This window comes from Superficieibacter electus (genome assembly GCF_002915575.1).
GTDB classification, from domain to species: Bacteria; Pseudomonadota; Gammaproteobacteria; order Enterobacterales; family Enterobacteriaceae; genus Superficieibacter; species Superficieibacter electus.
Genome location: NZ_PQGD01000026.1, coordinates 1 through 57146 on the forward strand (window position 1 = coordinate 1; position 57146 = coordinate 57146).

Annotated in this window: 62 protein-coding genes and 1 pseudogene (1 of these 63 running past the window's edge); 18 read left to right on the forward strand and 45 right to left on the reverse strand. The window is 46.0% G+C overall.

Annotated elements, in window-relative coordinates; genetic code table 11:
* From CHU32_RS23505 to CHU32_RS23550, 9 genes are all read right to left on the reverse strand, one after another.
* On the reverse strand, window positions 1–518 hold a 518-nt coding region (locus tag CHU32_RS23505), incomplete at its 3' end, for a hypothetical protein (protein ID WP_072203509.1).
* A gap of 12 nt (window positions 519–530) precedes the next feature.
* Window positions 531–941 carry a hypothetical protein gene (locus CHU32_RS23510; RefSeq protein WP_000985909.1) on the reverse strand — a complete coding sequence of 137 codons (411 nt, stop codon included), beginning with the start codon at window positions 939–941 and terminating at the stop codon, window positions 531–533.
* Window positions 942–1041: 100 nt separating this feature from the next.
* On the reverse strand, window positions 1042–1248 hold the full coding sequence (locus CHU32_RS23515; protein ID WP_000134171.1) for a hypothetical protein: 207 nt from the start codon (window positions 1246–1248) through the stop codon (window positions 1042–1044).
* 60 nt (window positions 1249–1308) lie between these two features.
* On the reverse strand, window positions 1309–2634 hold the full coding sequence (locus tag CHU32_RS23520) for a type II toxin-antitoxin system HipA family toxin (RefSeq protein WP_000088044.1): 1326 nt from the start codon (window positions 2632–2634) through the stop codon (window positions 1309–1311).
* A 4-nt stretch (window positions 2635–2638) separates the two neighbouring features.
* Window positions 2639–2932 carry a helix-turn-helix transcriptional regulator gene (locus CHU32_RS23525; RefSeq protein WP_012477377.1) on the reverse strand — a complete coding sequence of 98 codons (294 nt, stop codon included), beginning with the start codon at window positions 2930–2932 and terminating at the stop codon, window positions 2639–2641.
* Window positions 2933–3332: 400 nt separating this feature from the next.
* Window positions 3333–4721 carry a hypothetical protein gene (locus CHU32_RS23530; protein WP_012695445.1) on the reverse strand — a complete coding sequence of 463 codons (1389 nt, stop codon included), beginning with the start codon at window positions 4719–4721 and terminating at the stop codon, window positions 3333–3335.
* Between the two features lie 4 nt (window positions 4722–4725).
* The gene (locus tag CHU32_RS23535; protein WP_000340139.1) at window positions 4726–5223 is read right to left on the reverse strand and encodes a membrane protein; all 498 of its coding nucleotides are present in this window, start codon (window positions 5221–5223) and stop codon (window positions 4726–4728) included.
* A 202-nt stretch (window positions 5224–5425) separates the two neighbouring features.
* Window positions 5426–6082: a trypsin-like serine protease gene (locus tag CHU32_RS23540; protein ID WP_000462754.1), complete on the reverse strand. Its 657-nt coding sequence runs from the start codon at window positions 6080–6082 to the stop codon at window positions 5426–5428.
* Window positions 6083–6740: 658 nt separating this feature from the next.
* Entirely contained in the window at window positions 6741–7133 is a 393-nt protein-coding gene (locus CHU32_RS23550; protein WP_000341066.1) for a hypothetical protein, read from the reverse strand.
* Between the two features lie 920 nt (window positions 7134–8053).
* On the opposite strand from CHU32_RS23550, the gene CHU32_RS23555 reads away from it, so the two are divergent.
* Entirely contained in the window at window positions 8054–9040 is a 987-nt protein-coding gene (locus CHU32_RS23555) for a competence protein CoiA family protein (RefSeq protein ID WP_000211823.1), read from the forward strand.
* The gene (locus CHU32_RS23560) at window positions 9037–11076 is read left to right on the forward strand and encodes an ATP-dependent helicase (RefSeq protein ID WP_000166877.1); all 2040 of its coding nucleotides are present in this window, start codon (window positions 9037–9039) and stop codon (window positions 11074–11076) included. Before CHU32_RS23555 ends, CHU32_RS23560 begins: the two co-directional genes overlap by 4 nt.
* Before the next feature lie 2 nt (window positions 11077–11078).
* On the opposite strand, the gene CHU32_RS23565 is transcribed toward CHU32_RS23560, so the two are convergent.
* Both CHU32_RS23565 and CHU32_RS23570 read right to left on the reverse strand, forming a co-directional pair.
* Window positions 11079–11333: a hypothetical protein gene (locus CHU32_RS23565; protein WP_000880375.1), complete on the reverse strand. Its 255-nt coding sequence runs from the start codon at window positions 11331–11333 to the stop codon at window positions 11079–11081.
* Between the two features lie 140 nt (window positions 11334–11473).
* A pseudogene (locus CHU32_RS23570) lies at window positions 11474–11694 on the reverse strand (type I restriction-modification system subunit M N-terminal domain-containing protein); the annotation flags it as partial.
* 625 nt (window positions 11695–12319) lie between these two features.
* On the opposite strand from CHU32_RS23570, the gene CHU32_RS23575 reads away from it, so the two are divergent.
* The gene (locus tag CHU32_RS23575) at window positions 12320–12661 is read left to right on the forward strand and encodes a hypothetical protein (RefSeq protein WP_001151572.1); all 342 of its coding nucleotides are present in this window, start codon (window positions 12320–12322) and stop codon (window positions 12659–12661) included.
* Between the two features lie 91 nt (window positions 12662–12752).
* Window positions 12753–12944, forward strand: a complete 192-nt coding sequence (locus CHU32_RS23580; protein WP_000398479.1) for a DUF7706 family protein — start codon at window positions 12753–12755, stop codon at window positions 12942–12944.
* Window positions 12945–13184: 240 nt separating this feature from the next.
* On the opposite strand, the gene CHU32_RS23585 is transcribed toward CHU32_RS23580, so the two are convergent.
* The 8 genes from CHU32_RS23585 to CHU32_RS23625 all read right to left on the reverse strand — a co-directional run bounded on the left by CHU32_RS23585 (window position 13185) and on the right by CHU32_RS23625 (window position 19951).
* Window positions 13185–13640, reverse strand: a complete 456-nt coding sequence (locus tag CHU32_RS23585; protein WP_000374058.1) for a hypothetical protein — start codon at window positions 13638–13640, stop codon at window positions 13185–13187.
* Window positions 13641–13730: 90 nt separating this feature from the next.
* Entirely contained in the window at window positions 13731–14972 is a 1242-nt protein-coding gene (locus CHU32_RS23590) for a vWA domain-containing protein (RefSeq protein ID WP_001053340.1), read from the reverse strand.
* Window positions 14973–15400: 428 nt separating this feature from the next.
* Window positions 15401–15976 carry a TerD family protein gene (locus CHU32_RS23600; RefSeq protein ID WP_000301247.1) on the reverse strand — a complete coding sequence of 192 codons (576 nt, stop codon included), beginning with the start codon at window positions 15974–15976 and terminating at the stop codon, window positions 15401–15403.
* A 68-nt stretch (window positions 15977–16044) separates the two neighbouring features.
* On the reverse strand, window positions 16045–16623 hold the full coding sequence (gene terD / locus CHU32_RS23605) for a tellurium resistance membrane protein TerD (protein WP_000116680.1): 579 nt from the start codon (window positions 16621–16623) through the stop codon (window positions 16045–16047).
* Between the two features lie 48 nt (window positions 16624–16671).
* Complete coding sequence (gene terC, locus CHU32_RS23610) at window positions 16672–17712, reverse strand: tellurium resistance membrane protein TerC (protein WP_000255079.1); 1041 nt, start codon at window positions 17710–17712, stop codon at window positions 16672–16674.
* 22 nt (window positions 17713–17734) lie between these two features.
* On the reverse strand, window positions 17735–18190 hold the full coding sequence (locus CHU32_RS23615; RefSeq protein ID WP_000007449.1) for a tellurite resistance TerB family protein: 456 nt from the start codon (window positions 18188–18190) through the stop codon (window positions 17735–17737).
* Between the two features lie 22 nt (window positions 18191–18212).
* Window positions 18213–19370, reverse strand: a complete 1158-nt coding sequence (locus CHU32_RS23620; RefSeq protein WP_001054786.1) for a TerD family protein — start codon at window positions 19368–19370, stop codon at window positions 18213–18215.
* Window positions 19370–19951 carry a tellurium resistance-associated protein TerZ gene (locus tag CHU32_RS23625; protein WP_000254137.1) on the reverse strand — a complete coding sequence of 194 codons (582 nt, stop codon included), beginning with the start codon at window positions 19949–19951 and terminating at the stop codon, window positions 19370–19372. The genes CHU32_RS23620 and CHU32_RS23625 overlap by 1 nt, the downstream gene beginning before the upstream one ends.
* A 320-nt stretch (window positions 19952–20271) precedes the next feature.
* Here CHU32_RS23625 and CHU32_RS23630 point away from each other — a divergent pair, with 320 nt between their 5' ends.
* The 13 genes from CHU32_RS23630 to CHU32_RS23690 all read left to right on the forward strand — a co-directional run bounded on the left by CHU32_RS23630 (window position 20272) and on the right by CHU32_RS23690 (window position 33679).
* Window positions 20272–21330: an ATP-grasp domain-containing protein gene (locus CHU32_RS23630; protein ID WP_012695441.1), complete on the forward strand. Its 1059-nt coding sequence runs from the start codon at window positions 20272–20274 to the stop codon at window positions 21328–21330.
* A 9-nt stretch (window positions 21331–21339) separates the two neighbouring features.
* Window positions 21340–22482 carry a phosphoribosyltransferase domain-containing protein gene (locus tag CHU32_RS23635; protein ID WP_103678502.1) on the forward strand — a complete coding sequence of 381 codons (1143 nt, stop codon included), beginning with the start codon at window positions 21340–21342 and terminating at the stop codon, window positions 22480–22482.
* Window positions 22475–23248 carry an HAD family hydrolase gene (locus CHU32_RS23640; protein ID WP_001040058.1) on the forward strand — a complete coding sequence of 258 codons (774 nt, stop codon included), beginning with the start codon at window positions 22475–22477 and terminating at the stop codon, window positions 23246–23248. Before CHU32_RS23635 ends, CHU32_RS23640 begins: the two co-directional genes overlap by 8 nt.
* A 1-nt stretch (window position 23249) precedes the next feature.
* On the forward strand, window positions 23250–24329 hold the full coding sequence (locus CHU32_RS23645; RefSeq protein ID WP_001585166.1) for a cysteine protease StiP family protein: 1080 nt from the start codon (window positions 23250–23252) through the stop codon (window positions 24327–24329).
* Complete coding sequence (locus CHU32_RS23650; RefSeq protein WP_011152965.1) at window positions 24329–25285, forward strand: HpcH/HpaI aldolase/citrate lyase family protein; 957 nt, start codon at window positions 24329–24331, stop codon at window positions 25283–25285. Before CHU32_RS23645 ends, CHU32_RS23650 begins: the two co-directional genes overlap by 1 nt.
* Window positions 25286–25295: 10 nt before the next feature.
* The gene (locus CHU32_RS23655; protein WP_011152964.1) at window positions 25296–26504 is read left to right on the forward strand and encodes a DUF4236 domain-containing protein; all 1209 of its coding nucleotides are present in this window, start codon (window positions 25296–25298) and stop codon (window positions 26502–26504) included.
* 17 nt (window positions 26505–26521) lie between these two features.
* The gene (gene terW / locus CHU32_RS23660; protein WP_001176767.1) at window positions 26522–26989 is read left to right on the forward strand and encodes a tellurium resistance protein TerW; all 468 of its coding nucleotides are present in this window, start codon (window positions 26522–26524) and stop codon (window positions 26987–26989) included.
* A 462-nt stretch (window positions 26990–27451) separates the two neighbouring features.
* Window positions 27452–28090, forward strand: a complete 639-nt coding sequence (locus CHU32_RS23665) for a vWA domain-containing protein (protein ID WP_001253657.1) — start codon at window positions 27452–27454, stop codon at window positions 28088–28090.
* Window positions 28091–28112: 22 nt separating this feature from the next.
* Window positions 28113–28754, forward strand: a complete 642-nt coding sequence (locus CHU32_RS23670; protein ID WP_000116681.1) for a TerD family protein — start codon at window positions 28113–28115, stop codon at window positions 28752–28754.
* Entirely contained in the window at window positions 28754–29392 is a 639-nt protein-coding gene (locus tag CHU32_RS23675; RefSeq protein WP_001253658.1) for a vWA domain-containing protein, read from the forward strand. Before CHU32_RS23670 ends, CHU32_RS23675 begins: the two co-directional genes overlap by 1 nt.
* An 84-nt stretch (window positions 29393–29476) precedes the next feature.
* Entirely contained in the window at window positions 29477–30517 is a 1041-nt protein-coding gene (locus CHU32_RS23680) for a TerY-C metal binding domain-containing protein (protein ID WP_001253656.1), read from the forward strand.
* Window positions 30517–32154: a PP2C family serine/threonine-protein phosphatase gene (locus CHU32_RS23685; protein ID WP_000081059.1), complete on the forward strand. Its 1638-nt coding sequence runs from the start codon at window positions 30517–30519 to the stop codon at window positions 32152–32154. Before CHU32_RS23680 ends, CHU32_RS23685 begins: the two co-directional genes overlap by 1 nt.
* 25 nt (window positions 32155–32179) lie before the next feature.
* Window positions 32180–33679 (forward strand): helix-hairpin-helix domain-containing protein, encoded by a 1500-nt coding sequence (locus CHU32_RS23690; protein ID WP_001284318.1) that lies wholly within the window; start codon window positions 32180–32182, stop codon window positions 33677–33679.
* Window positions 33680–33844: 165 nt separating this feature from the next.
* On the opposite strand, the gene CHU32_RS23695 is transcribed toward CHU32_RS23690, so the two are convergent.
* Together CHU32_RS23695 and CHU32_RS23700 are read right to left on the reverse strand one after the other, a co-directional pair.
* On the reverse strand, window positions 33845–34927 hold the full coding sequence (locus CHU32_RS23695) for a competence protein CoiA family protein (protein WP_001232447.1): 1083 nt from the start codon (window positions 34925–34927) through the stop codon (window positions 33845–33847).
* A gap of 360 nt (window positions 34928–35287) precedes the next feature.
* Window positions 35288–35500 carry an Hha/YmoA family nucleoid-associated regulatory protein gene (locus CHU32_RS23700; protein WP_001285422.1) on the reverse strand — a complete coding sequence of 71 codons (213 nt, stop codon included), beginning with the start codon at window positions 35498–35500 and terminating at the stop codon, window positions 35288–35290.
* A gap of 169 nt (window positions 35501–35669) precedes the next feature.
* On the opposite strand from CHU32_RS23700, the gene CHU32_RS23705 reads away from it, so the two are divergent.
* Window positions 35670–36845, forward strand: coding sequence for a tyrosine-type recombinase/integrase (locus CHU32_RS23705; RefSeq protein ID WP_000795949.1), 1176 nt, complete (start codon window positions 35670–35672; stop codon window positions 36843–36845).
* 21 nt (window positions 36846–36866) lie between these two features.
* On the opposite strand, the gene CHU32_RS28675 is transcribed toward CHU32_RS23705, so the two are convergent.
* From CHU32_RS28675 to trhI, 24 genes are all read right to left on the reverse strand, one after another.
* Entirely contained in the window at window positions 36867–37211 is a 345-nt protein-coding gene (locus CHU32_RS28675; RefSeq protein ID WP_001805195.1) for a hypothetical protein, read from the reverse strand.
* Window positions 37147–38052 (reverse strand): hypothetical protein, encoded by a 906-nt coding sequence (locus CHU32_RS23715; protein WP_001198595.1) that lies wholly within the window; start codon window positions 38050–38052, stop codon window positions 37147–37149. The genes CHU32_RS28675 and CHU32_RS23715 overlap by 65 nt, the downstream gene beginning before the upstream one ends.
* Before the next feature lie 9 nt (window positions 38053–38061).
* Window positions 38062–39024: a DNA replication terminus site-binding protein gene (locus tag CHU32_RS23720; protein WP_000119428.1), complete on the reverse strand. Its 963-nt coding sequence runs from the start codon at window positions 39022–39024 to the stop codon at window positions 38062–38064.
* A 90-nt stretch (window positions 39025–39114) separates the two neighbouring features.
* Window positions 39115–39561 carry a hypothetical protein gene (locus CHU32_RS23725; protein ID WP_000549069.1) on the reverse strand — a complete coding sequence of 149 codons (447 nt, stop codon included), beginning with the start codon at window positions 39559–39561 and terminating at the stop codon, window positions 39115–39117.
* 16 nt (window positions 39562–39577) lie between these two features.
* The gene (locus tag CHU32_RS23730; protein ID WP_000107167.1) at window positions 39578–40114 is read right to left on the reverse strand and encodes a hypothetical protein; all 537 of its coding nucleotides are present in this window, start codon (window positions 40112–40114) and stop codon (window positions 39578–39580) included.
* 73 nt (window positions 40115–40187) lie between these two features.
* Entirely contained in the window at window positions 40188–40445 is a 258-nt protein-coding gene (locus CHU32_RS23735; protein ID WP_001371933.1) for a hypothetical protein, read from the reverse strand.
* Window positions 40446–40452: 7 nt separating this feature from the next.
* Window positions 40453–41043 (reverse strand): hypothetical protein, encoded by a 591-nt coding sequence (locus CHU32_RS23740; protein ID WP_000578891.1) that lies wholly within the window; start codon window positions 41041–41043, stop codon window positions 40453–40455.
* A gap of 44 nt (window positions 41044–41087) precedes the next feature.
* Window positions 41088–41363 carry a hypothetical protein gene (locus CHU32_RS23745; protein WP_001004200.1) on the reverse strand — a complete coding sequence of 92 codons (276 nt, stop codon included), beginning with the start codon at window positions 41361–41363 and terminating at the stop codon, window positions 41088–41090.
* Between the two features lie 263 nt (window positions 41364–41626).
* Window positions 41627–42583 (reverse strand): hypothetical protein, encoded by a 957-nt coding sequence (locus CHU32_RS23750; RefSeq protein WP_000149830.1) that lies wholly within the window; start codon window positions 42581–42583, stop codon window positions 41627–41629.
* Window positions 42584–42754: 171 nt separating this feature from the next.
* A complete protein-coding gene (locus CHU32_RS23755; RefSeq protein ID WP_000472041.1) occupies window positions 42755–43693 on the reverse strand; it encodes a hypothetical protein in 939 nt (312 codons plus the stop codon).
* A gap of 66 nt (window positions 43694–43759) precedes the next feature.
* On the reverse strand, window positions 43760–44680 hold the full coding sequence (locus tag CHU32_RS23760; protein WP_000991697.1) for a hypothetical protein: 921 nt from the start codon (window positions 44678–44680) through the stop codon (window positions 43760–43762).
* Window positions 44681–44748: 68 nt separating this feature from the next.
* Entirely contained in the window at window positions 44749–45684 is a 936-nt protein-coding gene (locus CHU32_RS23765; RefSeq protein ID WP_000691119.1) for a hypothetical protein, read from the reverse strand.
* 69 nt (window positions 45685–45753) lie between these two features.
* The gene (locus tag CHU32_RS23770) at window positions 45754–46632 is read right to left on the reverse strand and encodes a hypothetical protein (protein WP_000762003.1); all 879 of its coding nucleotides are present in this window, start codon (window positions 46630–46632) and stop codon (window positions 45754–45756) included.
* A 78-nt stretch (window positions 46633–46710) separates the two neighbouring features.
* Window positions 46711–47232, reverse strand: coding sequence for a hypothetical protein (locus tag CHU32_RS23775; RefSeq protein WP_001011130.1), 522 nt, complete (start codon window positions 47230–47232; stop codon window positions 46711–46713).
* Between the two features lie 269 nt (window positions 47233–47501).
* Window positions 47502–48734: a DUF7146 domain-containing protein gene (locus CHU32_RS23780; protein WP_000220379.1), complete on the reverse strand. Its 1233-nt coding sequence runs from the start codon at window positions 48732–48734 to the stop codon at window positions 47502–47504.
* A 113-nt stretch (window positions 48735–48847) separates the two neighbouring features.
* Entirely contained in the window at window positions 48848–49069 is a 222-nt protein-coding gene (locus CHU32_RS23785) for a hypothetical protein (protein WP_000192120.1), read from the reverse strand.
* A gap of 72 nt (window positions 49070–49141) precedes the next feature.
* Complete coding sequence (locus CHU32_RS23790; RefSeq protein WP_000762700.1) at window positions 49142–51148, reverse strand: VWA domain-containing protein; 2007 nt, start codon at window positions 51146–51148, stop codon at window positions 49142–49144.
* A gap of 76 nt (window positions 51149–51224) precedes the next feature.
* A complete protein-coding gene (locus CHU32_RS23795) occupies window positions 51225–52352 on the reverse strand; it encodes a DUF3150 domain-containing protein (RefSeq protein ID WP_000174396.1) in 1128 nt (375 codons plus the stop codon).
* Between the two features lie 63 nt (window positions 52353–52415).
* Window positions 52416–52589, reverse strand: a complete 174-nt coding sequence (locus CHU32_RS28335; protein ID WP_001176645.1) for a hypothetical protein — start codon at window positions 52587–52589, stop codon at window positions 52416–52418.
* Window positions 52590–52720: 131 nt separating this feature from the next.
* The gene (locus CHU32_RS23800; protein ID WP_000063335.1) at window positions 52721–53779 is read right to left on the reverse strand and encodes an ATP-binding protein; all 1059 of its coding nucleotides are present in this window, start codon (window positions 53777–53779) and stop codon (window positions 52721–52723) included.
* Window positions 53780–53836: 57 nt separating this feature from the next.
* Window positions 53837–54814 carry a hypothetical protein gene (locus tag CHU32_RS23805; RefSeq protein ID WP_000810361.1) on the reverse strand — a complete coding sequence of 326 codons (978 nt, stop codon included), beginning with the start codon at window positions 54812–54814 and terminating at the stop codon, window positions 53837–53839.
* A 60-nt stretch (window positions 54815–54874) separates the two neighbouring features.
* Window positions 54875–55252: a hypothetical protein gene (locus CHU32_RS23810; RefSeq protein WP_000120822.1), complete on the reverse strand. Its 378-nt coding sequence runs from the start codon at window positions 55250–55252 to the stop codon at window positions 54875–54877.
* 57 nt (window positions 55253–55309) lie between these two features.
* Complete coding sequence (locus tag CHU32_RS23815) at window positions 55310–56182, reverse strand: hypothetical protein (RefSeq protein WP_000041927.1); 873 nt, start codon at window positions 56180–56182, stop codon at window positions 55310–55312.
* A 394-nt stretch (window positions 56183–56576) separates the two neighbouring features.
* A protein-coding gene (gene trhI / locus CHU32_RS23820; RefSeq protein WP_000517885.1) for an IncHI-type conjugal transfer helicase TrhI crosses the window boundary here: on the reverse strand, window positions 56577–57146 show its 3' portion. Its footprint extends 1215 nt past the window's final position; only the last 570 of its 1785 coding nucleotides appear in the window; the start codon falls outside the window, past its right edge — the gene reads right to left on this strand; the stop codon is at window positions 56577–56579.

Consider the following 57146-nt stretch of genomic DNA (forward strand, 5'->3'; position numbering starts at 1 on the left):
CCGGATAGATTCAAGCAAGCCAACTTGTCGTCAAAATCGGTGTTGCAAAAACGGGAGTGACCATAGATTCCGTTTTCTGAGACGACCCCATCTACGTCAGGTTTCCGCTTTGGTTCGCTGGTGGCCGTCTCAGCTTGTTTTAGGGTGGAACGTGGATAGGCCAGGTTATATGCTGCGCCTGTGGTCATTTGCTCGATGACCGCAGGTGCATAACCTTCTGCTTCCAGCTTACGATATGCAGCCCGGTAGTCTCTTTGGGTTTTCAGCGGGTATATCTTTCCGCCTTTACCATCGAAAGCGATAAACCAGAAATCGTCCGTGCCAGTTTCCAGATTTCTGCAACGTTTCAGATGCCATCCGCCTTCTCTCGCCCAGATGGTACGGTTATTTCTGGCATTCGTTTTGTCATAACCGTTCTCGTCAAGCCAGCTATCAAAGCTGGTCAGCCCCAGATCCTGAACCTCCAGAGAAGGCACTCGAATGACCTGCAAGGTATGGCGGGGTCTTGGCTCTCTCATCTTGATCTCTTCCTAGCGCTGGTCTGGGAAATACGGATATTGCGGGCCATATTCATAGTCATGCGGGCCTGGCTCAACTTCCCAGAATGGACGGCCGCTAATTGTCTTTGGACCGCGCTCGTTTACGATGTCTTCTACATCCTGAATATTAAATGGCATCGTTGCCAGTAACAGCTGATCTTCGGGTGTCAGCGTCACAGTTGCACCGTCGATACGGCTGTAAAGGTCGGCAAACTGTTTACCTGCACCGTGCAACCGGTGCTCCGCTACACTTCTGATTGCGTGTAAGTCCAGCTCCGCCGCTTCCATGCGATCCACGTATAGTTTCATTTCTTTACGCAAAGCGCTCAGCTCACGGGCTTTAATAAACCCGCAGGCGTACCCACCCAGGGCGATAACTGCAATGATTGCTAAAATTGCCATTTTTTTCTCTCACGTGATTGCGGCCGTTACTCTAGTCTTAATGTGAAGTCTGGGAATTCGCTGGATGTTAAGTACGTTTTCATCCCCAGACTGACAGATGCTAAGGCGCGATCCCAACACTCCATTTGTAAGTATCAGGCCCATCTTCTCCGCTGGTGGCATCTGCTACAATCTGTGCATAACGTTCTCCAGCAAGTTCTCTTACCATCTGATCCACGACCCATTGCAGATGATGCATTTCATCGGTTCCGCCGTAACGACAAGCCAACTCAATAGCCCGCTCTATTCTTTTTTGTTCTTCAGTCATACTGAATCCTCACGCTTACATCAGCTATTCTGAAAACATGCACACTATAAATTGCGGCTGTCATTTCTCAGCCAGGCGCCTGCATTGCTGCCTCATTCCATCAAAAATACTTTCCGCAAGCTGCTGGGGGAACTGGTCCGGAAGAAGCCCGCTAACACGTTCAATGACACCCGGGGTTCTGGCGATGATTTCCTCTATCATCGCCTCTGTCTGCTGTTTACTCAGGCCGGTTATCTCACCATGCCTGATCCAGTGGCGTCGTTGTATTCGATATATCTGGTAATAGTTGCTACTGCCACGTACGGCCATCGCCAGTTTGCACTTCTGCCAGGATATCTGATTGTTCCCATGACCGATCACCGGCCATGCCGACAACACATCATAGAGTGGTGTAAGGTGATAACGTCCCTGTGGCCCAATAGAAATACTGAAATTTTTAGCGTGGCCATCTGTTGCGGCCATCATCCAGAAAACTATCTGCGTCATAAAAAACTGCGCTTTGTCACGCTCAGCACGGTCTGAATTACTCAGAACTTCCATAATTTCCGATATACCTGGCCCGCCGTCCGCCTGATATTTTCGTAATGGCGAAATGCCCAGGGCCTGACACATATCCTCCTGGGGTAAACGAATGATCCATTGTCCGTTTCCTGACCATTTTCGGTCAAAACGTTCTACCACCAGCGCTTTCTGATCTTCAAAGTGAGCAATCTGCGTTCTTGCCACGGGGAGCCCGTACTGTTCGAGAAGTACCGAGCAGAGCCATTCATTTTCAACCGACGAGCGCATGTCGGCTTTCATGTTCCCCACAAGTCCGAGCGGTAGCTTGAATATATGCGTCGTTGGTGTATTACCCTCCGGCATACACCACCGATCTTCATGCCACAGTAGGGCTGTTTTCTCCTGAGCACCGGCAATAGATAAACGTAAGTCGTCGTTATCTTCTGGCCTGCCCGGTAGCAATGTCTCCGTGGTATTACGCAAAGTTGCCGCAATTTCTGATTCAGTAAGCGGGTGATACTTCACGGAATATAAATCTGTGGGTTCATCTCCGTCATGAAGCAGCTGTATCGCGCCCACGCAGTCTTTTCCCAGCTCCGTCAGAAGATCAAAAGGCTCCAGGCTATCGGCCTTGTAACGCATTGCCAGACGTCTGCGTATGCCTTCGCTGTCCGGGAGTAAATTATCAAAATAGTCACGTACCACATTTCCACGCCAGACCTGGTTCCCGGGAGTAAAAGGAAGGGACAATGACAGCGGCCTTCCCTGTTCGTCTGCACTCCAGTCAGGAAGGTATTGTAAGCTGTCTACCCCTTTACTTTTTTCCCAGTATCCGACTTTGATTCCGTTCATCCAGATTGCCAGACGCTGCTGTTTCCGGCTCATATCGTTACCATTTCTCCTGTCGTGCAGGTGAGTTTGATTTAAGCATTTCTTCCGTCTGCTTCCCCTCTGAAGAGGCGGTTGTCGAGGAGAAGCTGATTTTTACGCCCAGGATAGAAAACACCTTGAATAGCCGTTCAATGCTCGCACTGGCAGGGTTGGCTTCCAGACGTGAGTATGTCTGTTGAGTGACCCCTAACCTTTCGGACAGGTCTTTTTGCGTCAGGCCATTCGCCTTGCGAAAACCAATGAGCAAGGGACGCAACTGGTTGAGCGTGTTTAACGGGTAATCATTATTGATCATAAGCTGGCCTCAGTAGTTCCTCTGATACACCTTGTACGCTGTTTTCTAAACATACACCCTAAAAGCTGTAATATCAAATTAACAGCCTAAAAGCTGTTAAATAGAGAGTACAACCTTTAGGCTGTTACTAAGTGGCAGCATAAATCTTTATGAGGTTTGATATGAGAGAACTATCAATAATAAGCCGTTACGCTCGTACAGCATCCGGTAAGAGAGCTGACAGATCAGGATCATCGGTAAACGAGAAGCGGAGTATCTTATGGCCCTGTTGTGAGCTGTATAAATAACTACGAGCTACTCTCTGCCTCGGGGAGGAGGCAGAGAGAGTATTAAAAGCAAAGGCAGACATTTTTAGCAGCTGGTGGGCTATGGGGTTCCGGAGGTGCTCCGGTGAATGTTACTTGACTGGCAAGTTTCCTGCTATGATGGTCAATGCCTCGATGCTGTCTATATTGTTCTGAAGCCGTTCCAGTTCTGCCTTTTCAATACCGGCCCAAAGCTTTAAGTGTCGCTGATAAAGGGACCACTTGAGTGAGTGAAAACCATTCCAGGCCAACCCCATCCAGGAGGCGTAATTCGCATTGAGAATATTGCCGGTGATATACATTTTACCTGCGTTAACAGCACTGGAAGTTCCATAACCCAGGGCAAGCATCATCCGGAAGCGTGGATTTAGCCGCAACGGCATGGTATCCAGTAAGGTCTCCCCAAAAGCTCCTTTTCCCAGCGATACCTGTTTCGCCACATAGAAAACCCGCATCAAAACTTCCATTATGCTCATCGGAATACTTGTCACGATAAACTGACGAAAGTCATACCCGTTGACATACATGTACTCTATTTGTTTGCCGAAGTTAGAACTCCCCACAGGGATCCCCTCAAGCATACGAAGTAGCCCCATAAAAGGAGCCGGTAACCCCATGCCACGGTTTCCTTTTGCTGAGGGGGCATTAACATCCGATGCCAGGTGTCCAAACATTCTGGCGATGAGCCTGAAAATATTGGTTTCGTCTGTAACGCCTTTACTGGAAGGATAAACCACGATCTGTCCATTCTGAACCACCGTACAGGTCCCGTTCAGCATATCCTTTATACCGAAAATAATGCCCAGTACGGGATCGTGTGACAAAGCTCTTAAGCGGTGATTTGTGGGAGACAAAACGCCACCGGCCGCACCCACTAAATCGCTGCTGATCGAACTGTCTGGTGCCCCTATAGGGAACAAATCTGAGAGTTTTGTACTCAGGTCCTCCGGCAAAATGGCATTGAAGGCTTTCTGCACCTGTTTATTGAAAATACCATCCACTTCTGCCGTAAAGCTCACCGTAGGTTTTGGCGGGGCTCTGACGCAAAGTAAATCCAGCATGGATGCTATGAGCCCGCATCCGCAGGCAATAGCATAATCCCAGGCGTCGAGTGCGTAGCGATCATTAAATTCTTTAATATGATTCTGGATCCGGGCATCTACAACAGCCAAGTCATCCGTGGAGAGTATTGTGGCCAGTCCAATATCACCGCATACACGCTGGTTAGCCTCGCTATATATAGTCTTGAGACCAGTAGAATGCATGGCAGTATCTGAAGGGGTCATTTCTCGCAGATGATGTTCTTTAAGCGCCAGATGCTCCGCTTCATCAAGTTCAGTGCCGCTGATTAGCCCGGTCAACTGTGCCTTAAGGCTCTCTATATCACTGTTAATTGTCTCGTGAGCGTTCGCGATATCCTGACCACGGAGCTGAATATAACGGATGGCCCTGAACTCATCATCATAAGGAGACTGACTCATGTGTTTACCTCACCGCGACCAGGCTACCTTTTGGAGCTTTCTTAGTAAGCATGTCGATTGTTGCCTTGATGCCAGCAATTTCTGCCTTAAAATATTCCGCATTCGACATCAACCTTTCCTGAACTTCGTAGAGCTTTTGGATGGCCTGACTAAGGGCGGCTGTCAGTTTCGCATTTTTTTTGTGTTTCACTATCGCGTACCCGCCAATCCCTAACACAGCTACAGGTGCGGCCAATACCGCAATGCCTGCAACCATACCGCCACCGACGATAGACCCTGCTGTAGCGAGCCCGGAGGTTATGCCTGCTGCTGACACTCCCGTTGTACCAAGCGTATAGAGAGCACCGAAGGAAGCCGCTGCGCCTACGCCTGACCCCGCCAAAGCTGCTGCGCCCTCAGTAATACCCGGGAACTTATTTTCAAGCGCCTGAAGAGCACTTGTAACTTCATCCATTGCCTTCTTGCGAATTTTTTCGAGCTCTTCAGTTTCGGTAGCGTCCATTACAGGCCTCGTATTCATAACTTGCTGTGTGATAGGTGAAAAAGAGCACCATAAAAGTGATGAAGAAATCATGACTTACTATTGTGGCACTTTCGAGTTCATGTTTGTCAGTTTCAATGCTGTTGCTGTTAGTAAGGGCAGACGCCATATCGGGCAGACCCAAAATAACTATCGTGCCAGCGTCATTTTGGAACTGACTTTGCTAAAAATCAGTAGCGGACTGAACAGACATGTGTGGATTTGAATCTGGGCAGGTTCCAGACATTATTCCAACCAGACTTCCAATGACAAAATGCTCGTCATTCTCGGAGACGACATAGGGTCCACCAGAGCAACCATCGGTGTTGAAATGTGCTATTACAAAGCGAGTTGTGAGATGTTGGGGAGAATGATTTGAGCAATTTAAAGGCCAAATGCCTGAAACTTCACCAGGGAATGTCGAAATTGTTGTCTCATTCATTGGATATCCGACACCCAATGTACCCATGCCAGCTGCGGGAGCCAGGACCTTAAAGTAACTACTTACAGGCTGTTGTATTCCAGCTGGTAATACGATTTCTGCACTGTCAACAAACGGAATGCCGTCTTTAAAGTCTGCCCTGTCATTAGCCTCATTGAGAATGAAATCGACTAGAACAGGCTCTTCGTTCACCAGTCCTTGATGGTTAAGAAATTTGACGTAAAGTTTAAGTGTATTGCTGACGGGATAAATTTTTCCAAGAGCATTGGTAACAACATGGGCTGCGGTGAGAATCTTTTGCTGCTGACCATTATCGAAACCAAACGCAGTTGCTTCGAGATGGCTACTAAAATGAGGATCATTGCTTACATAGATTTTACAAACGTAGTTTTCAAACATTATTTCCTCCTTTTGCCGGTACCTAATCAGTTACACGGCTGCATGTTATAAACAACTAAACTCGCTTCCTGATATTTGAGTTTGTATGTTTTGCCAGGCACCAGCTCACCTCTGAAACACGGTTAGTCTCCTCCATGACATGGTTATGGCGATGGTCAGAAACTGTTATCGACGAAAGGCTGGAATTCCTTTAATGGCATTATCCATTTCAAGTCGTATGTCCTGAACGGGAGCGTATATTTTTATGATTCCAGATCTTAACCCTGAAACATTCCCCGTATCAAAACTGACCCGTTACAGATAAGTCACCACCGGTGCTGTCGATTAATTTAGTGAATTGCATGTCCTCATCCCATAAAGGGTAGGGCCTACCCCCGGCATCGAGCAAACCTGACCACCCTGCCCTTATTAAGACCCCACATGCGGCAATGGTGCCCTGTCCACGCCGCCCGCGAACTTTGAGGAAATGGGGAGAAAATAAAAAGAAAACAAAAAGTTATCGGCTGAAGTACCGGCGCAGATCGGGAATCAGGCGAAGCCTGACAGCACGTTAGGGCCTGGCAGGGGGCTTGAGGGATGAGGACATGCAATTGTGATAACCTTCCCGCCACGGGGTCGGTTAAATTCGTATCCTGCCGGTGCAATTCCAACGGCCGCGTTACCAGTTCGCCGGGTAGCATGGCCAGCAAAGCCAGGCATCGAGCACCCGGGTTTCACTGACGGCCGCTGCATAGACGCCGGTATCCGGGAAGAAATAAACCGGGGTGGCGTTGTTCAGCTGGTCGCCTTCATCGGCCAGAGCGCCGATCACCTCATGAGGCTTAAGCAGCATATCCGTTAAATATTCATCCGGGTGGATGGCATTCAGCGATATGGCCATCTCCAGAAATTCATCCAGGGTATGGCGGGTACGATACCCCCGGAAAACCTCGTATGAAGGCGTGACGCATTCACCATCCAGGGAACAGGCATCGTAACCGGCCAGCTGCTCTTCGGTGAGTCCGGAGGCATGCTTTGCCACAAGATTCGTAAATTGCTCTTTATCGTCCATCACAATCCTTACGCTGTAGGGGCCTGTTTGTGTTATCACTGCTTCCGGTTTTTACTTCGCACAACCCGGCAGGTATCCGGTCGCCCGGGCGTCCTTTGCGGTCTTGTTCGCCCTTCGCCTGAATTACGTCAAATCCCTTTCACTACCCGGCCGCAGGGTGACACCTCCCCTTTTCTCCGGAAGCGAAAGAGGAAGAACAGTTTAACAGCCCGGATCCTCAATAATTTTCGCGTAACGGACTAAATAACCGGTTTATGCAGCTTCTGATAACCACAGACCGCGATAGAATAAAACGTCTGGTGAGGAACCGGAGTGTTATGTAAGCGGGGGGTTTAACTGGGTATCTGTGTAGTCCTATTTAGCCAGATATCCCGAATAAAAACCTCAACGATTAGGTAAACGAAATGGATGGATTCTGGTCGATGTTCTGTTTGTTTGTCGTGGTAGTTTCACTGCATAAAGCCCTTTCTGTAGCAGCAGCACGAGCAGACGCAGCAAAATTAAATATGCTTCTCAGAATGAGAAAGTTTAAAAAGTAGCTTTCAAGACATCTGAGAATTCTTTTAAATCCTCAGAGGAAGTTATATGTTTAGGCTATTTGCAAACTAAGGTTGGAATTCCATCATTCTAGCCTTAGATCTTTGATCAAGTGAAGTTGCTCACTTGGTTGGATTTTACCGTTTCCTGACGGCTTTTCAGAAGCGAGGGCTGGTTGGAATGCCTTCCAGCTAGAAGTCTTGCAGATGCTCTCCGGGCATTAACTCATTGTCGAATCTGCACCAGTATCACTAGGTTGTTGAGCGGGCGATTAGCTTTTTCACTGAGCCGCTGTACACTCGACTGCTTCAAGAAGCACTACTTACCATTTGCCTGCCGTAAGGTCTGTTCTTAGCTGGATTTTTTTGGGAGGATACGCAGTCATGACAACTCAATCCAGCTCAATACAATACGCTTACGCGCTAGACGGCGAGGGCACCCTCACGCACATTGGCGCTGCCCTGCGCTCACATACTTACACCTGCCCAGGTTGTAAGAGCCCCCTGACCCCGGTAATGGGCGAGTTCAACGCTAAGCACTTTCGCCATTCGGAAGAATGCTGTGCCCTTGAAACCTATCTTCACAAGTGCGGCAAAGAAGCATTCTTCTATCGCTACCAACAAGCTCTCAGCCGTGAAATGCCTATTAGCCTTGAGCTGGAGCGCCGGGTTGCCTGTAATGGTTCTCGTTTAGCCTTGGTTAGAGACGAAGCACGTCAGTGCGTAAAATCCGTGCCTGCACGCTACAACTTGACTCAATTTTTCGATCAGGCAGAGCTGGAAAAACACGATAAGGTCACAGGGCTGCGACCAGACGTGATGTTGTATGATACGACTGGCGAAAGGCGTTGCTACGTAGAGATTTGTGTCACACACCCCTGCTCTCAAGACAAGATCGAAGCCGGTATCCCGATTCTTGAGTTTAAGGTCCAATCTGCCTCTGATATTCAGATGTTGCTTACCGGGGCCTACTCGATCAAGGAGAAGATCCTGAGAGTATTCAACTGGCTTCCCCCGTTTCAATCTGTGGACACCTGTAGCGGCGTCTGCTCAGTAGGTAACGTGGATATGTCTGTCTGGAGTTTAAGTGGTTCCGGCCGACTCAACGAACAAACGATGCCGCTCGCTGAAGTGGATTTAACAATCAATTCTGACGTGAACACATGGCCTAGATCGTTAGGGGCCGCTGAGCTGGCTGATAACTTACGAGCTTTTATCCGTCACGCCGATCCTCATTCACTATTTCCCAACTGCATTATGTGCGAGCAAGCAGGCCGATGGGAGGATGGCTATCTGCAATGTCACAGTAAGGCAAAGATCGTTCCCTACACCGAGGCCCGTCAGTGCGCCAATTACAAGGTTAAGGCATGACCAAAAGACTGACTTGGGAGCAGAAAAGTATTGTCAGCCATGACACCGGACATGCGTTGGTAAAAGCCGTACCTGGTAGCGGGAAAACAACCACACTTGTAAAGCGCGTTGAGCGGCTGGTCAAGACGGGAACTGATCCTCGCTCCATTCTGATCCTGATGTACAACAAGTCGGCGCAGGTGAGCTTCACGGAGAACTTGAAGACGGCACTGATGTCGAGCGTGATTCCAGAAATCCGCACGTTCCACAGCTTGGCCTTAAAGATTGTTGGTTACGGAGAACGCCAACAGATAATCAAGAAGAAAGACCTCATTACTCCAAGCGACTACCGCTATGAGCAACTGGTAAAGCAAGCCTACCGCTATGGCTTTGACCATGAGGCGAATTATATTGACCCCAATGAAATTGAAAACTTCGAGCTGTTTATTGCTCGCTGCCGGGCGGCGGCCGTAACTCCTGTTGATGCTGCCAATGATCCAACGTTCAGCAACATCAAACGGGAGTTTATTCACGCCTATGGCCGCTATTGTGAGCTGCTGGAGGAAAACAGTCTGCGAACCTTTGATGACTGTTTGATTGAGGCTGTCGCACTGTTGCGTAATGACAGCAGCCTTGGTGCCCACTTCAAGCACATCATTGTTGATGAATATCAGGACGTTAACCTGATACAGCATGACATGACCCGCTTGCTATCTAAGTCGGATACGTCGGTTATGGCTGTTGGTGATGTTAACCAGTGTATTTATGAGTGGCGTGGTGCTCGACCAGACTTTATCGGCGGACTGTTTGAAAGGCACTACCCGAATACGAAGGTGTTTCAACTGTCATGCACGTTCAGATTTGGCCATGAGCTTTCCTTGATGGCTAACTCGGTAATTCGGCGCAACTCTACAAAGCTGACCAAGCTTTGTGTCAGTCATCCTAGCACCCCCAAAACAGAGGTCAGATTGCACTTTGATAACTGCCTATCCAAGGTGCTATCAAACCTCTCGGTGAGCAGTGGAACACAAGCCATATTGTCCCGCACTAAGGCGAACCTTGCTGAGGCGGAAATTGCTTTACGCCTGTGTGGGCTACCTTATCGCTACCTCAATGGTTCAAGCGCATTACACACCCGCACCGAAATCGGGATACTGGTAGTTGGCGTCTTGCTGTCTGTGTACGGCGATCTGCGGCTACTGGAAAACCATCCCAACAAACAAGCGATTGTTTACGGCTTTCTGAAGGAGGCTGGTTTTAGATGGCAGAAAGGGCAATTCAAAGCGGCGCTCAGTGGATTGATGGCTCCGCACGCCGACCTATGGTCTGCTCTAGGTCAGTTATTCGAGGGCGCACAATACCAAAAAGATCGGCTGGGCAGGCTCGCCACTATCTGCCAGAAAGACGGAGAGGAAACGCCTGCTATCGATGTGTTACGACGCCTGAGTATGGAGGGTTTCATTGATAGTGTTGGCTCTGAGGGTGTAACTCGCACTGGATCGAACGACCAGCAACGAGGGGTCGTGAGGATCGGGGAGCTACTTGACTCCAGTAAGATCGATTCCCGCACGTTTTTAAACCTTATCTTGAATCCAGGCGAGGCTGCTACTGACTGCGATCCCTTCATCCTTTCCACACTGCATGGTTCCAAGGGGCTGGAGTGGGATAACGTAATACTGATCGGGCTGAATGAGCAGGAATTTCCTGGCGGCAAACCCGATGATGTTTACAGCGTTCGCACATCGATGAACACCCCTCCGGCCGAAGAGGAAATCGAGGAGGAACGTCGGCTGTTTTATGTCGGTATCACTCGCACAAAACAGCAGCTAAATCTGGTGGTCCCTCTTGATGAAGGGCTTGCGCGGTGGCTCAAAAACCGCTGGGATAGCACCCCGAAGAAGTCACCGATAGCTACTCGCTTCGTCTATGAGGCTGGCTGGACTGCTTGTGCGGTTACCAGTGATGCGATCTATAACAGCACGGTAGAGAAACAGAAGGCTGACTTCAGCAAGTTTCACCAATGGTATCTAAGAGATCTTCAGCGGCTAAAAGTCTAGGGCTACCGATACTTTTCGATTTCAGACAGGTGCTCGTTATCCAGATCAATTGTGGCTTTTCTTTCAGAAGCGAGCTTCTTCGCTCGCTTTGCATACTGAAGCCCCTTGGCTGGCTGCTCTCCGCGTAGGATCTGTTCAGCCTGCTTGCTCGTGCTGTGCCCCAGAAAGCGTTCGTACTGCTCGTCAGATACCTCAGTGCCGATCAGTCGTTCGATCCAGCCGCTTTTCGGCGGGTAACTTACGCCCAGCGCAAGCAACTGCCTTTTCTGTACCCACTATTTCCGGCGCGGCCGGCTTCAATCAAGGCTTTGGTTAGAACTACAGCCATTTGGGGACTCTCATACACAAACCTGAACCATGCGGGTCTGATTGGCGGTCAAGATAGCAGCGCATCGAAATCAACACTGAACTCTGCTTCTAAGAACTCAATCGTGGCTGGTTGGCTATCGAGCGATGCTTCCCGTGTAGACTCCAGTGCGCACTCCAATCGACGCAGCAGAGTAAACGGCAAAATGATCTTGCCGAAGTCGGTATGCTTGAAATCCCCCCCCACAGGTCTTCCGCGTTCTTCCAAATGAAATCAGCTTGCGAAGCAGCCGAACCTACGAACTCTGCCATCTTGGCCTCCAACCAACTTTTGCACGAAACGGCACATCTTCCAAAAGAGGGTTGTCAACCAAGTTTTGCACAAAACGGACTTTGATCCATTTCTAACTAAAATCTACAATCCAACCTCAGATTGCAAATAGCCTATGTTTATTACAGATGGTATGGTTCGTGTTTTTGTTTATTCGATGGCAACTGTACTCTTTCTGCCGCTTGGCTTGTTGAAAAGCACGTGGTGGTTTTCACCATTGTTTGCGATAGCTGCTATTGATTACTTAATGTTTCTGCGTCGACAAGGCTAGTTGCTGAACCTCATACCTCAGAGCAATCTGTATGTTTTTTACACCACTGGTTAAAAGGTCAGGCTACGTTCCTGACGTTTTTTAAAAAACAGTTTTATGTTTGATGCGTTACTGGTCTGTCTGGTAACCCAGTGGTACATTACCATTATTAAGGCTGGCTGGCGGTGGTGCATCATGCTTAAACGACCCTCTCTGAGCGTACTTTCCGACAGTCCTGTGCACCGCACCACTTACCCGGCAGGCCTATGTCTTGGTTATTCTTCGTTGTACCTTTTTCTTCAGCTTTATCCCTGACATGTCTGTCTGAACAGTTCTAAGCAAACCGGAATGTTGTCATGGCCAAAGTACAAGGGCTCTTTGTTGGATACCGAAAATTCGCTGTTGATCGTGACTGGCTTCGTCAGCAGGAAGAACAACGTTATCGGGATCGCCAGCGACAATTTGATGAATGGTCCAGGAAATGGGTCACTGTAACCAGGCTCAAAGAGACTCGTTTATGGACTGACGGAGCCATCAGGCGATGGTTGGGTGAACCTCAGCAGCAGGGTAAATATAAAGTTTTCCCCGTTGAAGCGGTTTTGGCTGCTGAGAAGTTGAATGAGTTTCGGCTCTGGCTTAAACCCCGACTGGAAAAGAAACGTGCCCAGCACCACCACTTTTTAATTCCATTTCTGTAAAGTAGAAACAACGGCAGTTCCGGCCGCATTCAAGGCTTCGGCATCTGGTCAGAAATAAAGCGCCATTTTTCAGTATAAGGGAGGTTAGATAGTGGAAGGTATTGAGACACTGAGTTTGCAGCTTGATGAGAATGAAACTATGGCCCTTGCTCAATTAGTTAAACGTCTGAGCTGGAGCGATCTTCGTGGCTGTGCTGTGAGTGACGAAGAAGCCTGGGTAATGAAAAGCGCAATTGAAAAATTACAACAGGCGTTAAGGGAAGAAGGTTATGCGCCTCGATGAGGCTGGCTTCGTTCTTTATTCCGATAACAAATTTGCTTAAGGACTAACTATGAGCCAGCACTGGTATGAGGTGAAAAGCAATCAGGGAATTGTTCAGGTGATTGTTGGGAGAAGATATTAATGTAATGCGTTTCTGCATTACATCAAGCAGATTAGCTTTTTCTGGTCAAAATAGACGATGTGATTTTTCTTTAGCCGAAGTCCATCCGCTCCCCACGCAACCGGTAAAGGTTCGCAGGTTTAATAAAGATAGGTTTCGTATCTCCCTAAGGGTGGGATAGGTAAACTCATAATGGCATCTGTGTTTACTATGTAAGTATTCGGGTAAAATTCATCTAATACAGTAAAGTTTAGTTTCTTACAAAAGCTTAATAAATATGGGTTTTTCACGTCTTCTATTACAACATCGCACCAGGGATTCGATTCACAGCAAAGCTTCAGAAAAGACTTAAACCATCCCTTGTTTTGTATTTCTTCCGGAAGCCGTACCACATGTATGGTCAGACAATCTCCATGATAACGATTAGTACTTTGTCTAAGCCCTACAACAATCCCCTTTTCTTGAATCTGTACACCTGCCTGATGCTCTTTCATGTCGGGCGTATAGTGCCTTGCTCTGTTTAACCAGGCCACCAGCTGCTGAGCCGTACTTGGTGATTCTTCAGCTATCCATTTCAGGTACTTGATGCGGTCCATATGCGCCTCCCTGTACGATTTCCAATGAACAAAGGCTCTACAGTATTAAGCTGCTGTAGAGCTCATTCAACCAAGCTCAAACTGTGCGTATTAAAGGATGCCTAACCTTTTTGTTTCATCGATCCACGGTCTGAATTCTTCCAGTAGATTATCATATAACTTTTCATCGCTAATCGAACCGAAATCATCCATGGCAAAGAAGTGGGTGTTATCAACCCGGCGGTCAGTAAAGTCATCCAGATTTTTGAGGATACCGTAGCTTGAACCACCCAGGCCGACAAACTTCCAGAAGATGGGGTAGTTGGCAGAACGCCGGATTGCATCTTTAATCGCCCGGGTCTTGCTGATCCCGCCATCGGTAATAAATACAACATACACCGGGATTTTCGAGTCCTTAAAGTAGTCGACTATTTCTTCCATCACAGGAGGCTCGTTGTTTGTCCCTCCGAGGCCCGGCAGGTTCTCCCAGGCTGAACGCTTTCCAGCCCCGCGAATGGACTGAATATATGTGTCCAGGTTGTCCAGTGTGACGTTTGGATACTTCTTATGCTTCTCTCCAAATCCCCAGACATCCATTTCACCGTCGTCGTCGAACTGGGCGGCAAGAACGGCGATGCGGTCCAGCACAGACTGAACGTTACCCTTACTGAACTGGCCACTCATTGAGCCGGATGCGTCAAGTACAAATGCAACCGCTGCCTCAAGGGTGTCCAGTTTATTTTTAGTAAGACTGACCGAGGCTTTTTTAGCGAGGCTTACAAGGCGCGGAGATCTGGTTTCCAGTTTCTTTTCCAGACTGATACGAGCAGGCTTTGCTGGCTGCGGAGCTGGCTGTGCGACATCAACGCCATAGCTAATGGCCAGAGGCTCAAGACCACCGTTGAAACCCTGCCCGAGCGCACGAAGCTTCCAGGCGCCATTGTGCCGATATACTTCACCCAGGATAATTGCTTTCTCACTGCGGCCCTGAGTCTCAGCCTGGAACTCAGCGATTCCTTGAGCCTGCATGCTCAACGAACTGAGCCCACTGATGGTATCTTCACCATCAATGACAACTGTGATTGCAATTTTACTGATGTTCGCAGGAACACGATCCAGTGCTATCTCAATGCTGGACTGCTGAGAACCGGTAACGAGCTTTACTGCCCCTTCAGGAGAAGACAGATTATTGTAAAAGATAAAGTCAGAATCGCCGCTGACCTTTCCCTGAGCATTAAGCAGGAACAGGCAGGTATCGGGTTCGCCTTTAAAGCCGGATTTGGTAGGGTACTGAAGATTCAGCCTGATCGCAGATTGCTGAAGTGGTATGTTTTGTCCGGATTGTAGATTCACATTAACTCTCCTGATTTTTGATTATTTTAAAGCGCAGCGTTTATATAGGTTCCCCTGGCTTAGTTCAGGACGCTGGATTTCTGGTGAGGCGTATATATGGTGTGACACCATATTTCATCACGTTGAAGTTTCTATACCTGTTGAATTGGAATTTCCATTGGTCGGGTATTTTATCTTCCAGAACCCGTGCCTTCATAAGTCGCAAACGTAACATATATCAGAGGGGCATGCTGTTGATATAAGGCACGGAATACAGGCTTTAACCAGCAACCAGAGAAAAATCCGTTTCCTGCCTTTAAAAGGCTCACGTCAGAATTAACATCTCTCTGCTTTCTGAGATTCCCGAACCCTTTCTGCCCCCCCCCTCCTGATAGCGGATCGCAACCAAAAAAAACCCCGGCATTGCCGGGGTATGATTCAGCGTTATTTTAGATGTTAACGCCGTGCTGGGAGGCAAGAGCCGCCAGGCCACCGGCAAAGCCCTGACCGACAGCTTTAAACTTCCACTCAGCGCCATGACGATACAGTTCACCGAAGACCATAGCGGTTTCGGTTGAGGCATCTTCAGACAGATCGAAACGGGCAATTTCCGTGCCGTTGTCGTTGTTGTAAACGCGCATGAAGCTGTTGCTCACCATGCCGAAGTTTTGTTTACGCGCTTCTGCATCATAGATGGTAACGGCAAACACCAGTTTTTTGATATCTGCTGAGACTTTGGTCAGATCGATTTTGACCTGCTCATCGTCGCCGTCGCCTTCACCGGTACGGTTGTCGCCCTGGTGCTCTACCGCGCCATCAGGGCTGGTTTTGTTATTGAAGAAAATGAAATGCGCATCTGACAACACTTTACCGTCTTCGCCTACTGCGAACACGGAAGCGTCCAGGTCAAAACCCTGACCATCGGTTACACGGGCATCCCAGCCTAGGCCAACCATAGCAACATTCATGGTTGGTGCTTCTTTGGTCAGAGATACATTGCCGCCTTTTACGAGAGAAACTGCCATTTTTAGCTCCTGCAAACAGTTGAATGAGGGCTGCATTAACAGCCCCGGGTAGAAAAGTTACTTTTTGATCAGGACGCGTTAATGCCGTACTGAGCACATACAGATGCCAGACCACCAGCATAACCCTGACCTACTGCGCGGAATTTCCACTCACCATTGTGGCGATACAGCTCGCCGAACAGCATGGCAGTCTCAGTGGACGCATCTTCGGTCAGATCGTAGCGAGCAACTTCAGTCTGGTTATCGTCATTAACCAGACGAATAAACGCACCGGATACCTGACCAAAGCTCTGGCGACGAGCCTGAGCATCGTGGATGGTCACAACGAAGATGATCTTGTCAACTTCAGACGGGACGGCGTCCAGTTTAATTTTCAGCGATTCATCATCACCATCGCCCTCACCGGTGCGGTTATCGCCGGTGTGCGTTACGGAACCGTCGGATGACGTCAGGTTGTTATAGAAGATGAAATCTGAATCGCCGCGCACTTTGCCGTTTGAGGCCAGCAGGAATGCTGAAGCATCCAGGTCAAAGTCCTGACCGTCTGTTGAACGCGCATCCCAGCCAAGGCCCACCAGGACGTTTTTCATTGACGGAGCTGCTTTACTTAGGGAGACGTTCCCGCCTTTGGAAAGAGAAACACTCATAAAATAACCTCTTCGATTAGTAATTGTTCAGGTTAACACTTAAGGGGATTAACTCCCCTTTTCCTCAGATTCAGGTTTGCCCGGGAACATGACGCTTGCGAGAATGCCCAGCGCCAGTACACCCAGTACAACATACAGGCTGGTTGTTGCCGCGATGCTGTAACCATGATGCCAGATGTGATCGGTCGCATTCAGGCCGAGTTTTGCCGCGATGAAGAACAGCAGCACGATAACGGCCTTCTCCAGATGAACCAGGTACTGTTTCAGTGCCTCAAGGACAAAGTACAGAGTACGCAGGCCCAGGATAGCAAACATCATGGCACTATAGACGATAAGCGGTTCACGACTGACGGCAATGATTGCCGGTACCGAGTCAAACGCGAACATTACGTCCGAGAGTTCAACCACAGCCACACACAGGAACAGCGGGGTCGCATACAGCGCCGCTTTTTTACCACGGCCAATGGTGACATCGCTGTTTTCTGGTTTCGCCAGTTCAGCATCCACTTCCTTCTGGTTAAGCAGGAAGGCATGCCCTCTGAGCTTCGGCCAGATAGGGAAGAAGCGTTTAACCATGCGGTAAGCCAGATGCTGGGAGTAATCCTCAATTTCATCATCGTCATCACCGCTTTTAAGCATCATGACCGCTGTCCAGGCAACGATAATAGCGAAGACAACTTCAACATACGGCCCCAGACTCAGCAGGCTCGTACCGATGGCGACAAAGATGCCCCTGAAGACAATGGCACCAATGATCCCCCAGTAGAGAACACGGTGGCGATAACGATCCGGAACGGCGAACCAGGAGAAGATGGCCATCATGACGAACAGGTTATCGACCGACAGCACTTTCTCCAGCGCATAACCCGTGACAAACAGACTGGCAACCTCAGCACCGTGGTGGATATAGAGGAAACCGGCAAATGCCATCGCAACCACAACCCAGAATACGGACCAGAGCGCCGCACTCTTCAGCGAAATAGGCTTGTCATCACGGTGCATAAACAGGTCAATAAAGATGGCACCGACTGAAAGCGCAATAAAAACAATGACCGTTTCAGTCGGGAAGCCGATGTGTGTGGAAACCATATTTTACCCTTAGGGATGTGGATCAGAGGCCAAATTCAGCCGGGTCGAAGCCCAACGCGATAGCGATCTCGCGGGAGGCCAGTTTCTCGTCCTGATCGAAGTTACCGTCACTTTTCGCAACGGCAATACCAACACGTAAGGCCAGCTGAGCGGCCTCAGGCTGATCTTTCAGCGCCAGGATGTATTTCATGGTTTCGCCCTTGCCGATTTCAACATCGAAATCGAAGCTTGAAACCAGTTTATTGAAGAACTCAATCACCTCATTGGTATCGAAGACCTTCAGCTCTTCTGAAGAGCGCAGAAAGCCCATCATTTTCTGCTTTTCTTCCGAACTTACGCCGTCACTCGATACGGCAATACGGGCACATACAGCAACGGTGCCCTGCATGAATTTTTTGTTTTTGAAACGGCCAACCTGGCGGGTCAGTTCGTCACGGCCTGAGTTAATGGCACCTTTAACTTTGTCGAAAAAGCTCATACCTGTTTCCTTTGTTGCTGTGTTATTTAGAACCGGCGCTCCAGCGAAATCCCCAGCCAAATGCCCGGTCCATTTCGTCCTGGCCTTTGAAGTACTGGTTAATTCGCTCGACTTTAATTGCGCCGTTTTCGTTTACGAGTCTGGCAATGGCGCACAATGTGCGACGGTTTTCACCTTCGGTCAGGCGGGTCTCAATGGGCGGTTGATCCGGCACATGAATGGTGACCACACCATCAGTCTTGTCCCAGCTGGGAACACCTTCATAAATAAAGGCGTAAATCAGCACTTCGCGGATATGCTTCCATTCACGTCCATTGATATGCAGCCACTCGCCGTCTGATACATCACCCGTCCGGTCATCGCCCTTGAGCTGAACATACGGTTCATCGCGATAATCACCGAATGCATTACCGAGCGCCTGAATGACCGATTTATACCCGTCCTGAAGCTCAACAAAGGCCCCCAGATCCAGGTCGATTCCTTTGGAGCCGAACATGCCTGCAAAGCCTGATTTGCCGCTGCCCCGGTGCCAGTTCAGGTTGATCCGGATTTCACCGAAGTTATCCCGTTTGGTCAGGCTGATTGCAGGCTTCTCTTTTGTCAGCGATACCTTGCTCAGGCTGATTTTTGTCTCAACTGGCGGAGGGGTTACAACCGGAGGAGTCGGGGCTGCGGGAGCCGGTTCGTCGGCAATATTTACGCCGAAATGCTCTGCCAGCGGTTTAAGTCCACCGTTGAACCCCTGCGCAACGAAGCGGAATTTCCAGTCATTATTACGACGGTAAAATTCACCCAGAATTAAGGCTGCTTCCTGACGGCCGCTCAGTTCGACACTGCCGCTAACCAGGCCGGTAGCCCCTTGCTCCACGTCGATGGAAAGATTACGAAGACCGGACACCGTCTGCCCACCGTCACAGGTCACGGTGAACGCAATTTTCTGGACATCAGGTTTCAGCCGGTTGAGCGCGACAGTAAAGGTTGAGTACTGGCCTTCACTGACCAGGCTGACGGTACCATCATCGTTACGTGGCTGACCATAAAACACCATGTCCGCATCACCCTGCACCTTCCCGTCGGCATACAGGCGAAACGCCGAAGCATCCACCTGGCCGCCCGAGGTGATCCGGACCCGCAACTCCTGGGCTGGAACGGGGGCATTGCCCCCCGGCGTCAGGTTCATTAGCGAATAACCGCTGAAACGATATCGGAGTGCATATCGTCAATTGTGCGGCCGCGACAGGCATGGCCAAGGGCGGTAAAGTCCCAGTTGCCGTTATTACGGCGCAGCGAAGAAATAACGATCCCGGTATGTGAGCCCTGCTCAGTCAGCTTGTAGCGAGCCAGCTCTTTGCCGGTTTGATCGACAACGCGGCAGAACGCGTTTTCGACGTCATTGAACGACTGACCACGGAAGCTGTTTACCGTAAACGCCAGGTATTCAACGTTTGCAGGCAGTCGGGAGAGGTTGACATTAATCACCTCATCGTCACCGTCACCTTCACCGGTCAGGTTATCGCCACTGTGCACAACAGCGCCGCAGGTGGATTCCAGTTTGCGGAACCAGATGGTGTCAATTGTTTTACCGGTGCTGTCCATTAATACGCAGCCAGCATCGAGATCGATTGAGTCGTTGCCTCCAAACAATCCTCCAAGAAGACCTTTTTTCTTAACCGGATCCCAACCGAGACCGAAATGAAGCTGGCTTAATGCAGATGATTCTTTGCTGAGTGATACCGTCTGGTTCTTAACTAATGAAACCATGTTTTATTCCTTAAAATGGTAATGACCGAGACAATCAAAGGTATATTTAGTAACTGACGAAGAAAATCATATCATGATGAAGTTCTCTGACAAGGGAAATTTTGGTAGTTTTCTGTAAAAACACAAAAAGAAATCCTTTTCAGGGTGTTAATTTTCTAAGTTTAATTTAAATATCAATGTGTTATCAGGAATCCAAAAAACCTGACGCACTCCATAACCACAGGAGTTATTAATCATATTATGATTGACATGTAGCTTAGACACTCATAGACTCACTTCTCAATCATAAATTTGCATGGCGTTCCGGATAATTAAAAAAAATGAACAAGAAAATTTGGTTTATGGAAGGTTTATCCTCCCAGCGAGATATTATTCAGGGGGTAAAATCATTTGCAAAAAAAAATAATTTTGCCATTACCGTTTTTGCCTCCCACCGTAACGAAAGAAATGAAATCCTTTCCGTTGCCGACTATTCTTTGACTGAACCTGAAGATCCTCAAAAACGTCTTCAGTTTATCCAGGAAACCATTCAGTCCTACGGCATCCACCATATTCATACTGGCCGTAACAGCCAGTGGTTTGAAGAACACCGTTCAGCCATTGAATCGACCGGTGCCACCCTTACTACCGGTGCAACGGGCGTCGACTGGTTAACTCTGGCTGACGAAAAAGTTACTTTTGCTCAGTTTATGGAGCAAAAGGGTCTCCCGGTCGTACCATCCTGGCGGGTGAATACGCTGGCAGAATTAAAAACACACCTCGCGGCCCCGCCGTTCACTGACAGCCCGGTATGCGTGAAGCCGGTGACGGGTATCTATGGCATGGGATTCTGGCGCTTTGATGACAGTGCTTCGCCTATGGCCGTCTTTAATCATCCCGAACATCGTCTGGTCAGTCCGCAACAGTATATTGCAGCAGCATCAGCTGCTGAGTCGTTTAAACCCCTTGTTTTGATGCCGTACCTGCCAGGCCCGGAATTTTCCGTCGATATCCTCGCGGATAAGGGCGAAATACTCGCAGCCGTGGGACGCCGTAAGGAAGGGGTTATCCAGTATCTGGTAAACGAAGGAAGCGCCTGGGAACTGGCGTGTGACTGCGCCAGGGTTATGAAGGCCGACGGGCTGGTGAATGTTCAGACGCGAAACGATGTGAATGGCAACCCGGTGCTGCTTGAAACCAACATGCGTCCGTCAGGGGGGGTGGGTTATACCCTTCACAGCGGGGTGAACCTTCCTGGGTTATTTGCTGCCTTTAAGCTCGGTCTGATGTCTGAAGATATGGTGCGCCAGAGCGCTAAAAACACCTTTTCTCCGGTTGCGGTGAGATCCATTACGGATGTAATTGCATACCCGGAATCACTCTCTAACCTTCTGAATTAAGGCGTATTTATGTCTGATATCCTCGAAGATATGATTTATCGCCGTACCCTCTCATGCGGTACGATTCAGGTAACCCGCGACCAGGGTGAAGTTTCGCTCGATGACCTGTTTGACATCGCTGAAAGACGTAACCCGAAACGCGCCTTTCTGTTTGTCAGCAAAGTACTCGGCAGGCACATTCCCGTGCCACCCTCAGTCATGCGGCAGGCCTACAGACAGCTTGCCAGCCAGTTCCCCTCGACACTGACAGGACCCGTACTGTTTATCGGTATGGCTGAAACCGCCGTTGGGCTTGGGGCCGGTGTATTTGATGAAGTGCGCCACCAGCATCCTGAATCTGTCTATCTGACCTCTACCCGTCACCCGGTTGATGGCACGTTGCTTTGCGAGTTCAAGGAAGAACACAGCCACGCCACCGATCATCTGATCTATCTGCCAGATGATGAAGAGAAAAGACGTCGTGTTACCAACGCACGAACGCTGGTTTTGATTGATGACGAGGCAACCACCGGTAATACCTTTATTAACCTGCTTTCAGCCCTGCGTAATACCGGCAAGCTTCAACATATTGAACAGGTTATAGCCGTTACGCTTACCGACTGGAGTGGCAAAGCCTTGTCCGAGCGCAGCACCTTACCAGTCACTTCGGTTTCTCTTGTAAGCGGTCAGTGGGGATGGACCCCATTACCTGATGCACCTGTCCCGGACATGCCGAAAGTCAACGTAACTTCACGAGGAGAATGGGACATCCAGGGAAAACAGTCCTGGGGCCGACTGGGGATGCTCGCACCTGCGGCCGATCTCGGCCATGAGGTCTCCGTCCACAAGGGGGAACGTATTCTGGTTCTCGGGACCGGGGAATTCGTCTGGGAGCCGTTCCTGCTTGCTGAACGGCTCGAAGCTGCCGGAGCACAGGCATTTTATGGATCGACCACCCGCTCCCCTATCGCCGTTGGTTATGCCATTGAGTCCGCCATTTCCTTTACGGATAACTACGGGCTGGGCATCCCCAATTTTGTCTATAACGTCGCCCACCAGCAGTTTGACCGCATTCTTGTGTGTACTGAGACACCCGCAGAAAGTATTGACACGCAGCTTCTTAAAGCGCTGGCTGAGGTTGCGGCCGTCGTGGAGATTGTTACCTATGAATAAACCCGTTGTTCTGAGCGACCTTGACGACACGCTCTTTCAGACCCGTCGTAAAATGGTGGACGAGCTGGCCCTGGAGCCATTCCGTACCGGTGCCGTTGATCGCACCCTGAATCCACGAAGCTTTATGACGGAAGAACAGTCCATGTTGGTGGACTGGCTCCTGGAGCAGGCTGAACTCATACCCGTTACCGCACGGGGAACTGAAGAAATCAGCCGCGTACGGATCCCTTTCCACTCCTGGGCAATCACCACTCACGGGGCCGTCATTCTCACGCCAGAAGGCAAACCCGACGAGGAGTGGAAGGCCCATATGCTCGGCCAGCTGGCTCCCTATCAGGAAAAGCTGACATCGATGCAGCGTCTGATCACTGAAATGATGGACGCAAAAGGGATCAATGCCTGGGCAAGGCTGAACTTCGAATACGGTGAAACGGCGGTTTATATGGTGATGAAGCACCGCGACAGCACCCGCCTTGACGAGCTCAATGCCATTGCAGATGAGATAGAAACGGTGTTTCCGACCGAGGGCTTCTACATCCACCGCAACAGTAATAACGTGGCCTGGCTTCCCACCGCGGTTGAGAAAGGGCTGGCAGTCAGATGGCTTCTTGAAAAACTTCGGGCTGAACGCGGAGTCTTCCCCGTAATTGGTCTGGGCGACAGCCTGAGCGATCATCGTTTTATGAAACTGTGCAGCTGGTTTGGCATCCCGCGTCAGAGTCAGTTTGCAGATGCCATTTCACAGCGAATTTTTGGAGAAAATTAAAATGCAGCCACATGACACATTTACCGGCTCATACCAGCCCGGTGACGTGGAATTTCTGCTAAAGCCGGTAGTCATTGAGATGACGCCGGTTGAGCAAAAAGAAGAGCTGATTCAGTCAGGGAAGAAACATTATTCGGACATGCTCAGTCAGGAGCCAGCGCCAACACAATGGCATCTTGATTTGTTTCACCGGGCGCTGGATCGGGGCGCAGAGAGACTTGCAAAAGAAGTCACACAGCTCGCTATTGCTCTGGCCGAACGCTTCGGTGATGAGCCCATTGTACTGGCCAGTCTCGTCAGAGCTGGCGTGCCGCTCGGCGTTATGCTGCACCAGGCCCTGCGTGACATGGGGAAAACCTCATGGCATTACGGTATCAGCATTATCCGGGATCGTGGAATTGACGGTGCAGCCCTCGACGTCATTGAAGAGCGCCATGGTACCAGCGGTATTGTCTTTGTTGACGGATGGACAGGTAAAGGCGCAATTACCGGAGAGCTTGTACGCGCACTGAAAGATCGCCCGGGCTATCCTGAGCAGCCGCGACTGGTTGTCCTGGCCGATCCCTGTGGCTGCTCCTGGCTTGCAGCCAGTGATGATGACTGGCTCATTCCTTTTGGCATCATGGGTGCGCCGGTATCAGGCCTGATCTCCCGGTCAGTATGGTCCTCTGAAGGATTACATGGGTGCATGGTTTGCGAGCATCTCAGTGAATTCGAATGCAGCCGGATGCTTGTCGATACCGTCGCCCATTTCCGTAAGAAGTTAACCCCGTCATCCCTCGCTACCCTGAGCTGGAATATGGAGTCAGCCCGGGTCTTATGGCAGACAAGTCGCGACGTTATCGCGTTCCTGGCCGATGAATTTAAAGTGGACAGCGTCAATCGTATTAAACCCGGTATTGCTGAAGCAACCCGGGCTGTATTACGTCGGGTACCGGACCATGTATTTGTGCGTTCTATTGACGACCCGGACGTTGCCTTGCTTGTAGGGCTTGCTCGTGAAAAGGGAATAGTTGTTACAGAAATGGGGGGAACCCTCGGCCAGTATCGGGCTGTAACCATTATCAAGAAGGTACTCTGATGAAAAATCGTCTTTCTCCCTGGAATCTGGGAGCCACGCTATACATGCCTGCAACACGGGAAGATATTGCTGATGCCGTCCTGCACGGGAAAATCCCGGGTTTGCGCTCTCTGGTGATTTGCCTGGAGGATGCTGTCAGTGAAGCAGACATCCCCATCGCCCTCAAAAATCTGGAGCACCTGCTGCACGAGCTCAGTAACAGCATGCGTAGCCTGGGTAAAAATGACTGGCCTCTGGTGTTCATTCGCCCTCGGCATGCCGAAATGGGCAGATGGTTAAAAGCGCATTATGATCTTTCCGCTGTCGATGGGTTTGTGTTGCCGAAATTTACCCTCAGTTCGTTAGCTGAATGGTGGGATATCATGGGCGGGACTCACCTGTGCATGATGCCAACGCTGGAAACAGAAGACGTCTTTGACGTGGTTCAGATGCGCGAGCTGGCCACTCGCCTGGTGGAACATCCCTGCCACGACCGCATTATTGCGCTTCGAATCGGCGGCAACGATCTTATGAACGTTGTGTCGCTTCGCCGCCCCCGGGACCTGACGCTGTATGACAGCCCGATGGGCTACGTCATCAAAATGCTCGTTTCAGTCTTCGGCCCGCGTGATTTTGCCCTGACCGCGCCCGTATGTGAGCATATTGACGATCATGCCGTTATGGCCAGAGAGCTGGCTCTTGATATGGCACATGGGCTTGTTGGGAAAACGGCCATTCACCCGGGTCAGATAGAGGTCATTCAAAACGCGCTGATGGTCACTCAGGGTGAGTATTCTGACGCTCTGCGGATCCTGAACTCTACCCAGGCCGTGTTTAAGTCGCAGGGAGCAATGTGTGAACCCGCCACACATCGCCGCTGGGCGGCTGGCATTCTGGACAGAGCTCGTTTTTATGGGTTACAGAACGAGCAAAGCGCTGATGGAATCAGATTACTTACCGTGACCCAGCATCATTAAGGAAATCATAATGGGGTTCAGGTTCAGAAAGTCGATCAACATTATTCCTGGCGTTCGCCTCAACCTGAGTAACGGTGCACCGAGCCTGAGTGTCGGGCCGAGAGGTGCTTCCGTTTCTTTTGGTAGCCGGGGGACCTATGCCAATCTGGGCTTGCCCGGTACCGGGCTGAGTTACCGTACCCGGCTTGACCGGGCCGCGCGTTCCGGAGGTGGAAACCGGACGGCAACCGACCCGGGGCTCAGACAGGCGCTTGAGCAGGAAGCCGCTGAACTCATGTCAGCGGTAACCGCAATCCGTAATATTCACGAGCTGACGCCGGATCCAAAAACAGGCATCAGCTGGGCAGAGCTGGAAGCAGTATACCTGCATAACAGAACGTCGCCTTTTCAGGTTCCGGCACCGGTGCGTCCAGAAAAGCCAGACTACCTTGCATTGCCGGAAAAGCCTGCCGAGAGCGAAGGCATTAGTTTTCTGGGTAAATGGTTTGAATCGGAATCAGCTAAAGCTGAGCGCCACGCCGAAAATCTTCGCCGGTGGCAGCAGGAGCTGATTGATGTGGAGCGTGAGAATACCCTTCGACAGCACCGGTACCAGCAACAACGGACGGCCTGGGCCGAACAGTATGCAAACTGGAAGTTTGAAGCAGAAGAACATGAAAAACGGCTCGCCACGGCTCAGGCAGATGCCCGGCAGCAGTTCCGGACAGACGCCGCGTTTTTCGAATCATACCTGGCGGGTGTGCTGGCAGAAACTGAATGGCCGCGTGAAACGATTGTTGCATTTGAAGTAAAGCCGGAGCTATCAGCAGTCCTGCTGGACGTTGATTTAGCTGAGATTGAAGATTTCCCTGATAAGATTTACGGCGTTAATGCCCGGGGCACGGAGCTGACGGAAAAAGCCATGACGCAAAAAGCCGTACGCGAAAACTATGCCCGCCACGTCCATGGCTGCTTGTTCCGCCTGGTCGGTATCGTTTTACATACGCTACCTTTCGACAACGTGATTGTGTCAGGCTTTACGCAACGGGTCAGTAAGCGGACCGGCTATCTGGAGGATGAGTATATCCTGTCCTGCAAATGCACTCGCAGCCAGATGTCGTCAGTAAATTTTGCAGGCATAGAACACATTGATCCGGTTGAAGCGTTAGGCGATCACCCGGTTATTCGAAAGATGAGCAGTACCTTCATTTTTCAGCCTATTGAACCACTAACCCTTTAAGCAGGCTAAATCTTACGATGCAATTAAATACCAGACAGGCCCGGATTTTTAAGCTTGCCAACTTACTGGGCACCGGCAAGCCCGTTTCCGCTGCCGACATTATAACCAGTCTGGAATGCTCAGAGCCGACATTAACCCGGGCCCTCAAAGAGCTACGCGAGTCATATTCTGCGGAGATCAAATACAGCAAGGCAGGTCATTCCTACCATCTCGTTAATCCGGGCCAGCTGGATAAAAAGACCCTTCGCCGGATGAATGAAGCGCTCGCACAGAATGCTGAACTGAAAACCGGTGAGTCTACAGGGAAGGTCGTACTCGATAAGGATAAAAAAACAGCCGTGTCCTTATCGCTACGCATGCGGATCTTAAGAAAAATTGACCGTCTGGCTGCGCTGAGTGGCTCGACCCGAAGTGAAGCGGTAGAGAAGCTGGCTCTGCACTCCGTTGACGAACTGATAAAAGAATACAGCGCTAAAAAGTCCTGACGCTAAATCTCAGACCGGGGTGAAAACCCCGGTTTTGTCATATTTTACCTCTGTATTGGCGTGACGTAGTTTTGATCTATTCTCCTCCCGCAATGCCAGCAGCGCCTTACTGACTACAAAACCTGGTGTCTTGACATCCTCTTGTGCTACACATCAATCTTTGGGCGTTTTACACTCCATTCATGCAGATCTGTGATGTATGATGAATTTCATACATAAGACAGTTTATTTGTCCGAGTTTTTTCAGAAATCTTATATTCCAGTCCGGTCTGAATTATTTTTCTGTTGATAAGAGGCCATTCACATGTCGGTAATTCTATGGTGGTTAACTTATTTCTTTAATGCCGCTTCTGAGTATTTAATCTCCACCCGACAGATGTCGTGCCGTTTTATCAAATCAACAAACCCTGGCCTCTTCCTGAAACTACTCTCCTCTTCCGATCTCTTAAGAAGGAATTACATTTGAGACGCTTACCCGTATATCTGCTACTCGACACGTCCGGCTCTATGCACGGAGAGCCTATCGAAGCGGTTAAAAATGGCGTTCAGACGCTGCTTACCACGCTGAAACAGGATCCGTATGCACTCGAAACGGCTCACGTGTCAGTGATCACCTTTGATTCTTCAGCCCGACAGGCAGTCCCCCTGACAGACCTCCTGAGTTTCCAGATGCCAGCACTAACAGCCAGCGGCACCACGTCTCTTGGCGAAGCGCTTTCCCTCACGGCCAGCTCCATTGCCAAAGAAGTACAGAAAACGACGGCTGACACTAAAGGTGACTGGCGTCCCCTTGTATTCCTGATGACGGATGGAAGTCCGAATGATGACTGGCGTAAAGGCCTGAATGACTTTAAAGCGGCCAGAACCGGCGTTGTTGTGGCATGTGCAGCCGGGCATGATGCCGATACCAGCGTCCTCAAAGAAATCACTGAAATCGTGGTTCAGCTCGATACAGCTGACAGTTCGACGATTAAAGCTTTCTTTAAATGGGTCAGTGCGAGCATTTCGGTAGGCAGTCAGAAAGTGGAGTCCAGCAAAAAAGAAGTGATCGGTCTTGAAGACCTGCCACCGCCGCCGCCAGAAGTAAATGTGGTCTTATAATTTTATTGATTAAGGGGATATCATGTCTGTCAGTCTGAGCAAAGGCCAGGGCGTAAGCCTGAAAAAAAATGAATACGATCTCTCGTCCGTTACTATCGGCCTCGGTTGGGATATTAATGAGGAAAAGAAAGGTTTTCTCGGCGGGATCTTTGGTAAAAAAGAAGAAGAATACGACCTTGATGTGATCGCTTTCCTGTGTAATTCAGCCGGAAAGGTGACCGATCTCGGCAATGTGGAAAATGGTAAACCAACGCTTGTGAATGGCGATATCATCTTTTTCAACAGCCTTCGCCATAAGTCAGGCAATATCTGGCTGACGGGCGATAACCGAACCGGAGCCGGTGACGGTGACGATGAGCAAATTATTGTGCGCCTGAATTCCCTTGACGCTCAGTACGAGAAAATTGTGTTCATCGTTCAGATCTACAATGGTGAAAAGCTCCAGCAGCACTTTGGTAAAGTTCAGAATGCCTTCATCCGGGCAGTAGATGCCCGTAATATTGAAATGGCACGATTCGATCTTTCTGGCGGACCCGCCTTCGCCAGCCAGCGCTCCATGGTCTTTGCCGAGCTGATACGCGAGGCTACAGGCTGGAAACTCAGGGCAATTGGTGAGCCTTCAGAATCAGATTCGTTTGTCTCGCACCTGAGGAATTACATGTGATGCGCCGCCTGCCTGTTTACCTTGTTATCGACACATCCGGCTCGATGCGCGGTGAGTCAATCCATTCCGTTAACGTTGGAATTCAGGCGATGCTTAGCGCTCTTCGCCAGGATCCCTACGCCCTCGAAAGCGTTCATATCTCCATTATCACCTATGACAATGAGGCGCGTGAGTTCATTCCTCTCACGCCGCTGGAAGACTTCCAGTTTTCTGACATCGTTGTGCCAAGCGCAGGCGGGACGTTCACCGGTGCTGCCCTTGAATGTCTGATGCAGTGTGTTGAACGGGATGTACGTCGCTCAGATGGTGATACCAAAGGAGACTGGCGTCCTCTGGTATTCCTGATGACTGATGGAACCCCTTCTGATGCCCTGGCGTACGGTGAAGCGGTAAAAGCGATTCGCGGCCGGGGATTCGGATCCATCATTGCCTGCGCCGTTGGTCCTAAAGCAGGCCATGAGCACTTAAAACAGCTCACCGATAAGGTTGTGTCTCTGGAGACGCTAGATTCAACCGCGTTTGCAGGTTTCTTTAAATGGGTATCGGCCAGCGTGTCTTCCGGCAGCACAAGCGCGGGGATTAATAACGGAACTGATACCCTTCCCCCTCCTCCACCAGAAATCCAGCTGGTGCTCTGACAGACAGAAAGGTGCTGTTTCCGGGCAGCACCTTTCTGTACAGCAACGTTTTCTGCTGGCCGTACCAGCCGTACGAGGAAAATTATGAGACGCCTTCCCGTGTTTTTTGTCCTGGACTGTTCAGAGTCCATGATTGGTGAAAACCTGAAAAAAATGACTGATGGTCTGCAAATGATCGTCGGAGATTTAAGAAAGGATCCACACGCACTTGAAACAGCCTGGGTCTCGGTAATCGCATTTGCCGGTGTAGCCCGTACGATTGTACCTCTTCACGAAATTGCCTCGTTCTACCCTCCCCGCCTTCCCGTTGGCGGCGGTACGAGCCTTGGAGCTGCATTGCGTGAGCTGACCGTGCAAATTGATACCCAGGTCAGAAAAACCACTCATGAGGCTAAAGGCGACTGGAAACCCGTCGTGTATCTCCTTACCGACGGACGTCCGACTGACGACACAACCGCAGAAGTGAAGCGCTGGAAGGATCACTACGCGAGTAAAGTGAATCTCATTGCCGTTGGCCTGGGGCCGTCAGCGGACCTGAATATCCTGCGGCAACTGACAGAGAATGTCATGCTGTTCACCGAATCTCAGGAAGGGGACTTTACCCGCTTCATCAAATGGATCACGGCCTCGGTTACGGCGCACAGCCGCAGCGTCGGGGACGACAAACAACCTGAGCTCAGCCAGACTGAATACATAGTCCGGCTGGCCAAGGACGAGCCAGTAAAAGCGTACGACGAAAACTGCGTTACGCTTACCGGCCGTTGCAGCAAGACCCGTCGTCCGTACCTGATGAAGTATGAACGGCCACCAGCAAGGGTTTCCGGGCTCGATTTCAGTCTGAACCTGAACAGCTTTAATATTGCCGGATGCTATCCCATCGATGAGGACTATTTTGCGTGGTCAGATGCCACCGCTACCGGTTTGCAGGTAAATACCAGCGAACTGCATGGCGTACCGGGTTGCCCCCACTGCGGTAATGCCAGTGCGTTTGCCCTGTGCTCATGCGGAAAGTTGCTGTGTATTGACGGCCCGGATGACGTGATCTGCCCGTGGTGTGAAACAGGCCTGTCATTCAGCAATGATGGCGGAAACACTAACTTCGACGTAAACAGAGGGAGAGGTTGATGTCGCAAAATGCTTTACTTGAAGAGAAGATTATCCGCTTAGTTCTGTCTGAGCTGGGCCACCCTGTTGAAGGTGAGCGGCTTTTACTTCTATCGCAGGACCCATCCCTTACCGAAGAAATTATGCGGCTTAAAGAGCGGATTGAGAGCCTTGCACAGGGTTTATCTGCGCGGGTTAGCGAAGGTGATAACGACGCAGAGATTGCCGCCTCGTCAGCATCCAGTCTTTCCGATCAGCAACAAACGGTCGTAAGTGTTGCTGATAACCCGGGCATTGACGCTACCGATACATCAGCACTGCAACCCCTGCCAGAAAATGAGCCTCATCCTCCGTTCTGGAAGCTGATGCCTTATTACGAATTTGATAAACCAGCACAGAGGGAAGACGAAAACCTGTCTTCCCTGGTATTAAAACCCGGGCAGATACCGACAGGCCAGCAGCGGGCCAGCTTAGCTGTGCCACCTGCCGTTCCCCCGAGAGCTAAAATAACGATCCCCAACGCCCGCGCAGGCGAACGTTTCTCTTCGCCGGTTGCTATCGTTCTGGGTGAGGGCCAGCAGGCTACTGTCAGGGACGTTGTCTTTCCCCGGAACATTGGCCTGTCTTTTGACAAAGAACAGGAGTTGCTGACAGGTACTCCCACCGAAAGCGGCGATATAGAGCTTTCAGTAATCTGGTCATGCACGTCGCACGACGAATGTGAAACAAAACAGCTATTTATAATCAATCCCGATCCGAGAAGCCTGTGGAAGGTGGTAGAGCCACCAGCAGACGCTCCCTACCCTAAGTCCCATCTGGACGCTGCTGGCCTGGTCAGGGGTGATATACGTATTGCTGCCGCCAGTCGCCGGGGACGCTCTCATGAGCATGCCGGAAGCTTCAGAGATGACGACTTCTACATCAACCACTGCCAGGAAACAGGATGGTCTGTCATGCTGGTCGCAGACGGAGCCGGTAGTGCGGTAAATTCCCGGGAAGGCTCCCGGATTGCAGTCAAAACGGCTGGCGATTACCTTTTAAATCAGCTCAGTGGTGTGAAAGGCGTCCATTTAAAGCAGCACATCACGGCGTGGGAAGGGAGCGATCAGCAGGCAACAATAAACGCCATGCTTCATCATTTTAAACAGGCAGCTACGCTCGCGGTCAACAGTATCCAGAACGAAGCCATTTGTGCAGAACAACCTGTGAAATCCTATTCAACAACCCTTCTGGCAACTGTAGCGCTACGAACTGATAACGAGCTGTTTGCGGCTGCATTCTGGCTTGGTGATGGTGCGATAGGTGCATACAGCCCTTCCGGTAAAGTCAGGATACTGGGAAATCCCGATAGCGGAGAATACGCAGGACAAACCCGTTTCCTTGACCAGAGCATTATCGCAGACCCCTCGTTTAGCGGCCGCATCAGCGTGGGTAAATGGAATGATGTATCTCACTTGATCCTCATGACAGACGGCGTCTCAGACCCTCTGTTTGAGACGGATAATGGGCTTCGCAGTGACGAAAAATGGACCCGTCTCGTTGATGAGCTCAACCCTGTCCTTACAGACGCCAGTATTGCGCCTGAGAGGTTAGGCGACTGGCTTAACTTTTTCTCCACAGGGAACCATGATGACCGCACTATTGCGGTGTTGTGGTAAGGGATACGCTTTTTCGGTGATCAATATGGCAAATATCGTTACGTGCAAAACAAAGGACGGCGAAACAGTCCAGTATGTTGACGAGGTAATTGGTTCGGGCTCGATGAAGGATGTTTACTTTTCGCCTGATAAATCATACGTCGTCGCTTTTTATCATAAACCGCAGAACGAGCAGGCCCGGGATCGGATTGATATGATCACCGGACGCTACAGGCAAAACATTTTTGGCCAGTCCGGAGGTGAATACTGGAAGGACCTGTTTTGCTGGCCGACCCATGTTGTTGAGCATGGGCATAAAATCGGCATCGTGGTTCCAACCTACAAAAGCTACTTTTTCTTTAAATACGGCTCTAAAAACGATGATTTTCTTGGCATAAAAGGTCGTGAAAAGGAAGGCAAATGGTTTGCCAGCGCCAGCAACCAGAACAAATTTCTCGACCCACGTGAACGAGGCAATACGCTTACCTATCTCAAGGTCTGTCTGCTGCTGACAAGAGCCGTCAGAAGGATGCATGCGGCAGGTCTCTGTCACAGCGATCTAAGCTATAAAAACGTGCTTATCGATCCAGAAATGGGACATGCCTGCATCATTGACGTAGACGGCCTGGTTGTCCCTGGAAAGTATCCTCCCGACGTGGTGGGCACCCCGGATTTTATCGCTCCGGAAGTGGTGAAAACCAGTCATCTTTCCAAAGAGGATCCGAACCGCGTATTGCCAAGCATTACTACTGACCGTCATGCGCTGTCGGTGCTTATCTACATGTATCTGTTCTTCCGTCATCCGCTACGTGGCGGAAAAATACATGACATGTCGGATGAAGTACGTGATGAGACCTTATCTATGGGTGAGAAGGCACTCTTCATTGAACATCCGACAGACAAAAGCAATGCAGTCAAAGTCAGTCAGCTATCGTCCTTTTCACTGCCCTGGGCTGACCCGGAGAAAATTCCTTACACCATCATGGGCCCTTATCTGACACCTTTGTTTGAGCGCGCCTTTATAGATGGCTTACACGATGCCACTAAACGCCCGACCGCCGATGAGTGGGAAAGCGCCCTGGTTAAAACAGTCGATCTGATACAGCCCTGCCAGAACAAGGCGTGTGAACAGAAATGGTACGTTTTCTCGGGTAAGACAAAGCCGGTTTGTCCCTACTGCGGTACGCCATACAAGGGTAAATTACCGGTTCTAAATTTATATTCTTCCCGAAAGGAAGGCAGTTATCGTCCTGACGACCACCGGTTGATGGTGTGGAGCGGGCAGTCAATCTATGCGTGGCATGTGAATCGCCTCATTGCGCCAAATGAGCGTACAACCGATTTGCAAAGGAAACGAGTTGGGTATTTTGTTTTCCATAACGATCAGTGGTGGTTAGTAAATGAAGGCATAAATGGGCTTATGTCATTACCGGATAAACGACAGATTGCCATTGGGGAAAAAATTGAACTGACGAATAACGCTCAGTTTGTTCTGTCAAAGGAGGAAGGCGGCAGGCTGGTCGTCGTTCAGTTAGTAGAAAACTAACGGACGCCCATAACGACTAAAACGTTCTGGCAGCATACTGAACCTGTTTAATGAATCACTATATTAAGCTGTGTCAAATTTAAGCTGCCAGAAAAACTGACTGTCTGTGCCGGATATGCGGTACACCTCCTGCGGCAAGGGTTTAATGCGCAAAGCCCAATTTATTTATAAGAGTGAATAGTTTTGTGGCTCTACCCTGCCGCTCTCCTTTCCTGTGTCATGGTTTTTAACATCTGAAATACTGACATTGTTAAGCCGGTGATTGTATAAGGCGATGCGGACAATCTCATGAAGATATTCAAGTTCGTTTTGTGTCAAGGACTGGCCTTCCTGGGTTTTTGAAATCATTTCCTGCCAGCAGATCAGTCTTTCGTAACTGACATGTTCGCTGTTTTCCAGGCAGTGCAACCTGAAATAGCGAAGGAACAAAGGAAATTCATCGGTCTGAGCGATGTCATAAGCCCGAACCGTTAACCTACACAGACATACAATCGTATCCTGCTGTAACCTGACTAACGCGTTATGACTGCCCGGAAGGATATCAGGCAATTTCATCTTACAGTCAGCAAGGCGCTGAAGAAGAGGCCCTTCCTCTGAAGGCTCCCGTCCCCGATACTCCTGAAGAGGTTCAGATTCAAGTTCATGCATTAATGGATGATATAGCCATTCCCGGGAACTGGTCTCATCAATGATCAGGCTTTCAATGCACTCACTGTATGTTGTTTTACGTCGCCCGAGCTGCACCTGACTGATTTCATATTCAATATCTGGAAGATCGATACGCAATGCGGCAACTCTTTCGGAAGGATGAAGGTGGTCAAAGGTTAACTTCGCAGAAATGCTACGATCCCTGTCCAGAAAGACGGCCACACATAAATCATTAACCTTTACGAACAGATCAGCTGTGCCTCCGAACATACTGCCGCTTCCAATAACCTCATTCAGTGAAACCGGCCCACCATCGTCGCCAGCGAGAAGATTTGGGAAACCAAGAACCTGGTGCTCGTTGATGACTTCAATAATTTTTCCCCGGATGGCTTCCATCAGACCATCACAGTCACCGGCTACAGCAGTACTGTGTGAGAAATGCCAAAGCTTGACCTCCCCCTGCTTTGCTAACAGATCAGTTTTGCAAGCGGGGCAGATGCAGTTACAGTCGATACCCCGGCTGACCTCTGTAATATCTAAAAAGAGTCCTGATTCTCTCTGGAGTCCAAATGGAATACCAAATGTGTAACTCTTACGCATGGCTGCACCCCGTTTTTGATAATTATTCAAACTATATCCGAAATAACGGAGGAGGATTTCTGTAAAACGAATTAAAAGAAATGATTTTTTAGTTTTCCAGATTAATGTTTGACAAGAATCAAATGAGAGCCTTACAAATATGGAGAGAGAAGTTTAGGTAAAGTAACTTTTATCACAACTTCTAAAATTAAGGAGAATATCGGATGTATTTAGCAGTGGGCTTGGCTTATGATTAAAGTCTTTCTCCGAACTTAATAAGAAAGTTAAAAAGACAGGCTATTACAGTGCCTTTAGCCCCGAAAGGGGCATAAACTATTTTCAAATCCAGACACAGTCTTTTTGTTGTGCCAATATCAATAATTACTCGCGAACAAAGGTCCACACACTCGCAGGAACTTTGTCATATAACTTTTTCATTGTCAGTTCAGCTTTACGATGATCATAAGCACCAGAAATTTCAAGAGAGGCGACACCCGAGTTTTTTTCACATAACCTTTCAAATACTTTTTCGAGCGTTTCGAACGAACTACACTTACGGAATTTCATTAAATAAGACTGCTTTGTGTCAGACATAATCAACCTTCTTTAGACAGGCCTCAACTGGCCAGGGATAATCTTAATATCATTTTTCACTTAAGCCTAACGATTTCACAACCTTTTTCGTTGTTTCCACCCTGTTCATAACCAGGTACATGAGTGCTAAAATGACTGTAAATAAAACCAGTGTATCCCGGTGAGCAGGATGAAGAATCAATCAGTGATCAGACAGTTTTCGGAAAGCGAATTGCATCAGCAGCTGGAAACGTTCGGCAACCATGATAAACAGCTTTCACGCTTGATCCGTTACTTTTCCCATCTGAGATACAACACAGCTAAAACCTATCTGCACTGGCTACGAGTATGGAACGAATGGTATCAGGCGAATGCCCGGTTGCATACAGACTGGCCAGTAAGTTCGCTCCCCGTGTCTGAGGAAGCTCTGCTGGCGTTTATGGGGCATCTTGAAGGCAAATTGTCACGAAGCAGCATAAACAGCTGTCTTCAGGCCTTAAACAGTATCCATAAAAAAGGGCTTAACCTGCCCGGGATTATTACGTCTGAAGCATGGTACATGCTGGAAGCCTTAAAACAATCGGAAGCCCGGAAGCGAAAGACGACTAAACAGGCAACTCCCTTTCTTATTGGCGATCTCAAGGCTCTGATAAAGTTACGCAGTACTACAAACTCAGTTCGTAAGCTTCGTGACCTGTGCCTGATCTGGACAGGCTTTGAAACACTGCTCCGTTCATCCGAAATTCGCCGTATACGTCTGAAAGATCTGTCTCTGGATAGTATGACCGGTGAATTTAACCTGACGGTATACCGTACAAAAACGAACATCAGTACACTTCTTACCTACCGGCTGACACGTCAGTTAACTAACTGCCTCTTGAGATTGATGAACCTTGTGAAAATGGATCAGCACAGTCATCCGGATGAATACCTTTTCCAGGCCGTAAATTTCCATGATACAGGCTATATGCCACCCGGCTGGAAGCTTCGGAGTAAAGGGAATGAGCTATCTGAGCTTCTTAAACGGCATAACCTGCCCTACCGTGCTAAACAAAGTCTTCTGAACGATGAAGATGAGGAAGACACTGTGGACGATGCCGGTATGCTCAGCAAAAATTCCCTTTTACGGGCATTTAAAGAAATGTGGAATGAGCTTTATCCAAATGAGACTAAAACCCGTTACTGGACAGGGCACAGCGTTCGTGTAGGCGGTGCGATACAGCTGGATATTGAAGGTTACTCGCTACCACAGATTATGGAAATGGGGAACTGGTCGAATGAAGAAATGGTTATGCGCTACATTCGCAATATTGAAGCTGGTAAAAAAGCCATGATCAAGCTTATGCGAAATGCCTTTGATGAATAGCGCCCTCACGGGCGCATAACTTTATTTTTTCTTGAACGGGTTAAGTCTGGTGAGATTAGAGAGTGCCCCTCCCGGAGGCAAAATTCCCGTCCTTTTATATTTGTACACGCCATTTAATTTCATTGTCTGGATTCCAAGATTAATAAGCGTGACAAGTTTAAGGGTATACAGGAGTGTAAATTGGGGAGCAACCTGAATAAAAACTAATAACAAGCCTGCACACATTACACGTAGCCATGCCGCGTACTCCATGCTCAGCGGACGCTTGAAATAGAATCTTTCGAGCAAATCAACTGTCTTATTACTGATCCACGCCGCCGCCACTGAGAGTAACAACACGATGCACACCATAATGCCCAGTTCCATTTTCACTCCCTTCTCTTTTAGTCTGTTTAAGTTGAGGCTTAGCCACAGTAGTTTTGTTTTTTGCTTTTTTCTTAGGTTTGGTATGGTGAAACAGAAAACAATCCACCATTACCCAACCATTTTTATATCGAGCCACCAGCATCTTCTGGCTGGGGTAATGAGCATGAAACAGCATTTTCACGTCCATGGTGCCCATCAACGACTGTTTGCGCTTTAGCTCATCCTCAGCCATCTGAAATTCTTGTAAGAATTCTGAAGACAGACGCTGACGCAGAATTCTTATGGCACTGGAGTTTTCATCATTCTTTGCCAGGTGCCCGAAGCGTACAAGTGCCTTGTGGGTTATCTGGATGGGTCCCAGATGAGAGCTGAGCTGTTCGTACTGCCAGAAGTAGGTCAAATCCACCTTAACCCAGCTGATGCTGTCCAGCAGAGCCTCGTTCATGATGGTTCCGGACATAGGTACCATTGTCAGCCTGGCCAGACGCATATGTATGTAGTCCGTAAGCAACCTCAGCGACTCAGGAACGTTTTTATTGAGTAGGAGATGCTGAAGCACCGGGGTTGCGGTCTGCCAACACAGATTGCGCCCGTCAGGCAGGAAAGCAAACTTTTGATCGTCAGGCGCAGAGTTCGAAGCGTTTTCCTTACGAAGCAAAAAATAATGGCCGCACAGCAGCTCTGCTCTTACCTGGTCCTCGTCAGGGTCATGTCGGGCTTTACTTAGATCAACGGTTAGCACAACGCGGTTAATCGCATCAGCGTGATATTTTTTTACCCAGACGCAGACACGATAGAGACGCTCATCGATTTTCTGGCTGGCTGTGGAAATCCATTGCATTGTTGTTCCTTAATTTTCGGGGCTGACAATGAAAATGCCCAGCTCAGCCCCCGGCACGAGTTCTGTATATTTCAGGCTCAGCTTCCGTTGGTTGGACGGACCCTGGCTGTTTTCAGGAGCCCAGTCAGAGAGCGTTTTTAATTGAGGTATGTTGCCTGCTGCGAAAATGGGCAAGGATGCTTTTACTACTGAATAATCAGTCTCAGCATATTTATTCCCGTTTCGTTCCTGCCCTTCAGGCCTAAATGCAAAAATGTGAGCAATCGGAACAGGGAAAGAGTTAGTTCGACAAAGGCGATAAGATTCGCCCTGCTTCAGTGGGTGAAATTCAAGACGGTGTAAAGCCTTATCGATATTAGACACGACATTCAAATTGGTAGTTGCTACATTTTTTACTTCTGAGGCTCTCCTGCGCTCCAACAAACTCACAAGTTGCTCTGCTGTTTTAACTTCCTGGTTTCGGTTTAGCCGCCATGAAAAAGTAACTTTTTTAAGCTGGGACTTGATGAAAAGGATATTTCTTGTTGAGTGCATAGCGACAAGGCCCGGGAGCTTCTTGTGCACTTTATCAAAACGGACATTCTTTTTATTATCGATACGCCTCATTGCCGCAGCAAAATCATTTTTTGCTTCGTTTATAGAAGTGATCAAGCTTTCGAGAAGATCTGCTCTTTCGGGGACAATGATTAGACCCGGGTATTTAGTGGTTACTTTGGTGGAATCATGACTTAATGACTCTATGTCATCCACACAGATGTCAGTAAGTGCCTGAATAATTTCCTCAACCGAAGCATCGTCTTTAATACTAACCCTGATGGGTTTAACCTGCTTCAAGCGCTCTTCTGTTCTAGATACGGTGGAGACAGTCATCAGGTTTGCCATCATCGGGGGGGTGTTCGAAAGAAAACACTTGAGCGAGTCGATGCGTTCCAGAATCTGGTCACGAAAATAGGGCAAATCGTCATAACTCATACGTTTCTCCAGGCTCATGTTATTTCCAATCAATTTTGCTGCCCAGGCTGACCTTGCAGAACATAAATGTCATGTAAACCTCTAAAGAAGTCATTTTGAAACAGCTTTCACAGCATGCGATTTATGTTCGATAGGGCTCATGAACAAAGGATGATAATGGAGACGCCATGGATAGTGGATAGTCTTACCCACCTGGGTGATCCGATTGAGGCGAAAACGACCATTTATACAGTCAACTGACCAAAGCCCGGGAGAAACTAACCTCTTCCAGCGGTAAAAAGAGAAACCTGCAACACAGAGGTCATGCTCCAGGAAATGTTGAGTTTCGACGACGCGAACTTTTATCAAAAACCCCAGCATTGGCGAAAACCAGATCAACAACCATGTTGGCGGCAGGATGACTTTGTTCAGGAGATGATCTGTCATAAGCAAGGCAGATAACATCAGAAAACTGATAGTCAACCACAGGGCCATCCAACCGGCCCATACGCGGCTCTGACAGGGTTTCCATTCGAGAAGAAAAAGTTTTTTATGCATTCTGCCCCGCCTAATTTTAATGTATTGCCGAAGTATGCTGCATCATGATGGTGGTGCGGGGAAAGATTTCAAACTTCCACAATTCTGAAGCCGTGTTCCAACCATGAAAGATCCCGTCTCCACAGCGAGTGTTAAAAGCAAGAATTTCATCCCTGACCTGGTAAGCGAGCACTTCTGGCATATCAATAAACTCAGGTAAGGAAAGAAGAATTCCATGGATAACTTCTCCGGTTAACTTACTCATAACCTCTTCCTCAGACAGGGCAGCGTCCGGGAACAAACACAACGGAAGTGAAAAACAACATAGGTCAAGACCAATAGCAGCCCTTCCTGCGTCGTAGCCTTCTTCATTAACGACAAAACGAAAGAATTTTTCTGTCTCACCCCGTAATGATGACGGTCCTTCAGACGGAACTTCAATACCACTGAAGACTTTATCGGTCCAGTTGGTAAAAGGACTGGTGAAAACCCAACAAATTAAGGATAACGCCAGCTCTTCCTTAAACATACGTTCAGTGCCGGTAGTTCTGGAAAGTTGCTTTTGAGTACTCATGTTTTACCTGTTGCATGAAATTATTGATGTTATATAAACACAACCGGCATTTTATCTAATAGGTTTGAAAACACTAAAAATCGCAAATGCTGGTACCTTTCTGTTTTAAGAGATTTTCAAGGTAAAGTGAGGCTAGATCAATTGGCTGGTTCTCTTCAAGACAGGCTCGCACAAGATCTTCAATAGAGACCGAATCAACCCCCCTTCCCTGTAAAATTTCTTTAGCAGATGCCAGCGTTTTATGAACGCTTCGACTTAGTTGTAATCTGACTTGTGTGCGGGTATCAAAAAGACAATCTTCTGTGACACTTTGTGAAACGGTTCTACTCATTGAAAAATCACTCCATTTCTGGGATCGAATGAAAATTAACAGCTATAGATGTATCAGGTTTCCCATTTTCTACGATACTCAACCACGTACGCGCTGAGATTTGTTGTTCACAGACGAGTATGTAACCTGTTCCCTGTTGATGATGTAGCTCAAGAGCTTTTAGGATAGGCTCTGAATGAGGTCCGAGAGCATCACGCGTGTGAATAAGCGTTTGCTCTGGCAATACGTTGCTAAGCATAGACAGCAGAACATTACGCTCATCCTCATTATCCGACAAAACAAGAATTATACGAAAACCCGTTTTTATACGAAATCTGATTTCTGAAACTAACTTTCTTAATCTTAATTTATATATGACCAGGCGGAATCGAGTCATCAGTAAAGAGACCACTGTGAAGATAACGATTACTGCGCCATATTTTGACCTGTAGAACCACCAGTTAAGGCCTCCAGCAACTATCAGGATTAACATTAAAATTAAACTCCCATAGAAAAAAAGTGCTGGGTAGCGAGTTGTCTTTCCTTCAATTAGTGCTGAGGCAAATATCAAAATGGATATTCCGTAAATTACCCAGTCAAAAATACTTTCTCCAATCATTCTTTAGTGAACATCCTTAAAAGTGGAAATGTAGGTTTATGGGTTTATGCATTTTCCTGATGGCCTTGACAACCAAGGATTTCACAGAAATTGTCACAGTGTGAAGCTGTAACAAAGCGCTCTCCACGTTCGAATCGCTCAACCAAATCCTTTCTTACTTCACTTCCAGGTTTCTGGAAGATGTACTCAAACTGGAGATCCTCGGCCGTTGAAAGTAGTCGTTCTATGCTGAAATCAACATGGTAAAAGCAAAACTGATTATCAACCGGGGGAAAGTTGCTTTTGGTACTGTTCTCGTTTTTGGATTTTAGTTCATTCATGAGCTCTCCTTGGTTGAGAACAGTATACAAATCTCTTTAGGGATTTTTTTTCGTTAATAGCACTTTTTTGAGTTTAAAGAGTATGTTCATACCAGAGCATTAGAGGCTACGAAAAGGATAATGGAATTAGAAAGATAGATTTTAAGTGGTGATGTAAGGTGGGATAGGTAGAAGAGGAGTAGACGCTTGTAAGCGAGGCAAAAAAAAGGCACGGAAACCGTGCCATAAGAGTATGTGAGAAAAAATCAAAATCAGGGAAAGAATCAAGCAGCTTGTGAAACTGAATCTCCAACTGCAAGATTTAAATTTCTTAGGTTATCGAAAACTTCAGATACTAAGTCATTACGGTCGTGGATTTTAATCCGCCCACCGGTTAACTCTGAAACATAAACGGTATGGCAGAGGTCAGTAACCACTTCGCCGTATTCATCAACGACTTCCAAAGATGCAATCATCGGAATATAAGAAGCCGCAGCATAGCTCTCATAAATACTTATTATGGAGTCATTGTTGCGTCGAGAAATTACCCTACCAGAAGGTAAAGCCTCATCTTCCATATAGCAATCAGATAGGTCCTCACAGAAGTCATTTTCTTTAAGTGAAATATTAAGGGTCAATTCACTGTTGATAGAGCGTGAATAAGAATATTCACTCAGTTTATAGCAAGCCAAACTTATATCACTAAAAGTTTCATAAGCTTTATAGAGGCTCGATGTTATAGACTCAGATACAAATGTTATTAGTCCAATAAAATGAGTATCCCAGAACTGTTGCAAAGCAAAACGGGCAATCATAACCTGACCATCAACCTGCATCAGTCTGTTATATTCATCCCGGTCATAACCTTTCGACTGAGAAACATCATTAGACATGCTAAGAACTTCACTACAAACATCATCATATTCAAAACGGCTAGTTGCAAAGTGTTTTCCTGAAATCTCAAGGTACTGACCAGAGACTGCGTCAAACACCTCAAGAAAGTAACAGAGTCGAGATTTTAAAGATTCTCTGTTTAAAGCTTCTATTTCATTCTCAGAGATACTATCGACATATAAATCAACAGCATTCTTGAGTTCAATAGCTTTGATATTACAGGTAAAAGAAAGCTCGTCACTTTGACAATGGCAAACACTTAATACTATATCCGCCTCATCAAAATCTATGCCAAGATAGCTCAGAACTGCTCGGACATAGTTTTTATCATCAGATGAATGTGTCATATACACTACCTCAAATTTGAGAGGAAGTGCCCCAGAAGGGAAGCGACTTCCCCACTGGGTTAGATAAAAGTTTGGTTAAGCTAAAAGAAGATGCCAGCGACAGATTTTACATTGTCATAGACAAGTGTCTTCAGCCAACCAAAGTTACTTTTTTGGACTGAAGCAAAAGGATCATTGAGACGCGTTACGAAAATCGTCAAAAGCTTCAGTTATTAGTAATGTGCGATCAGTTACTCTGTATCGGTCATTACTTTCGAGAGATACGTAAGTTGAATGCGAAGAATCACAGACAACACGCCCTCTTTTATTGATCAATCTTACTTCCATCATCACCGGCACATTGATAATTGAAGCAACATCGGTATAGAGGGATATGAGGGCATCATTGTCACAATATAACGCCCCGTTCCCATCAAATGTATCGTTAAACTTAATATATATATCTGGCATATTTGCCGGATAATCATCAGTATTGAAATCAATGCATAACTTTAAGTCATCATTAATACGGCGATTAATCTTATGCTGCCCAACACGTACAAAGCCATGTTCAACAGCTTTGATAATCCTTAAAGTTTCATTAAGACAATCTGTAATTCTTTTCTCGACAAATGAGATAAAGTCACCAAAGTCGGAATGAAAAAACTGTTTAAGTGCAAATTTCGCAACTAACACTTTCCCATCCACCTTCATTTTATCGAGATAAAGATTTCTTATAGCATCAGTAGAAGAATTAGCTTTAGATAACTCTTCACAGTCATTAATAATCATTGAAACAATATCAATAACTTTAACTGGGCTTAAAGTATTACTATATCCGCGAATATCAAACGTAAAAAATCCGAAATTCTTAAATACTCCAAGAAAATAAATTATTTTTTGTTTCAAAAGAATAGAATCGGAGTAAGATGCGTTGTGCTTTATTAGTTCAGATATGTAGAGATCCAACATACAATTTAAATTATCGATATCTACATCGTAATCAAAGGTTACTTTGTCGAACGAAGTATCAGATAATTGAACGGTTATATCGTCAGCGGGAACATTAAGGCCTAAATTTTGATAAAGAAAGGCACTAACAAATTCCACGTGGTCAGATTCTTTAAACATTTACACTACCTCATGACTAAAAAGGAAGTGCTTCCCACCGGGAAGCAAGTTCCCGGATGGGTTAGATTAATTATAAAAGAGTTCTTCAGAAGGTACATGCATTTCTGGTTTGAACTGTTTTAAGGAGTTGTTTATAGCTTTTCGATATAACCCTGAAGAGTGTGGCTTAAACATTTGATATTCCGTAACGAGCAGAGGAGACGTAAAGCATCCTAAGTTCACTAGTGAAATATTTGATGTTTCTTCACAAACATCTAATTCAGCGTATATCCGCCTCTTCATTACCCTGCCTGCTAAATAGCGACGAACATGATTTATAAACTTGTCCGCATCTGATATAGAATTAACTATATAATCAGATGTGACTATCTGATTAGATACAGTTTCAGGTATAGCTTCGGCTATTATTTTTACGTTCATTTCATAATCAACACTATGGAAGCAAGCAAGAATTTGTGGCTTCGCGCTTTCTAAAATCTTTTCAAGAACAGAAAAAATCAGAGAGAACTCGTTTAAAATTCGCTTTTGTATAAGTCCATGTAGATGTTTTATGAAAGGAGAACCGTGTTCAACAAGGCCTAGTATAAGATCCTTAGAGGCCAAATCTGAGCGGTAATAAACGTATTCTAGATTATCCCGGTTAAATCCTTTGATAAGCAAATCAGGCTGCTCTGAGACCAGTCGTAAATGAGTTGAAGCTATAGAAACTTCAAAACGAAAGTTCGCGAGATTTACAGGGCCTGCTTTTAATGTAGCCGCTTCGGAAAAATAAATGAAAAGAGGATGCAAATCATCGTTACCACAGTAAAGATGGTCTGCGCCCTTAAGATATTTCACCAAATGAGGTAGAAAAGATATTACTGGAATATCAGCCACAAATCGAATATGCCGAAATGGTTTTGAATCCAAATATATATTTTCCACTACAGCGCCAACAAAACCCATTTTAACAAGAATAGATTCAACTAACTTTTGTATCGCATTCATTTAAATACCCTCTTAATAGAGGGATTTCTCCCAAAGGGAGAAATCCCTATGGGAGAAAATAATTTTAATTAATAATTGTAGCGAAGCGCATGTTCTTTTTCACTAAGATGGTTTTCATATTCCGACTTACCAGAACTTAAACACTCTTTGAAAAAGACCTTTGAAAAATTCTTCAAGTCACTTCGGTTGTTAATTTCTTTGTCAGACATCAACTTAGCTGAGTGTGAGGTATCCACAGGCCCCAACCACCATTCATATTTAATATAAACACAATTGGTTTTTGTATGTCCATTTAGAAATCGTTTTGCATTTCTAAGTATTTTTCTACAACCGTTAAGGTCTGAAAGTAAGATATCTGGAGCAATGAGCTCTTCCAGAATATGACCAGGTAAGCCTTTCCTAAAAAGCTCAACATCGTAACTACAATACCAGTCACGATAATTAAAAGCTTTAATAAGTCTTTCAGGTGTATCCAAAGATATCTTATTCAGGATTTTTAATGCAAAGCATACAGCATCTTTTAACAACTCGTGCACCTCAACATTGATAAATGAGAAAAACGAGCTTAATTCTTTCTCTAAGGAATTATACAACTTACCGTAAATATCCTGAGAAAAAAGATACTGCAATCTTTCTTTATTATAAGTGCAATTCGAAATTGAATAGACTTCTCCTCTTTCGATTTTGCACCCTTCCCTTAAAACTATAGGAAACCTCAAATGGTTAACAATGAAAGAATGATTCTTTCTTTGCTTCAAAGCATCTAATTGAAATTTCGTAATTTCCTCCAGATTTGCATCTTCAAAACCTGGAAAGGGAATATCACAGAAACAAGAACTATATGCTTTTGCTGATTCATACATAAACTCCAGTGAAACATCAGCATCAAAAGACATACCAGAGAACATGCCCTGCCCATTGTCTAAAAATGTAATGTTTTTAACCTGTATTTTTTTATGTTGAACAACCAAAAAGGCATTAATGATTTTTTCGATAATTTTCATGTGATCCTCTCTCAATAAAAAAGGGATCACTCCCATATGGGGTGTGATCCCCACATGGGTATAATTTAATTAAAAATCTGTAAGACCTAAATCTTTATTTCTACCACAAACTGTAGAAGATATAAGACGTTTTACTCGCTTTCGAGCACTTCGGCCTGACGTATCTTTCAAGTACATCGGTAATGACAATGATGAGATTTGATTACTTCGCTTATGATGGCAGACTATATAGCCCTGCCTCCACCCCGAACGCACAAACTCACGGATGCGGTTAATATATGCCGAAGCTTGAGATTTTGTACTTATCGATTCAGAACACTTTAAGTTCTGTTCGATAGAGTAAAGCTCAGCCGCCATTAATTTCACCTCATACAGGTCATCCCCATAACTTATAGTTTTCAACAGCTCTTCCTTTTCCCGAATGAAAAATACTTGCTGCATTCCAAGGATCAGGTCATAGGCCTCTCGAAAGAGGTCGATAAGCTTATTACGAACATAAATCATAAACTCCTCAAAGTGCTGAAGCCAGAAATAAGCCGCATTACTTATTTGTGAATTGTGAGAACAAACAAGCCCTTTAGCAAGCTCGACCTCTTCCTCCCGAAAAGTAAAGTTACTTTTCTTAAACCGACTTTGTTCAAAAATGCTTTGATGCATTTCTATCCATACAGAAACAAAACCGAGGGATTCAAATTCTTCGTTTAACAAATGTAAACTTTCGAAGATTTTCTGAATTTCGATCCCGATGTCATATGACAGTGGACATTCTTTTATAGAATAAACATAACCGGGTAGGAAGTGAGATAAATGCTCAGTTCGCAAATATAAACTGAATTTAAGTTCTGTCAGTGGTTGTTTCAAAGATAATTTAGATGATTCGCTTATATTTACTGGTTCAACACCATTTCTAATCAAAATAGCTTTTACCAGGTCCGTAGCTAACTTCATACAGCCTCCAGTCGTTATTGAGGCCTCCCTGATGCAGGTTGGCCATCAGGGAAAATATGTAAATCAATTAGCAACCAATCAGACCGTTGCCATTACATTGTCAATGTATCTGACAAGGGATGGGCGGTCGTCCTGTAAGGCAAAACGGCGAAGGTCATCAAGATTATACGCAGGAAGATAATCAGCGTAACCTCGAATACGAAGGTCCTCAACCACAACTTTTATATACTCAAATCGTCCAAGATTTCCTTTTAATGGGGGTTTTCCTGGACTAGACAGCATATCGTCTGCTTGCTCCCATGTGATTTCTTTAGCTTCACCACTATGTAGATCAAGATGGACATATATGAATGACTTATAATCTCCACGGCAACGAAGATAATATTTCGGATAGAAATATTTGTCACAACGCAACAAACACGTTCCTGAAGGACGAACTACGTACAACAGGTTTCTGTCATTTTCTAATATGCCATGTTTCAAAATCGTTATATCTATCTCATTATCATGCAGCAAATAGCATGACGATGGTTCATTGACGATGCGCGATTTTATAACAGCAGCAAATTTATTAAAAACTTCGTTAGTTTGAAAATTCATTAAAATGCTCTCCGATGTAAAACGACGAGCATCACCATAACGGTAATACTCCCGTTATGGGTTTTAATAGTTTATGGAATAACCATGTCATACAACCGACCATAGCCAGTAGTACCGCACATTTATTTAACTGAGCAAGCATCTCAGCCGTGAAAAGACCTTAAAGGCAGGTAATTATCACGAAGGAAAGCGGTTATCTTATCAATACAATTTAAAAAATAATATTGATAAGATAACCCCCCCCGCAAAATGCGGGGGAGTTATCGTTGTTACAGCTGATTAAGACATTCAGGAGCCCAGTGAATCGGGAATCCATCCTGCCCTGTTAACTGGAGAACATCGTTCCAGTCGATACCCTTTTTCCCATCAGGAATATCTTGTGCTGGTTCGAAGACTTCAATTGTCAGCTTTGATGCGGGATATCGTTTAGCCAAAAACTCAACCATGCGGCTTTGAAGTCGCTGAGCAGCTTCGATACCGGCACGAGTGCCTTGTGAGTTAGCAATATCCTTATCCGCCCAGATATAAAAGTTTATATATTTTACATCCGGCGGAGGCAGTAAAAAATCAGGAACAGTAACGTTTTCAAGGCACCATGCGGAGCTGGCTGCCCAGCATGGTGTTGAAGTCGCTTCTACAACAGAAAGCGCATTCTCGATCCCTTCAGCCACTCCCAGTGTCCAGGTCGAACTACCTGAATCATAGTGAGGGTCAAACAACTGAATTGAGCCACCTGTCATATCGGCAGGAGGCTTCATCATCAGCTTTGGATTTTCTACAGGTGCCTTATCACCGTTTTTGTCTACGTATGTTCTATGGATAGTCAGAGGCCGACCTCGGGTGTCACGATAGATTGCAATCATTCCCGGATAGATAATCGATTTCTGCTTATCTTTATCCCAATAGTAGATCCGGTTATTAAAGCCTAAATCCTTTGGTAAGTGACTCAGTAAGCGGGAGATCCCACGATTACGGAGGTACAAAGCAACAGGAGTATTAGGCTTTATTTCACCGGTATAGTGATACATCACATCAAGTTTTCGCATTCGCTTTGCCACTTCCTCTCGGTCAAGAGTTTCTGTGGCACGAACTGCTGATTTATAGCGTCGTTCATTTTCAATGTCGGCGTCAGTTAACGGAGCATGCAGATCCATCCCGAAAAAATCTGAGAGAATCTTTTTGCAAGTCTGCGTTTTACTTAATTCATAATATTTCGCCAGAACATCAATTCCGTCGCAAAACTCATTTACCGGAAAGTCATTATGGATCGCACATCCGGTATAAAGGTCTTTTTGTCGGAAACGAAACTTCGATTTCCCTGCGCCAGTAAACGGGCAAGGAACCTGGCTCGGGGCTTTTGCACAAGCGTCTTTGAAAGCAGGTATTCTTTCGAATATATACTTCCAGCCAGACACTTCAGCAATTCGAGCATGAACGAGTTTAATAAAGTGTTCAGATACTTCCTGTGGTTTACGACGAAGAGCCGGGGATGCATAAGTCATGATGATCTCTCTTATCTGGCATTGTGAGTTTCTCAATGCCTTCTGCGGTGCAGAAGACAGGGAGAAACCCACAACGCAGAATTTAAGAAAGAGGGCCCGGGGGCCCTCAACATTTATGCTTCAGTCGTGAAGCCATTATTCTCAAGACGCTGTATGTAGTTATCTACAAGTAACGCAGCCTGCTGGCTATTACCCTCCGCTATAGTGACTTCGCGGAAGATTCTTTCCTGAGGGCTATCATTGCTTATAACTTCACCAACACGTCCGAAAATACGGACTTTATGCATCGCACCGACTTTTTCATGTTCTACACGGTAAGTTTTTATCTGAGTCATATTTTGCTCCTTATTCCTTCATGGAGCAAAAAGACCCACCGGGGCCTTTTTGCCCCGATTGGGTAGAGTTTATTAAGAAAGTATTTGATGAACTAGCTTACTGACTTCAATAGACAATAAAGAAGTATCATCAACTGTTACGAAAGTGTCCGTTTCAAAACCAATTATTTCATCAGTCTTAATACCAACACCAACGATTTCTATTCCATTACATTTAGCCTTTTCCATAACTTCGACGATAGTAAATTCCGATTTATTCGGATAACCATCAGTTATAAGAAAAATTATTTTCCTATCGAATTGGCTGTCAAGTAACAGATCAACAGCTGCCATTAAAGCAGATCCCGTAGGGGTATAATAACCCTTACATCCAAGAGTGAATTTCGATAGAGATTCCTCAACGCTTTGATCAAACGTTTTGATAATCTCAAATTCACTTTCCTTGAAGGGAAAAACTATATTGGAGACATGCATTTTTGACAAACTTTCAGCGGCCATCGATAAAGCAAGATCTGACTTAATGGCATGAATATATCTTTCATCATTAGCCATTGACGCTGAAATATCACGAACTAATACGAGGCCAACATGCCCTCTATTTTTAGATTCGCTTTGAGCTCTGAAGACATCACGAACTCCCATTTGTGACAGAATTAATCGATTTCCATCGAAGGTAATTCCACGCTCATGAGTTTTGTTTCGGCCACGCATTTTAACCTGCTGTAAAACAGACAAGTCGCTACCGATTGAATGACTCAGAGACAAAGCCTCATTGTAAACATTCAAATCGATAAGGAGATCAGGGATATCCCATTCAGAAGCACCGAATTCGGCTTTCACGTCATCGGATACTTTTGATGCAATACCTTCAATCTCTTTAGCCAAAGCATCGTGATAATCTTCGCTATCCTCATCACTGCTAAGAAAGGCATCCAACAAATCTGCCAGTATCTCCCATTGAGCCGATGAAAAGTTACTTTCATCTTCAACGTTAGTCGAACTGGCTTCATCTGATTCACTCTCGGAAGGGTTAATCGCATCAGTATCGTCTTCAATAATGTTATCACCCGTGGGATTGCCACCGGTGGGTTCATTATTTCCCTCGTTATCTTCAGCAAGTTCTGAAGGCTCAGAACATCCCTCTTGAGCAAGATCAGCGTTATCGGAAGTATCTGCCTGACCTTCACTATCGTCCTCAGAATCATCCTCACGACTATCAGTCGACGTAAGCGATTTATCTTCTGATTCGGTATCGGTATCGGTCTCGGATTCATCATATGCCTCCTGCTCCTCCTGCTCTGTCTGCTGCTGTTGTTCCTTTGCCTCATCCCGCAGTCTCTCTAAAAGAGCCAGGGTCTTACGAGCAAGGGATTCACAGCCCTGAGTATTTTCACAACCAAGAGCATCATGAAAAATTTCCTCAACATCAGAAATTACTGGAGAAAGTATCTTTTGGGCATAGTCAAAAAACGGATCGAGGGTTTCTTTGTGACCTACCTGCTGAAGGACTTTTACTCGCAATGAGTTAAGCAGATACCACTCAATAAATAGGACAGGATTTTCCGGACGAGAAGATATATCAGGAGTCATCCTTCCGGCTTTAACCATCAGTGCGTAAGTGGCTGCAAGCCGCCGCTTTGCATCCGGATAATCGTTACCAACCTTCTCTTCCATCTGTACATCATCGAACAGATTTATAAGCCCGGTAAGACGTTTTGCCCTGCTATAAGCTTTACGTTTCTCAGCGAGGCTCTCAAACTCTGCATTCATTCCGTCATCGAAGCGTGTAAACCCTTCAGATGACATGAGAACACTATTAAAGGCGTCACTGTAAACCTCACTGACGGTATAGCGACCATGACCAGCTTCATGACAGGTAAAACCTTCAATCAGACTGACAAAGTCATCATCGCTATAATCGCCGTTTGGTAAAACACAAACTTTATTGACAGGATCAAAATACGGTCCTTTGGTATTGTCGTCTATTACAACTCTTACATCGCCTAAGCCGCTAATGACTTTTGCTATATTCTGTAAACGCTTAATATGGCGCGGCGATGATTTAAGATCTAATTTCATAGAATACCTCTTTATAAAAAGGGGTACTCACCCAGATGGTGAAGTACCCATCTGGGGTTTTTAATAAAGCAAACAGTTACCAGCCTTTGAGCTCGATATCAAAACCATTTTCAGCATTGTCTTCCTGTTGCGAAACTGATTTCTCAGGTTCAGCTACAGAATCAGTGTTTGAAAACGTGCTGTTTTTTATATCGTTCTCTACGACAGGTTCAACCTGAAACACATTTGTTGAATCTAAAATAGCTTCAATACCTGTGTTCTGTAGCGCGTTCGGTTCTGTTTGTGAGCTTTGATTAAATGATCTGGTAATAGATTCCAACCAGTCAGTAACCTTTTGCTCTCCTGAAATAATACGCTTTAACATTGAAGCATCACTCATGAAATAAAACCACTGCTGTAACACCGCAACGTCGCGAGGTTCAGAAATGGCACCTTTAGGTAAATTATTCATTATGTGTTTTATAGCTTCTGCAAGTACTGCCGCCTCTTTATGTATAAACATGAAGCTAATGATCTTATTTTGCATTTGCTTCAGTCGGTCAATAGTACTTGAGCGCAAATTATTATTTTTACTAATTTTTTCATAAACCCTCATTGCTTCTTCTGCCAGATCTGTTATCAATTGTTCCTGATAGTAGTCCTGGGTTTCATCACCTTCAACGCTAATAGGCGTAAAAGGAATAAAGTGAGCAATATTAAATCTAAAGGATTTTATGAAATCATCTTTAGTTAATTTCAACTGATCAATCAAAGAAGACATTCTTGGGCTTCTATTTTTTTCAGCCTCAATATGCATCTCATAATTGTCTACAACGTTTTGAATACCTGCCTGAAACTCTCGTTCAATCTCTTGGGCCCCTTCCAGAAACTCTTCCATACTGGAAACTGGTAAAATCCACATATTGCTATAGCGGATGCACAAGCGTGAGCAAAGGGTTGATATTCTGCTGGTAATCGTACTTTTGAAGCTAAGGGCTTTTATGTCAATCCAACGTACTTCGCTTTTAGATACGCTTTTTTGATCCGTAATATCATCTCCATCATAAGACAAATCGATTTTATCGGTTCGACGCGATCCTTGACAGCCACTTATTTCAATTTTTGTTATAACTGCACCTTCCAGTAAATCTGGATATGATTTTGCAAAATTCTCAGAGATTTGTTTTGCAGATACTTTGTTAAGCATTGAAGTATTTAAAGTCATGGGTTTCTCCAAAAAAAAGGGGAAACCCTCCCCAACGGGAAAGATTTCCCGATAGGGTTGATATTAAAGCTTCTCTGGTGCAATTAAAAGAATACCGGGAAACTCAGCGGCAACATCATCATTGCCCATTGCTCCCTGATACATATAACCTTTTAATTCCATTTCTTTAATTAGACCTTCCATATTTATTTTACCATCATGATAAAACAATAAAGAATAGTCGTTATTCAGTTGCATAAGTCCAGTAAAATTAGTTCCGTTTTTTGCTATAGCAATGGTAGCAGCACCATCCGTACTTAAAAACGCACTAAATTCAAGATGGGATAACTCTGAGATACAAATATCAGAGGTTTCATAACAAATCCCATCTAACTCGACTTTTTTGCTGTGAAATACTCCAGCGATTTATCCTTGTCTTCGCCAAGAGAAAGATCTATAGCTTGAAGAACAAGATCGACCACATGTAAAGGTAAAGCAGAAGCAAAAGCTATTTTGAAAGTGTCAAGAAGACTAAAGGTTTTTAACGTCATCGACGTGCCAACCCAAGCTACTAATTGACGAATATCCATCACACTGTCTTCTGTACCAGAGTCATTTACTGCAATCGCTACTCTTACGAACTTCTCAATGACCTGAAAAGGCAAAGAGCTATATCGTTTAGTAAGCACATTGGTTAAAGCAACTTTGTCGGGCTTCTCCATTTCAACTATCAAGAACCGCTTTATAAAAGCTGCATCTTGACGTTGAGAAGAAACGAACCGGCGAGCGCCTCCACTCATGTTTGTGTTTGCAGTACCAATAAATCGCGTGTAGCCATTAGCAGTTATAACCTCACCACCATTAGCACTGAGTGACCAGGGCTTACGTTCAATGGGCATGTGAAGTTTTGCTGCCGTATCAGGATCGATTTTGTCCACTTCATCCAGAAGAATGAGGTGACCATTACGAAATCCCGTTACCAAATCGCTGTGTACAAAACCTGTATTACCACCATTAAGACTGCGCTCACCTTCAAGCTCATCAACTCGAATATTGCTGTTGATCTGCTTAATTGTCAGCGGCCAATTCATCATGTGGCTAATGTACATTACCATTTCAGTCTTGCCAGAACCGGACTCACCTTTAAGACACACACTTAAATCTATATCCGGACTGATAAGCAGTTTAACCACTTGTTCAAGTATTCGGGGATTTGGTATGTAGTCTTTGTTCAGCGGAGCTCGATACGAGGTTTTAGTTTTGAAAACAGGCACAGCCATCTTTGGATCCATTTCTGGAATACCAAAAAGGTCCTTTGCTAGAACTAAAAGATACTCACCTTTATCCACATAATGTTTTAACTTTATAACATCCGGGGAAAGAAGAGCTTCTAATTTTTCATAAGCATCAGAAGATGTTTCATTTAACTTCATAGCGGCATTAGACATTTTTAACTCCGGTAAAATGCAAACACCGCCCTCTGGCAGATGTTTGCCAGTGGCATTTTATTTGAGATTCATTTGGCAAATAGTTGCCATCAGTTTCCTGATTTGAGGCACATTATAACCAAGATGATTTCCCACTATTTCAAAAGCTTCAGACATGATCCATTCAAAATGATTTTCGAATATTGGATTTATTTCTAACTTGCCAAAAGCGTTTCGTTTAGTTAACAGATCACATGAAACAAGCTCGTCAAACAACTCTAATGTGGATTTAAAAGCTTTTATGTAAACATCCATAATTTCCCTGTCAGTCCATTTAACAGCCAGTTTTTTTTCTGACATTAAATAATCCTGATCAAAGAAGATGTCCCAGCCCATATCGTCATTGCAATCATGCAAAATGATTTCATCATCATTCCTGCATTCAGCTAATTTCGTGTTTTCACTAATCGAACGATGCGAATGATAATAGAGCCATGATTTTAATTCCGCTCTAAATTCACATGCATCAAGTCCATGAGATAAACAAGTGTATTCAAATGATTTTGACATATACCACCGTGTTTCAGCTTCTAAAAGTGGATTCACTGTGATATTACCATTGTCATCTTTGAAGAATAACTTTCTCCTCAACACTAGTTCTTTAATGATTTCCAAAGACTCTTCCATAGCGGATAGAAAAACAACATACACATCCTCAGGGGTCCATTCTATTACCAGACCACCCAAATCTGGGTTATATTCTTCAACCGAATATAGATAATCTGTTTCTGCTGCAAAATTAATTGTATGCAAAATCTGATTTTTAAGTAATTTGGATTTTTCATAAAGGTGATTTTCACGCCTTTCAGAATCATAATTTATCTCAGAAATGTTACTTTCATCTGATTTAAAGTTTAATCCGGACGTGTATGCATCATTTAAATGCTCTTTGGGTGAATCAACTATTTGCGTTATTTCATCTTCATCTATATCGAATATAGAAAAAAAACTAAGTTGATTACTACTTATTGCAGTAGCCCTAAATTTTTGTTTCATGGGGACTCCAAAAGGAGAAATCCCATGAAGGGATTTCTCCCCTTTAGGGTGGGTTTAATGTCAGATCTGATTAAAGCTACTTTGTCCAAAACCTTTTAGAGGTTTAGGTATGTGAGCCAACTTACTTGTTGCTACCACTCTCATGTAGTCAAGAGGATGTTCTCTCCCTTCAATCATAATAGTATCGACAACAATATAACCGGAGACCATCAACTCATCACCCTGATTTATACCAGTGAAACAGGTTGAATACATTTCAGGCGACACCTTGATTTGAACTGAAAATTCTCTCTCAGTGATTTCACCATCAACTTCTGTCTTCATCCTATTTTTGAGCTTTATTAACAAACCTATACTCTGGTCAGTCATTTTTTTCTCCACAGCACTGATAACTATCCCGGACACTTTTACTTCATTGATATATTCAAGATATGACATTTTCCGCTCCTCGATTTGTTCAAAGAGAAGCCCCGTTAGGGTTCCCCCTTAACAGGATTAAATAAATTTATTAGTTACATACATGAACGTGCAGACTACCAAACAGGCAATTCCGGCAATATGTAACCAATTTCTTGTTGGTTTAGTTGGTGCAATCGCTAAAGAGTTCTCCAACTTCTCTGTTACAAGACGTCGATTCTCTGCTTTAGCCGCATCATCTAAATATTGAGTTTCACGCTTAGCGAGAGTCTCAATTTTCGATTTTATTGCATGGTCCCATCCTTTAGTTTCAAAAACGCTTAACTCACTAAAGGTGTGCGTCATGAGATCTTCTGGGAAACCCAGTTTTTTCATTAACGGACGAATGGTATCATACATTTTTTCTACATTTTCGTAGTGGGCCTTTACTGCGACATCAAAACGCTTACGTAAAGTTAATTTTTCACGTTTGCAAATGATGTCCGAAACCCAATTTATTAACTGCTCATTTTTGAGTTCACTGGCTTTTTCAAGTGAGTAATCCAGATTATCCACGTCAAGAAATGAATTTAATCCGTATTTTTCAAACTCCTCAACAAGATATTTATCCAGTTCAGTTAAGCTTTTAAAAAGTGGTACATCTGGGGAAGCTTTAAGAAGCTTATAAGCTCCTTCGAAATCAATTTTCTTGACCACGAGTTCCACAACATCCACATGATAATAGCTTGAATAAGCAGAAAGCTTTTCGGCCAACAAAGACACAGGCTTAAGAGACTTAAGTTCAATGATATTTGGGCCGTCCTCATTCAAAATAACAATCAGTTCATTATCACGTTCTGTATATTTCATCAGAACTTCTAAGAGCTGTTTGTTTAGCGCCTTATCCATCTCTGGAATAATTTCACTAAAGGTTTGATGAAGGGCTTTACTGCGAGCTTTATTTTTAGACATTTGGGGTCACCTATATATAGTAAGAAGGAAGAAACAAATTTTTGTTTCAACACGAAGGCAAAGCCTGTCATTCATCTCCCGTAAGCTATGAACCGCCTGATTTATACTATCTGGCATTAGAAGTACGCAACAAAAATAGCCCCAGGAGGAGCTAAATTAGTTACGGTTTGGTAAATTCAGATTGCCTTTTGCAGGCATGGGAAGTGCACCAGCGACAAAGGTGACATTTTGCCGGTGGTGTCTTACAGCTTGTTTAAGCTGGCCGCTTTTCACGGCTAAATCAACGCTTAACGCGAAAGTAACTTTAAGCAAAGTTACTCAAATTTGGGAGCTGATATTTAAGCTCATTGTTTTTATACTATAGCTTTAAGCATAAGTAAATGCCCATATCGAATTATTCTGTATAAAGTGGAGAAATTCGAATATTAGCTGCTTCTTTTATCTTTTCTTCACTGCATTCTCTTAAAAAGAAAGAAGGATCACCATACCACATTACAAAAAGTTGCTTTTCTGCACGCGTAAATCCAACATAAAGCAAACGTCTTTCTTCTTCTATTGCCTCCTCCCCAACTGATCTTTTACTTGGTATCTGATCCGCATTACAACTCATTATTATTACTTTATTCCACTCAAGACCCTTTGAACCATGCAAGGTTGATAGGACTACTTTCTCTGGGCTGTATTCCTCGTCCTTCTTCCTAGGGCCTAATGACATTGCAGCAGCACGATTTATCATATTCATCCAACCAGTCTTTTCTGCCCACTGTTTACAAGTGTCTAAAGCAATTTTTGTTAAGGTTGCTGTACCTTTATTACTCCTCATCTTGATTGACGACGATTCCATCCATTTCGTAAGGTTGGCGAAACGTTTTGCTATCTCAACTTTATCAGAACTTTCCTGGGTAAAGCGCACGAAGTTTGAATGTAATGTTTTTGTTTCGAGAGAACTGTCCTCCGGGATGGC

What these genes read in the sequence shown, in the direction of transcription:
- CHU32_RS23510 (WP_000985909.1), bottom strand. Translation starts at nt 941, where the DNA reads ATGGCAATTTTAGCAATCATTGCAGTTATCGCCCTGGGTGGGTACGCC.
- CHU32_RS23515 (WP_000134171.1), bottom strand. Translation starts at nt 1,248, where the DNA reads ATGACTGAAGAACAAAAAAGAATAGAGCGGGCTATTGAGTTGGCTTGT.
- CHU32_RS23520 (WP_000088044.1), bottom strand. Translation starts at nt 2,634, where the DNA reads ATGAGCCGGAAACAGCAGCGTCTGGCAATCTGGATGAACGGAATCAAA.
- CHU32_RS23530 (WP_012695445.1), bottom strand. Translation starts at nt 4,721, where the DNA reads ATGAGTCAGTCTCCTTATGATGATGAGTTCAGGGCCATCCGTTATATT.
- CHU32_RS23535 (WP_000340139.1), bottom strand. Translation starts at nt 5,223, where the DNA reads ATGGACGCTACCGAAACTGAAGAGCTCGAAAAAATTCGCAAGAAGGCA.
- CHU32_RS23540 (WP_000462754.1), bottom strand. Translation starts at nt 6,082, where the DNA reads ATGTTTGAAAACTACGTTTGTAAAATCTATGTAAGCAATGATCCTCAT.
- CHU32_RS23550 (WP_000341066.1), bottom strand. Translation starts at nt 7,133, where the DNA reads ATGGACGATAAAGAGCAATTTACGAATCTTGTGGCAAAGCATGCCTCC.
- CHU32_RS23555 (WP_000211823.1), top strand. Translation starts at nt 8,054, where the DNA reads ATGACAACTCAATCCAGCTCAATACAATACGCTTACGCGCTAGACGGC.
- CHU32_RS23560 (WP_000166877.1), top strand. Translation starts at nt 9,037, where the DNA reads ATGACCAAAAGACTGACTTGGGAGCAGAAAAGTATTGTCAGCCATGAC.
- CHU32_RS23575 (WP_001151572.1), top strand. Translation starts at nt 12,320, where the DNA reads ATGGCCAAAGTACAAGGGCTCTTTGTTGGATACCGAAAATTCGCTGTT.
- CHU32_RS23585 (WP_000374058.1), bottom strand. Translation starts at nt 13,640, where the DNA reads ATGGACCGCATCAAGTACCTGAAATGGATAGCTGAAGAATCACCAAGT.
- CHU32_RS23600 (WP_000301247.1), bottom strand. Translation starts at nt 15,976, where the DNA reads ATGGCAGTTTCTCTCGTAAAAGGCGGCAATGTATCTCTGACCAAAGAA.
- terD (WP_000116680.1), bottom strand. Translation starts at nt 16,623, where the DNA reads ATGAGTGTTTCTCTTTCCAAAGGCGGGAACGTCTCCCTAAGTAAAGCA.
- terC (WP_000255079.1), bottom strand. Translation starts at nt 17,712, where the DNA reads ATGGTTTCCACACACATCGGCTTCCCGACTGAAACGGTCATTGTTTTT.
- CHU32_RS23615 (WP_000007449.1), bottom strand. Translation starts at nt 18,190, where the DNA reads ATGAGCTTTTTCGACAAAGTTAAAGGTGCCATTAACTCAGGCCGTGAC.
- CHU32_RS23620 (WP_001054786.1), bottom strand. Translation starts at nt 19,370, where the DNA reads ATGAACCTGACGCCGGGGGGCAATGCCCCCGTTCCAGCCCAGGAGTTG.
- CHU32_RS23625 (WP_000254137.1), bottom strand. Translation starts at nt 19,951, where the DNA reads ATGGTTTCATTAGTTAAGAACCAGACGGTATCACTCAGCAAAGAATCA.
- CHU32_RS23630 (WP_012695441.1), top strand. Translation starts at nt 20,272, where the DNA reads ATGAACAAGAAAATTTGGTTTATGGAAGGTTTATCCTCCCAGCGAGAT.
- CHU32_RS23635 (WP_103678502.1), top strand. Translation starts at nt 21,340, where the DNA reads ATGTCTGATATCCTCGAAGATATGATTTATCGCCGTACCCTCTCATGC.
- CHU32_RS23640 (WP_001040058.1), top strand. Translation starts at nt 22,475, where the DNA reads ATGAATAAACCCGTTGTTCTGAGCGACCTTGACGACACGCTCTTTCAG.
- CHU32_RS23645 (WP_001585166.1), top strand. Translation starts at nt 23,250, where the DNA reads ATGCAGCCACATGACACATTTACCGGCTCATACCAGCCCGGTGACGTG.
- CHU32_RS23650 (WP_011152965.1), top strand. Translation starts at nt 24,329, where the DNA reads ATGAAAAATCGTCTTTCTCCCTGGAATCTGGGAGCCACGCTATACATG.
- CHU32_RS23655 (WP_011152964.1), top strand. Translation starts at nt 25,296, where the DNA reads ATGGGGTTCAGGTTCAGAAAGTCGATCAACATTATTCCTGGCGTTCGC.
- terW (WP_001176767.1), top strand. Translation starts at nt 26,522, where the DNA reads ATGCAATTAAATACCAGACAGGCCCGGATTTTTAAGCTTGCCAACTTA.
- CHU32_RS23670 (WP_000116681.1), top strand. Translation starts at nt 28,113, where the DNA reads ATGTCTGTCAGTCTGAGCAAAGGCCAGGGCGTAAGCCTGAAAAAAAAT.
- CHU32_RS23675 (WP_001253658.1), top strand. Translation starts at nt 28,754, where the DNA reads ATGCGCCGCCTGCCTGTTTACCTTGTTATCGACACATCCGGCTCGATG.
- CHU32_RS23680 (WP_001253656.1), top strand. Translation starts at nt 29,477, where the DNA reads ATGAGACGCCTTCCCGTGTTTTTTGTCCTGGACTGTTCAGAGTCCATG.
- CHU32_RS23685 (WP_000081059.1), top strand. Translation starts at nt 30,517, where the DNA reads ATGTCGCAAAATGCTTTACTTGAAGAGAAGATTATCCGCTTAGTTCTG.
- CHU32_RS23690 (WP_001284318.1), top strand. Translation starts at nt 32,180, where the DNA reads ATGGCAAATATCGTTACGTGCAAAACAAAGGACGGCGAAACAGTCCAG.
- CHU32_RS23695 (WP_001232447.1), bottom strand. Translation starts at nt 34,927, where the DNA reads ATGCGTAAGAGTTACACATTTGGTATTCCATTTGGACTCCAGAGAGAA.
- CHU32_RS23700 (WP_001285422.1), bottom strand. Translation starts at nt 35,500, where the DNA reads ATGTCTGACACAAAGCAGTCTTATTTAATGAAATTCCGTAAGTGTAGT.
- CHU32_RS23705 (WP_000795949.1), top strand. Translation starts at nt 35,670, where the DNA reads ATGAAGAATCAATCAGTGATCAGACAGTTTTCGGAAAGCGAATTGCAT.
- CHU32_RS28675 (WP_001805195.1), bottom strand. Translation starts at nt 37,211, where the DNA reads ATGGAACTGGGCATTATGGTGTGCATCGTGTTGTTACTCTCAGTGGCG.
- CHU32_RS23715 (WP_001198595.1), bottom strand. Translation starts at nt 38,052, where the DNA reads ATGCAATGGATTTCCACAGCCAGCCAGAAAATCGATGAGCGTCTCTAT.
- CHU32_RS23720 (WP_000119428.1), bottom strand. Translation starts at nt 39,024, where the DNA reads ATGAGTTATGACGATTTGCCCTATTTTCGTGACCAGATTCTGGAACGC.
- CHU32_RS23725 (WP_000549069.1), bottom strand. Translation starts at nt 39,561, where the DNA reads ATGCATAAAAAACTTTTTCTTCTCGAATGGAAACCCTGTCAGAGCCGC.
- CHU32_RS23730 (WP_000107167.1), bottom strand. Translation starts at nt 40,114, where the DNA reads ATGAGTACTCAAAAGCAACTTTCCAGAACTACCGGCACTGAACGTATG.
- CHU32_RS23735 (WP_001371933.1), bottom strand. Translation starts at nt 40,445, where the DNA reads ATGAGTAGAACCGTTTCACAAAGTGTCACAGAAGATTGTCTTTTTGAT.
- CHU32_RS23740 (WP_000578891.1), bottom strand. Translation starts at nt 41,043, where the DNA reads ATGATTGGAGAAAGTATTTTTGACTGGGTAATTTACGGAATATCCATT.
- CHU32_RS23745 (WP_001004200.1), bottom strand. Translation starts at nt 41,363, where the DNA reads ATGAATGAACTAAAATCCAAAAACGAGAACAGTACCAAAAGCAACTTT.
- CHU32_RS23750 (WP_000149830.1), bottom strand. Translation starts at nt 42,583, where the DNA reads ATGACACATTCATCTGATGATAAAAACTATGTCCGAGCAGTTCTGAGC.
- CHU32_RS23755 (WP_000472041.1), bottom strand. Translation starts at nt 43,693, where the DNA reads ATGTTTAAAGAATCTGACCACGTGGAATTTGTTAGTGCCTTTCTTTAT.
- CHU32_RS23760 (WP_000991697.1), bottom strand. Translation starts at nt 44,680, where the DNA reads ATGAATGCGATACAAAAGTTAGTTGAATCTATTCTTGTTAAAATGGGT.
- CHU32_RS23765 (WP_000691119.1), bottom strand. Translation starts at nt 45,684, where the DNA reads ATGAAAATTATCGAAAAAATCATTAATGCCTTTTTGGTTGTTCAACAT.
- CHU32_RS23770 (WP_000762003.1), bottom strand. Translation starts at nt 46,632, where the DNA reads ATGAAGTTAGCTACGGACCTGGTAAAAGCTATTTTGATTAGAAATGGT.
- CHU32_RS23775 (WP_001011130.1), bottom strand. Translation starts at nt 47,232, where the DNA reads ATGAATTTTCAAACTAACGAAGTTTTTAATAAATTTGCTGCTGTTATA.
- CHU32_RS23780 (WP_000220379.1), bottom strand. Translation starts at nt 48,734, where the DNA reads ATGACTTATGCATCCCCGGCTCTTCGTCGTAAACCACAGGAAGTATCT.
- CHU32_RS23785 (WP_000192120.1), bottom strand. Translation starts at nt 49,069, where the DNA reads ATGACTCAGATAAAAACTTACCGTGTAGAACATGAAAAAGTCGGTGCG.
- CHU32_RS23790 (WP_000762700.1), bottom strand. Translation starts at nt 51,148, where the DNA reads ATGAAATTAGATCTTAAATCATCGCCGCGCCATATTAAGCGTTTACAG.
- CHU32_RS23795 (WP_000174396.1), bottom strand. Translation starts at nt 52,352, where the DNA reads ATGACTTTAAATACTTCAATGCTTAACAAAGTATCTGCAAAACAAATC.
- CHU32_RS28335 (WP_001176645.1), bottom strand. Translation starts at nt 52,589, where the DNA reads ATGCAACTGAATAACGACTATTCTTTATTGTTTTATCATGATGGTAAA.
- CHU32_RS23800 (WP_000063335.1), bottom strand. Translation starts at nt 53,779, where the DNA reads ATGTCTAATGCCGCTATGAAGTTAAATGAAACATCTTCTGATGCTTAT.
- CHU32_RS23805 (WP_000810361.1), bottom strand. Translation starts at nt 54,814, where the DNA reads ATGAAACAAAAATTTAGGGCTACTGCAATAAGTAGTAATCAACTTAGT.
- CHU32_RS23810 (WP_000120822.1), bottom strand. Translation starts at nt 55,252, where the DNA reads ATGTCATATCTTGAATATATCAATGAAGTAAAAGTGTCCGGGATAGTT.
- CHU32_RS23815 (WP_000041927.1), bottom strand. Translation starts at nt 56,182, where the DNA reads ATGTCTAAAAATAAAGCTCGCAGTAAAGCCCTTCATCAAACCTTTAGT.